Genomic DNA, 55,112 nt, shown 5'->3' with positions numbered 1-55,112 from the left:
TGGCCTGACCCAGGCCCAGGTGGCCGAAGCGGTTGGCAAATCCCGCACCACGATCACCAACCTGCTGCGCCTGATCGGCCTCACCGAAGACGTCCGGGTGATGCTGGAACACGGGGACCTGGAAATGGGTCACGGCCGGGCCATGCTGACCCTGCCGCCGGAACTGCAGCTGCAGGCCGCCCGCCAGGTGGTCGCCAAATCCCTCTCCGTACGTCAGACCGAAGCCCTGGTCCGCCGTCTCCAGCAGGAAGCGGAATCACCGGGCCGCGACAAAAAGTCGCAGGTGGACCCCAACATCCGCCGCCTGCAGGACGACCTCGCCGAGCGCCTGGGTGCGCGGGTGGCCATCAACCATGGCCAGAAAGGCAAGGGCAAACTCGTGATCGAGTACAGCAGCCTCGACGAGCTGGATGGCATCCTGGGCCACATCAAGTAAAGGCCGCTGCTGGCGGGCATTTCCTCTCCTTGTTTGATCCACACGCGATGGGGGCGACGCCGTCGCGCGCCGTGCCGTGTGCATTCGCTGGCTCCGGACAGCGTACTGCGGCGACTACATACATCGAAAATATTGCGCTAAAAAATGAATTTTTATGATGGATCACGATGGGTCTGAAAGGCGCCAGAACCAAGGAATTAGTGCCAAAGAAGGGCATTTTCCCTGCCCGATAACGGGGCAGGTCGTGTTGAACCCGGTTGAGTTAACACATATAATCCCGCTGCCTTGACACTAGAGGTTTATGAGTACCCGGCAGCGGCAGGTGGCGCGGAACATGAAAGACTGTTCTAACAAATATCCGGGTCGCCGGACTGACACGACTCGGCCAGCCGTCCACCGATTGACATGGATACAGCTGTCCTTCACTGTCGCCATAGCCGGAGTAGGGTACCTGTTCGCAGGTCAGGTTGCGGGGTACTCCGGACTGTTGGGCGGTTTGATCTACACGATTCCCAACGCCTTTTTTACAAGACAGGTTTTTGCCTATCGGCCGGCAGGGGCGATGGGCCACATTGTGCGCGCGTTTTACTGGGGTGAAGTCATCAAATTGGCGCTTACGGCGCTTTTGTTTGCCGCCGTTTTCAAGTGGGTCCAGCCCCTGAATGCCGGGGTGTTGTTTCTGGCCTTCATCCTGGTACTGACAACGAATACATTGGCCCCGGCGCTGTGGGGGCCTAAATCTTTGAAAAATAGGGCTTGAGAGACTGACATGGCAGGCGAAAGCGAAAACCTCACTGCGTCCAGTTATATCGATCACCACCTGACGAACCTGACCTTCGGCCAGTTGCCGGCGGGCACCCGCCCCGGTCAGGACCAGGCTATCTGGACCATGGCGCACAATGGTGCAGAAGCCCAGCAGATGGGCTTCATGGCGATTCACGTCGACATGATCGGCTGGTCGCTGGTGCTGGGCATCATCTTCTTCATCATGTTCCGCAAGGTCGCCAAGACCATGACGTCCGACACCCCGAGCGGGTTCCAGAACTTCGTGGAAATGGTGGTGGACTTCGTCCAGGACAACGTCAAGGGCATGTTCCCCTACAAGAACCCGCTGGTCGCGCCGATGGCCCTGACCATTCTGGTGTGGGTTTTCCTGATGAACTTCATGGACCTGATCGCCGTCGACCTGTTGCCCTGGATCGCCAAGATGGTCGGTGTCCATGTGCTGGGGGCCGATCCCCACACGGTCTTCTTCAAAGTGGTACCGTCGACCGACCCGAACGTCACCCTGGGTATGGCCTTCGACGTTTTCCTGCTGATCCTGTTCTTCAGTATTCGCGAGAAAGGCCTGGGCGGCTTCATCGGGGAACTGACCCTGCATCCGTTCAGCAACAAGAACCCGATCGTTCAGGCATTCTTCATCCCGATCAACTTCGTCCTGGAATTCGTCAACATGATTGCCAAGCCGGTCTCACTGGGCCTGCGACTGTTCGGCAACATGTATGCCGGCGAAATGATCTTCATCCTGATTGCCCTGATGTACAGTGCCGGACCGGTACTGGGTATCTTCGGTGGCGGCCTGCAGATCGTCTGGGCTCTGTTCCACATCCTGATTATCTCGTTGCAGGCGTTCATCTTCATGGTCCTGACCATTGTTTACATGTCGCAGTCTTTCGAGACCGGCGAGAGTCACTAAAAGTTTAAACCTAACCCAAGCTCAACCATTAACGGGAGATAAAAAAGTGAGTGAAGCACAAGCTCTGATCATACTGGCAAGCGGTATCCTGATGGGTCTGGCAGCTGTTGGCGCCGCTATCGGTGTAGGTATCCTGGGTTCCAAATTCCTGGAAGGCGGTGCACGCCAGCCGGAACTGATCCCGATGCTCCGTACCCAGTTCTTCGTTGTTATGGGTCTTGTTGACGCGGTTCCGATGATCGGCGTTGGTCTGGGGCTCTACATCCTGTTCGTTGTTGCAGGCTAAGCACCGGAGTTGACCACCTAATTCATTCCATTTAGTGGAGAAGCGGTGTGAGTTTTAACCTTACATTTATCGGTCAAATGATCGCGTTTGCCGTATTTGTATGGCTCACCATGCGGTACGTGTGGACTCCGATCACCAAGGCCATGGAAGAACGGCAGAAGAAGATTGCCGATGGCCTGAGCGCGGCTGACCGCGCCAACCGTGATCTGGAGCTGGCGCAGGAAAAAGCGGCCCAGGAACTGCGTGAAGCCAAGCAAAAGGCAGCCGAGATCATCGATCAAGCGAACAAGCGGTCGGCCCGTCTGGTCGACGAGGCCAAGGAAAACGCCCGCGTTGAAGGCGAGCGGATTCTGGCCCAGGCCAGTGCCGAGATCGAGCGGGAACAGAACCGTGCGAAAGAAGCACTGCGCGCGGAACTGGCTTCGCTGGTTATCACCGGTGCAGAGAAGATCCTGGAAACCTCTGTCGACGCCAAAGCTCACAGCGAGATGCTGGACAAGCTGTCTGCGCAACTGTAAACGGGGTTTGACATGGCAGAGTTGATAACGCTAGCCCGGCCTTACGCGAACGCCGCGTTTGCGATTGCCCAGGATACCGGCACGCTCGACGAGTGGTCGGAGATGCTGGCCTTCGCCAGTGCGGTGGCGAGTGACCCCCAGGTAAAACTACTGGTGGCGCACCCGACCCTTCCGGACGAGCAAAAAGCATCGGCATTCGCCGATTTCTGCGAGGGTAAATTGTCTGAGCAGGGGCGTAACTTCATTGCGCTGCTGGCTGAGAACAAGCGATTGCCCCTCTTGCCGGAAATCAATGCCTTGTTTGAAGGACTGCGGGCTAAGCTGGAGAGTTCAGTCAACGTTGAGATGGCGTCCCCGTTCGACGTGTCGAACGACGAGGAAGCCAAGCTGGTGGAAGCACTCTCCCGCAAGTTAGGCCGCAAGGTGAACCTGTCTACCACTACTGATAAGTCGCTGATTGGTGGAGTTGTGATTCGCGCGGGCGACGTCGTCATCGACGCCTCTGTACGAGGCAGGCTTGAGAAGCTGGCGGAAGCGATAGGTTCCTGATTGCAGATAACGGTTTGAGGATAAAGGCATGCAGCAACTGAATCCATCCGAGATCAGTGACATCATCAAGAAGAGGATCGAAAAGCTCGATATCTCTTCGGAAGCACGTAACGAAGGCACCATCCTGTCGGTTTCCGACGGTATCGTGCGTATCCACGGTCTTGCCGACGTCATGTACGGCGAGATGATTGAATTCGACAACGGCATCTTCGGCATGGCGCTCAACCTGGAGCGTGACTCGGTCGGTGCGGTTGTCCTGGGTGACTACGAAGGGCTGGCGGAAGGCCAGAAGGTGCGTTGCACCGGTCGCATCCTGGAAGTCCCGGTGGGCGAACAGCTGCTGGGCCGGGTTGTTGACGCCCTGGGTAACCCGATCGACGGCAACGGTGATCTGAACACCGAGCTGACCGCTCCGATCGAGAAGGTCGCGCCGGGCGTTATCGCCCGTCAGTCCGTTGACCAGCCGGTCCAGACCGGTCTGAAAGCCATCGACACCATGGTGCCGATCGGCCGTGGCCAGCGTGAGCTGATCATCGGTGACCGCCAGATCGGTAAGACGGCGGTGGCGATCGACGCGATCATCAACCAGAAAGACAGCGGCATCAAGTGTATCTATGTGGCTGTTGGCCAGAAGCAGTCCTCCATTGCTGCCGTCGTGCGCAAGCTGGAAGAGCACGGCGCCATGGACCACACCATCGTGGTCGCTGCCGGTGCGGCCGATCCGGCTGCCATGCAGTTCCTGGCACCGTATGCCGGTACCTCCATGGGCGAGTACTTCCGCGACCGCGGTGAAGACGCCCTGATTGTCTTCGACGACCTGTCCAAGCAGGCGGTGGCCTATCGCCAGATTTCCCTGCTGCTGCGTCGTCCGCCGGGCCGTGAAGCCTACCCGGGTGACGTTTTCTACCTGCACTCACGTTTGCTGGAGCGGGCTTCCCGCGTCAATGCCGACTACGTGGAGCAGAAGACCAACGGTGAAGTGAAAGGCCAGACCGGTTCCCTGACCGCGTTGCCGATCATCGAAACCCAGGCCGGTGACGTGTCTGCATTCGTACCGACCAACGTGATCTCGATTACCGACGGTCAGATCTTCCTGGAAACCAACCTGTTCAACTCCGGTATCCGTCCGGCGATGAACGCAGGTATCTCGGTTTCGCGGGTTGGTGGTTCGGCCCAGACCAAGATCATGAAGAAGCTGGGTGGCGGTATCCGTCTGGCCCTGGCTCAGTACCGCGAACTGGCGGCCTTCGCCCAGTTTGCGTCTGACCTGGACGACGCGACCCGCAAGCAGCTCGAGCATGGTCAGCGTGTCACCGAACTGATGAAGCAGAACCAGTACAGCCCGATGTCCGTGGCTGAGATGGGCACGGTTCTGTACGCAGCGAACGAAGGTTTCCTGGACGACGTTGATGTCGACAAGGTCGTGGCTTTTGAAGCGGCCCTGCTGGACTGGATGCGCACCGAACAGGGTGAGCTCCTGGCCAAGATCAACGAGAAAGGCGATTACAACGACGAGATCGCCGCAGGCCTGAAAGCTGCAATCGAGAAATTCAAGACCACTCAGACCTGGTAACGACAGACGGCCCGCCTACCCGGCGGGCTCTGTTGGTTTCGGGCTCGAGTGTCTAACTTGAAAAGGCAGTGAGTTATGGCCGTCGGAAAAGAAATACGTAACCAGATCTCTAGCATCAAGAGCACGCAGAAGATCACCAGCGCCATGGAAATGGTGGCGGCGAGCAAGATGCGCAAGGCTCAGGAGCGTATGCAGGCGACTCGCCCGTATGCGGAAAAGATGCGGCAGGTGATCAGGCATATCGCCAGGGCCAGTGCCGAGTATACACACCCGTTCATGATCGAGCGCGACGCCAAGCGCGTGGCCTACATCGTGGTGTCCTCGGACCGTGGTCTGTGCGGTGGCCTGAACATCAACGTGTTCAAGACACTGGTCCGCGAAATGCGGCAATGGAAGGGAAAAGGCGTTGAGACCGATCTTTGCGCCATCGGCCAGAAAGGGGCCTCCTTCTTCCGGAACTACGGCGGCAACGTCGTTTCCGCACTGACCCAGTTGGGCGACACGCCCAGCGCCGACAAGCTCATCGGCTCTGTCAAGGTCATGCTGGATGCGTTCCAGGAAGGCAAGATCGACCGTCTGTACCTGGTCAGCAACGAGTTTGTGAACACCATGACCCAGAGTCCGACGGTGGAACAGCTCCTGCCCTTGCCCAAGGACCCCGATGAAGAAGATGTCAACAAGAGCCAGTGGGATTACATCTACGAGCCGGACGCACGGCCGATTCTCGATGGTCTTCTGACACGTTATATCGAATCTCAGGTTTATCAGGGTGTGATGGAAAACCTGGCCTGCGAACAGGCTGCGCGGATGATTGCCATGAAGAGCGCGACCGACAACGCGGGCAACATCATTGACGATCTGCAGCTGGCCTATAACAAGGCCCGTCAGGCCGCGATCACCCAGGAGATTTCGGAAATCGTGAGCGGCGCAGCTTCCGTCTGATGACCCCACGATCCAACTGGTTTTATTGACTTTAAAGATAACGAGGAACTGAGCATGAGTAGCGGACACATCGTTCAGATCATTGGTGCGGTTATCGACGTGGAGTTTCCGCGCGATTCCGTCCCCAAAGTGTATGACGCGCTGCTGCTTGAAGGTGGTGAGACGACTCTGGAAGTCCAGCAGCAGCTGGGTGACGGCATTGTCCGGACCATTGCCATGGGCAGCACCGAAGGCCTCAAGCGGGGCCTGAAGGCCGAGAACACCAACGCGCCGATTTCCGTACCGGTCGGTACCCCGACGCTGGGCCGTATCATGGACGTCCTGGGTCGCCCCATCGACGAAGCGGGCGATATCGGCGAAGAAGAGCGCATGCCGATTCACCGGAAGGCACCGAGCTACGCCGACCAGTCGGCTTCTGCGGACCTGCTGGAAACCGGCATCAAGGTCATCGACCTGATCTGCCCGTTCGCCAAGGGTGGTAAGGTTGGTCTCTTCGGCGGTGCCGGTGTTGGTAAGACCGTCAACATGATGGAGCTGATCAACAACATCGCCAAGGAGCACTCCGGTCTGTCGGTCTTCGCCGGTGTCGGTGAGCGGACCCGTGAGGGTAACGACTTCTACTACGAAATGAAGGAGTCCAATGTTCTCGACAAGGTCGCGATGGTTTACGGCCAGATGAACGAGCCCCCCGGAAACCGTCTGCGTGTGGCGCTGACCGGCCTGACCATGGCCGAGAAGTTCCGTGACGAAGGCCGGGACGTCCTGCTGTTCGTCGACAACATCTACCGTTACACCCTGGCGGGTACCGAGGTGTCTGCACTGCTGGGCCGTATGCCGTCCGCGGTCGGTTACCAGCCGACCCTGGCTGAAGAGATGGGCCAGCTGCAGGAGCGGATCACCTCCACCAAGACCGGTTCCATCACGTCCATCCAGGCGGTCTACGTACCGGCGGATGACCTGACCGACCCGTCTCCGGCCACCACCTTCTCGCACCTGGATGCGACCGTGGTACTGAGCCGTGACATCGCCTCCAAGGGTATCTACCCGGCGATCGACCCGCTGGACTCCACGTCACGTCAGTTGGATCCGCTGGTGATCGGCCATGAGCACTATGAAGTGGCCCGTGGTGTACAGACCGTTCTGCAGCGCTTCAAGGAACTCAAGGACATCATCGCGATCCTGGGTATGGACGAACTGTCGGAAGAAGACAAGCTGACCGTCGCCCGCGCCCGTAAGATCGAGCGTTTCCTGTCCCAGCCGTTCCACGTTGCTGAAGTCTTCACCGGCGCACCCGGTAAGTACGTGCCGCTGAAGGAAACCATCAGCAGCTTCAAGGGAATCCTGGAAGGCGACTATGACGACATGCCGGAGCAGGCATTCTACATGGTCGGTCCCATTGAAGAAGCCGTTGAGAAAGCGAAGGAAATGAAGGCCAAAGAGAAGTAAGGCTTTTTTCCGAGGAACCGCTGATCAAAGAGGCTAAGAAATGGCTATGACCGTACATTGTGATGTCGTCAGTGCTGAACAGAAGATCTTCTCCGGACTGGTCGAGCTGCTGATTGCCGCCGGTTCGGAAGGGGATCTCGGTATCGCACCGGGACACGCACCGTTGCTGACGGCACTCAAGCCGGGTCCGGTTCGCCTGATCAAGCAGGGCGGTGAAGAGGAAATCCTCTATGTGTCCGGGGGCTACCTGGAAGTTCAGTCTTCGGTCATCACCTTACTGGCTGACACCGCGATCCGCGCGAAGGACGTGGATGAGGCCGCCGCCCAGCAGGCCCAGCGTGAAGCCGAGAAAGCTCTGGCGAACAAGACCAGTGAGTTCGAGTACAGTCGCGCTGCCACCGAGCTGGCTGAAGCCGCTGCCAAGCTGAGAACCATCCAGCAACTGCGGAAGAAGCGCTAGGCCGCCGGCGTTAACAGACTGGCAACCGAGAAAGCCGCCTCCCGACATAACGACCGATCCGGCCCGTTATCGAGGGATGCGGCTTTTTTATTCTGACCCGCAATGTCGTCGCCGGCGGACCGCTGCCACGACGCCCAAGGAAGCGATTGCACTATGACCCATCCCCTTCATGTCGTCATCCTCGCCGCCGGTCAGGGCTCCCGCATGAAATCGCGGCTGCCCAAGGTGTTGCATGCCGTGGCCGGCAAGCCGATGCTGCATCACGTCATCGACACGGCCCGCGCCCTGGGAGCGGCCGGTATCCACACCGTTATCGGGCACGGCGCCGACCAGGTCCGGGAAGCGACGCCGGCCGGGGATATCCGGTGGGTGTTGCAGGAAGAGCAACTGGGCACCGGTCACGCCGTCGCCCAGGCCCTGCCGAATATACCGGACGATGCCCGGGTGCTGGTGCTTTATGGGGATGTCCCGCTGATCGACGCCGATACACTGGGCCACCTGGCGGATCAGGTCAGCGATGCGGCCATCAGCCTGCTCACCGTCGAACTTGAGAACCCGGACGGTTACGGCCGTATCCTGCGGGATCATGGTGGTAACGTGCAGGCGATCGTTGAACAGAAGGACGCCAGCAGCGAGCAGTTGCGCATCCGTGAGGTCAATACCGGCATCATGGGGCTGTCGGCCCGCCACTTGAAGGACTGGCTGCCGCGCCTGTCCAACAGCAACGCCCAGGGCGAGTACTACCTGACGGACGTGATCGCCATGGCTGTGGATAACGACGTGGCGGTACGCGTGGCGCACCCGGCGACGGCGTATGAAGTGCAAGGGATCAACAATCGCATCCAACTGGCGGAGCTGGAGCGCTGGTACCAGGCGCAACAGGCCCAACGGCTGATGACGGCCGGCGTGACGCTGCTGGATCCGGCCCGGCTGGACGTCCGCGGGACGCTGGAGACTGGCCAGGATGTAGTGATCGATGTGAACGCCGTATTTGAAGGGCGCGTGGTGCTTGAGGAGGGCGTCCACATTGGACCCAACTGCTTTATCCGGGACGCGGTTATCCGCAGCGGCGCGCGCATCGACGCCAATACCGTCATCGACGGCGCCGATGTGGGTGCTGGTGCCCAGATCGGCCCGTTTGCCCGCCTGCGTCCGGGGACCGAGCTGGCCGAAGGCACCAAGGTAGGCAACTTCGTCGAGACCAAGAAGGCCCGGGTGGGCCAGGGTTCGAAGATCAACCACCTGAGCTATGTGGGCGACGCCATCCTGGGCCGCAATGTTAACGTGGGTGCAGGGACCATCACCTGCAATTATGATGGGGTGAACAAACACCAGACCCGGCTGGGTGACGGCGTTTTCGTGGGCTCCAACACAGCACTGGTGGCGCCGGTCTCGGTCGCGGATAATGCCACCATTGGAGCAGGTTCCACCATTACCCGGGACGTTGAAGCCGAGGAACTCGCCGTGGCCCGTGGCCGTCAGCGCAACATCCAGAACTGGCCCCGGCCCCAGAAGAAGTAACCCCAGGAACGACAGGACGAGATTATGTGCGGAATTGTAGGTGCGGTGTCACAACGGGATGTGCCGGCCATCTTGCTGGAAGGGCTGCGGCGGCTGGAATACCGCGGCTACGACTCGGCCGGTATGGCGATCCTCGGCGATGACGGATCCCTGCAGCGGGAGCGTGAGGTCGGCAAGGTCCAGGCCCTGGCCCAGGCCCTGGAAAAGTCCGATCCCCATGGCGTGGTGGGCATCGCCCACACCCGTTGGGCCACCCATGGCGTACCGTCCCAGGTCAATGCCCATCCGCACATGTCCGGTGAACGCCTGGCGATTGTCCACAACGGCATCATCGAGAACTACCAGTCCCTGCGCGAGCGCCTGAAGGATGAAGGGTTTGAATTCAGCTCCCAGACCGACACCGAAGTCGTCGCCCACCTGATCGAATCCTGTTTCCGTCAGTCCGGTGACCTGCTGTCCGCCGTCAAGGCCGCGGTGGCGGAACTGCACGGTGCCTTCGCCCTGGCGGTGATGCACGCGGATGACCCGGACCGTATCGTGGTCACCCGTCGGGGCAGTCCGCTGGTGGTGGGTGTGGGTATCGGCGAGAACTTTATCGCCTCCGACCAGTTGGCGCTGCTGCCGGTCACCGACCGTTTCATGTTCCTGGAAGAGGGCGATATCGCCGAGATCCGCCGGGATACCGTGCGCATCTGGGACGCCGACGAGCAGGTCGCGGAGCGCCCCGTGTCCCGCTTCGAGCACGCCATCGATTCGGCGGACAAGGGCGAGTATCGCCACTTCATGCTCAAGGAAATCCACGAGCAACCGCGGGTGATCCAGGCCACCATGGAAGGCCGGTTAACCGATTCCCGCGTGCTGGAGCAGTCGCTGGGCACCGAGGCCGGTAGCCTGCTGGCCGGCATCCGCCATGTCCAGATCATCGCCTGCGGCACCAGCTACCATGCCGGTATGGTCGCCCGCTACTGGATCGAGGAACTGGCGGGAATTCCCTGCTCGGTGGAAGTGGCCTCCGAGTACCGCTATCGCCACCATGTGGTCCAGCCCGATACCCTGTTCCTGACCATCTCCCAGTCCGGCGAGACCGCCGACACCCTCGCGGCCCTGCGCCAGGCCAAGGAAGCCGGCTTCCGGGCGGCGCTGGCGGTCTGCAACGTTCCCGGCAGCTCGCTGGTGCGGGAATCCGACCTGGTCATCATGACCCAGGCGGGGCCGGAAATCGGCGTGGCTTCCACCAAGGCCTTCACCACCCAGCTCACCGCGCTGCTGATCTTCACCCTGGCGCTGGCCCGGCATAACGGCCTGGACAGCGAGAAGGAAGCCGACATTGTCCGGGCACTGCGCGAGGTGCCGCGCCAGGTGGACCAGGTCCTGTCCCTGGACGGCCGCATCGAAAGCCTGAGCCGGGCCTTCATGGACAAGAGCCACAGCCTGTTCCTGGGCCGGGGCGCCATGTTCCCGGTGGCCCTGGAAGGGGCGCTCAAGCTCAAGGAAATCTCCTACATCCACGCCGAGGCCTATCCAGCGGGTGAGTTGAAACACGGCCCGCTGGCGCTGGTGGACAGTGAAATGCCGGTGGTGACCGTGGCGCCCAACAACGCGCTGATGGAGAAGCTCAAGTCCAACCTGGAAGAAGTCCGGGCCCGTGGCGGCGAGCTGTTCGTCTTTGCCGACGGGCAATCGGGACTGCATGAGGAAGACCATGTCCACGTCATGTCGATTCCCGAAGTGCATCCGATTACGGCACCGATCGTCTACACCGTGCCGTTGCAGCTGCTGTCCTACCATGTGGCCGTGCTCAAGGGCACCGATGTGGACCAGCCGCGCAACCTGGCCAAGAGTGTGACGGTGGAATAGGGCAAAGCTTCGGTCGTTGGTCCGATCTGCAGTTTTTTGGCGGTGCTTTTTTTGCTATTATGAACACGAAGTCATATGCAGATCGCATAGACGATGTGTGGGCGGGAGAGATCGATCCCAGCAGGGAATCGGCGCCGAAGGAGCAACAGCCCCGGAAACTCTCAGGCAGAAGGACCGCCCCCACGACAACTTTCCGAAGAGCTGCCGGTGACTGCGTCACCCGGCACACCGAAGGAGCAAGCGGCCGCCTGCACGATGGCGGCCCGTGAATCTCTCAGGTTCCGTGACGGAAGGGGTGCTTTCAGCCTGTGCCAGGTTGAAAGGCGACCTCTGACGCCGGAAAACTGGAGAGTCTCATGAAAAGAGTGGCTGTAATTGGCGGTGGTATCACGGGTGTGACCACGGCCTACTCCCTGGCCAAGCGCGGCCTGGACGTGACCCTTTACGAGAAGAATCGTTATGCGGCGATGGAAACCTCCTTCGCCAATGGCGGTCAGTTGTCGGCCTCGAATGCCGAGGTCTGGAACAACTGGCAGACCATCATCAAGGGCCTGAAGTGGATGATGCGCAGCGATGCGCCGCTGCTGGTTAATCCCAAGCCCTCCTGGCACAAGATGAGCTGGTTCGCCGAGTTCATCGCGGCCATCCCTCAGTACGCTCACAACACCACCGAAACGACCCGCATGGCGATCGCCGCCCGGGAATACCTGTTCGACTGGGCGCGCAGTGAAGGCATTGACTTCGACCTGAAGAAACGCGGCATCCTGCACATCTATCGCAACAAGGCCGGCTACGACCATGCGGCGGAAGTATCCAAGCTGCTGGCCGCCGGCGGGCTGGAGCGCCGTGCCGTGACGCCGGACGAGATGCGCGCCATCGAACCGACCCTGGCCGGTGACTATTACGGCGGGTTCTTCACCGAAAGCGACGCCACGGGCGACATCCACAAGTTCACTTTCGGCCTGGCGCAGGCGATCGAACGACTGGGCGTCACCACTCGCTACGGCCACTCGGTGGAGGATTTGGGGGCGGACGTCAACGCTGCCTGGGTCCGCTCCAGCGACGGAGAGCACGAGGACCAGCAGAGCTTCGATGGCGTGGTGGTCTGTGCCGGCGTCGGCAGCCGGGCCCTGGCCGCCAAGCTGGGGGATCGGGTCAACATCTACCCGGTGAAAGGCTATTCCATCACCGTCCACCTGGACGATGCCGATTCCCAGGCGTCGGCGCCCGAAGTCAGCCTGCTGGACGATGAAACCAAGATCGTCACCAGCCGCCTGGGCGATGATCGCTTCCGGGTTGCGGGAACGGCGGAATTCAACGGCTACAACCGGGACATCCGCGAAGACCGGGTGCGCCCGCTGACCCGCTGGGTGGAAGAGTGTTTCCCCGGTATCAGCACGCGTAGCGTGGTGCCCTGGGCTGGTCTGCGGCCCATGCTGCCGAACATGATGCCCAAAGTGGGCCAGGGCAACCTGCCGACGGTATTCTACAACACCGGTCACGGCCACCTGGGCTGGACGCTGTCAGCGATTACCGCGGAAATGCTGGCGGACAGCGTCGAGACGGCCGGCACCGTCCACGCGGTGGGTGCCGCCCACTGATCATGCCCTAACTCGCCGGCGGGCGTCCCGGACCGGACGCCCGCCGTTGCGCGACGGCCCGTGCCAGGGTATCCGTCGCTGCCTTTCCCTCCCTCCGGGACTGGGCCTTCAGCCGGCGCCACGCCTGGCAAAGCGACGAGGCCGTGCCGGCCATCTGGGTTACGCACTCGCTCATGATCGTTCTCCGGTCTCTGATCTGCTTTGACAAGCATGGTTCAGATGCCGAACAAAGACAAATGAAAATCATTAATATTTGACTGGCATCAAGCGCGGCATCATGGCCTGAAATTCCCGTCTTTTCGCCGAATTGGACGTTTCGGGGCAATGAATGGCAGGCAGTCTTTGCTACTATCGGGATAACCGGCGACGAGGCCGGTTGGTTCACTGCAGGGATGCGCGATCGGTTGCAGGCCAGTGCGGCCTACCTCCCCCCCTGTAATAAGAATCCACCGACATAACGATAATCCTATGCCTTCCACTCTTCTTGCCGGCCTGCGCGCCAATTTCCTGGGTAATGCCCCGACCTGGTACAAGCAGGTCATTCTCCTGTTTATGGTGATCAACCCACCGGTGTTCTGGTGGCTGGGACCGGGCCTGGCCGGCTGGCTTCTGGTGGCCGAGTTCATCTTTACCCTGGCCATGGCCCTGAAATGCTATCCGCTCCAGCCGGGCGGCCTGCTGGCCATCGAAGCCCTGGCGATCGGCATGACGACCGCCGATGACGTGTACCTGGAGATCCTGCACAACCTGCCGGTGATCATGCTGCTGATGTTCATGGTGGCGGGGATCTACTTCATGAAGGAACTGCTGCTGGTGACCTTTACCCATATTCTTATTGGCGTGCGGTCCAAGGTGCTGCTGGGTCTCCTGTTCTCCCTGGCGGCGGCGTTCCTGTCGGCGTTCCTCGATGCGCTGACGGTGACCGCGGTGATCATCAGCGTGGCGGTGGGGTTCTTTTCCGTCTACCACAAGGTGGCCTCCGGCAAGGGCTATCACCACCACGATCACAACACCGGGTCCGATGACGGCGTCGTCGAGCTGCACCGTGAGGATCTGGAAGTGTTCCGCGCCTTCCTGCGCAGCCTGCTGATGCACGGTGCCATCGGCACCGCGCTGGGCGGCGTGGCCACCATGGTCGGAGAGCCCCAGAACCTGCTGGTCGCCAAGGAGGTGGGCTGGAACTTCGTCGAGTTCTTCCAGCGCATGGCGCCGGTCAGCATGCCGGTGCTGGTGGCGGGGCTGCTGACCTGCGCGTTGCTGGAGAAAACCCGCTGGTTCGGGTACGGCGCCCGACTGCCCAAACCGGTCCGTCAGGTGCTGGAGGAGTTTGCGGCTAACGAGCAGGCGCGCCGTACCCCGGCGGATCGGGCCCGGCTCTGGGTACAGGCGGTCGCAGCGGTGATCCTGGTGCTCGGCCTGGCTTTCCATGTGGCCGAAGTGGGGCTGATCGGCCTGCTGGTGATCATCCTGATTACCGCGTTTACCGGGATTACCGAGGAGCACCAGATCGGCCGGGCGTTTGAGGAGGCGCTGCCGTTCACCGCCTTGCTGGTGGTTTTTTTCGCGGTGGTCGCGGTCATCCACGAGCAGCACCTGTTTACACCTGTGATAAACTACGTGCTCGCTTTGCCGGTATCCCAGCAGCCGGGCATGTTCTTCGTCGCCAACGGCCTGCTGTCCATGATCAGTGACAACGTGTTCGTGGCGACGGTATACATCAGCGAAATCAAGCAAGCCCTGGAAGCCGGCGATATCTCCCAGCCCCATTTTGAGCAGCTGGCGATCGCCATCAACAGCGGGACCAATCTTCCCAGTGTGGCAACGCCCAACGGCCAGGCGGCTTTCCTGTTTCTGTTGACGTCCGCGATCGCCCCACTGGTGCGACTGTCCTACGGGCGCATGGTGCTGATGGCGTTGCCGTATACCCTGGTGCTGGGCGGCGTGGGCCTGCTGTGCGTCGTGTACCTGGTCTGACGCGCCCGAGGCTCCCAAATATTGGTTGACTGACACGGCTCTCGAACGAGAGCCGTGTTTTTTTGTCGGCCTGCAATAACGCTGAATTCAAAGGTCTTTCTCAATGCTCTCTTCCATCAAGAAGCACTGGTTTTCCAACACCCGGGCGGATGTCCTCGCCGGTATCGTGGTGGCGCTGGCGCTGATTCCCGAGGCGATTGCCTTCTCCATCATCGCCGGTGTCGATCCGCGGGTGGGGCTTTATGCCTCGTTCTGTATCGCCGTGGTGATTGCCTTTGCCGGCGGTCGGCCCGGCATGATTTCAGCCGCCACCGGGGCCATGGCCCTGTTGATGGTGACGCTGGTGAAAGACTACGGCCTGCAATACCTGCTGGCGGCGACGCTGCTGACCGGTGTCCTTCAGATCCTGTTCGGCTTCCTGCGGCTGGGATCGCTGATGCGGTTCGTCTCGCGCTCGGTGGTGACCGGTTTCGTCAACGCGCTGGCGATCCTGATCTTCATGGCGCAGTTGCCGGAGCTGACCAATGTGACCTGGCACGTCTATGCGATGACCGCGGCGGGCCTCGGCATCATTTACCTGTTCCCGCTGGTGCCCAGGGTGGGCAAGGTGATTCCCTCGCCGCTGGTGTGCATCATCTCGCTGACCATCGTGTCCGTCCTGCTGGGCCTGGACGTGCGCACGGTGGGTGACATGGGCGATCTGCCCGATACCCTGCCGGTGTTCCTGTGGCCGGACGTGCCGCTGAACCTGGACACCCTGTGGATCATCCTGCCGTACTCCCTGCCCCTGGCCGTGGTCGGCCTGCTGGAATCGCTGATGACCGCGACCATCGTGGACGACCTCACCGACACCTCCAGCGACCGCAATCGTGAATGCAAGGGCCAGGGCGTGGCCAACATCTTCTCCGGCCTGCTGGGCGGCATGGCCGGCTGTGCCATGATCGGCCAGACGGTGATCAACGTGAAATCCGGCGGCCGCACCCGGCTGTCGACCCTGGTGGCGGGCACGTTCCTGCTGTTCATGGTACTGGTGCTGCAGGACTGGCTGGTGCAAATCCCCATGGCGGCGCTGGTGGCGGTGATGATCATGGTATCCATCGGGACCTTCAGTTGGGATTCGGTGCGCAACCTGCGCCGCCATCCGCTGTCCACCAACCTGGTGATGCTGGTGACCGTCTGCGTGGTGGTGGCCACCCACAACCTGGCGCTGGGGGTGTTGGCCGGCGTGCTGCTGGCCTCGCTGTTCTTTGCCAACAAGATCGGCCGCTTCATGGTGGTCACCTCGACGCTGGACGACAGCGGCCAGATCCGCACCTACAAGGTCGTTGGCCAGGTGTTCTTCAGCTCCACCGAGAAATTCCTGGCGGCCTTCGACTTCAAGGAAGCTGTGGATAACGTGGTCATCGACCTGAGCCGTGCCCATTTCTGGGACATCACCGCCGTCGGGGCGCTGGACAAGGCGGTGATCAAGTTCCGCCGTGAAGGCGCGGATGTGGAAGTGATCGGCCTGAACGAGGCCAGCGCCACCATCGTTGACCGCTTTGCGATCCATGACAAGCCCGAGGCGGCGGATCAATTGATGGGGCACTGATGACGACCACCGTGCAATCAGGGCAAACTGCTCAAACGGACAGCCCAATAATAAATCGAGGGGAGGCGGTTCCATGTCCCAAGTTGTAGCCTGCATTGATGGCTCCCGCTCCACCACGGCAGTGTGTGATTACGCTGCCTGGGCCAGCCAGCGCCTGGATGCGCCGCTGACCCTGTTCCACGTGCTGGATCATGCCCGTTACCCCACCGAGCCCGATCTCGCCGGCAGCATCGGCCTGGGAAGCCGGGAACACCTGCTGGAAGAACTGGCCGAGCTGGACCAGAAACGCAGCCGGCTGGCGCTGGAGCAGGGTCGGCACATGCTGGACGCGGCGGAGACGCGGGTACGCGAGGATGGCGTGTCGGAGATTCGCCAGCGCCAGCGTCACGGCGATCTGGCCGAGAGTCTGCTGGACATCGAGCAGGACACCCGCCTGCTGGTGATGGGCCTGCATGGGGAGAGCAGTACCGACCGGGATGTCCACATCGGCAGCCAACTGGAAACCGTCATCCGCACGCTGCACCGACCGCTGCTCCTGGTGCCGGATGAGTTCAGTGCGCCGCGTAACGCCATGCTGGCCTTCGACGCCAGCGAGACCGCGTGGAAAGGCGTCGAGCTGCTGTCCAACAGCCCGATCTTCAGGGACTTTCCGCTGCACCTGGTGATGGTCGGGCCGGACACCGGCGACCGTCGGGCCCAGCTCGACGAGGCGAAAGACAAGCTGCTGAAAGCGGGCTGCAGGGTGGACGTGGCGATCCGTGCCGGTGATGTGGAACCGACCCTGCACGCCTACCAGGCGGAACAGGACATAGACTTGCTGGTGATGGGGGCCTATGGTCACTCCCGGATCCGCCAGTTCCTGGTGGGCAGTACCACCACCAGCATGCTGACCACCACCCGGACGCCGGTCCTTATTCTTCGTTAGCGCCCGTCTCATCGGGCGCGGGGGACCGAACCCATTGGTTGAGTCCCCGCGCGCCCAGAGCCACACAGCGGTAGCTCAGCGCCGCAATTCCATGGTGGACCCGGCGCACCGGCTCGCTGAACGGCCGGGTCACCGGAATGCGGGCCAACACGTCGAAGGTTTCGTCGGCAATGGACAGGTGCACGCCTTCCAGCCGCCGGGCGGTCACCTCCGCGCCGGCACTGGCCAGGTCGGCCACACCCCGCCACCAGAGTCCGGTGCTCCGGGGGGGCTGCGTATCGCTCATTGTAACCAATCCTCCAGTTGTTCCAGTACCGCCGGATGATGGGCCAGCCGGATGTGATCAACGCCGGCGAAGGTGGCCTGATCCGTCAACTGCCAGCTCCGCTGACGTTTTCCGCGGGCGCTGTCCTCATGCACCAGGGCATCGCCGAACAGCCAGTTGGCCGGGTTGGCCCTGGCTTTTCCCAGCAGCCCACAGATCGCGTAATGGCGGGCCGTGGCCAGCAGTGGCGGCTGCTCCCCAGGCCGATCGGTGATCTGCCCCTGGTTCAGGTTGCGGATGCCGACGCTGCGAAGGTCGATCACATCGCCAATGGCTTTCAGGTAATCCCGGGGCAGGGCCTGCAACACGCCGGCACCGCCCTGGGCGAGGCGCGCCAGCCAGGCGCCGTCGTGGGGCGAGCCCAGGTAGACGCAGCTGTCGACCGCACGTATCCAGTCATGACCGGCGGCTTCCCCGTAGTGGCAGGCGCTGCGGATCAGCAGTCCGCCCATGCTGTGCCCGATCAGCACCAGGTTTTCCACGGGCACGGGCCAGGCCGCCACCAGCGCGTCCAGCTGCCGGGCCAGCGCCCGGCCATTGTCCGGAATGGCGCAGCCGGTGTTGTAGCGCAGGCTGAGCGGTTCGCCACCCAGGCCCTCACAGAGCGCGGTGGCGTAGTTGGTGCCGCGCTGCCCCGGAAAGTCCCAGATGGATTCCAGCTCGGTCAGGCCGTGGATCAGGAGGATCAGGCTGCGCCGGGGCGGCTGGCTGTCCAGCGTCGGTGCCGCCGGGGCCAGGGGCTGGCCATGCCGATAGAACTGCATGTCGACAGCCAGCGGGTTGCCGCGCCGGGCCAGCCAGTCGCCCAGCAGACCGCTGAGGATGGCCGAAGCCTGGTGCTGCCAGTGGGCAAGCGGGGACATGGGCATGGCGATGACTCGCATGGATTGTTTCGTGACCAGTCTAGGCCCGCCACGGACCCGGAACCATTGGCCCTGTGGGCGGAAATCGCCGGCAGCCCAATCAACGGGAAGTGCTGCCTTCCCGGGTGACAGGTACCGGGACCGGCCGCGTAAAGCCAGGTCAGCGTTCGAGCGTGATGTCGCCGTACCAGGCGGTGGCGGATTCCCCGGTATTGTCGGCGTCGGTCATGATGCCAATGCCGACGATCGGCGGCGGCGCCTCGCCGAAGGCCCGTTTATAGTCGGCGACGATGTCCTGGGTTTCCGTCACCCACTGCCCGGCCTGTTCCGGCCCACTCCGCACCGCGATCATCTGGGTCCGGTCGGTGAAGGGGTTGGCGATGACGGTGTTGACCGGCAGCTTGTTGGCCCAGATGTAGTTCAGGGCGTTGCCGGGTAACTTCTCACCATAGATGAGTTCGGCGGCCTTGCGCTTGACCCGTTCGAAGAAACCGGCCTTGTCCGGCTCGAAGGCAAAGGCCACGTAGATCCGGGCCGGATAGTCATCGCCGTCCTTCTTCCGTGCGTTGCCGGTCTGGTAGATGTTGCTCACCTTCCAGCGCCAGTGCAGGGTCAGTTTTTCGCCCGGCTCAATGTGGATTCGGGCGATGAGCCCGGAGGCCCCGCCCTGGGACTGGGCCCTGATCACCTGGGTCCCGTCGTCGGTGACCAGCTGGTATTGCGAGTGCTTTTTGATGCTGGGAAATTCCAGCGGCGCCCAGCCGTCGTCCAGGGACGACATGGTGGAAAACGGTTGCAGTGTGTCCGCAGGGGCTGGTCCGGCTGCCAGGGCCAGCGCAGCCACCAGTAGGGTCCCTCTCACGATCGTCATGGCGCTTCTCCGGCGCGTTTTCCTGCCATTGTGTGGGTTTACCCCGCCAACGTCCATGTCATCGTCGCTCGGGTTTGGCGAGTGATCCAACCACACCCCGCCCGCGGAAACCGCTGCGTCGCCAGAGCACGGCGATCCACAGCGCCGCCAGGTTGAGCAGCAGGGCAATCCACCACTCAAAGGCGTCCTCGAAGCGTTCGTGCAGGTCCGGCGCCAACGCGTCCATGATCAGTGACCCGATACCCACGACGAGGGTCAGTTGGCACAGGTTCAACAGACGCCGCCCGCTCCCGGCCCCGCCGGGCACCGTACGTAAGTGGGCGCTGACCAGCAGTTCGGCAATGTAGGTCAGCGACAGGTACAGTACCACACCGGTGCGGCGGATCAGGCGGTAGCTGTCACCGGTATGGCCCAACACGACCGTGTAGGCGGCCAGGGCGACGCCGGCGATCAGCCCCAGCCACAGCAGCCAGCGAAGGCCGTGGCCCCTGGCACCGAGCCGTTCCAGCCAGAGACCGTTGAGCCCCCAGAACAGAACGCCAATCACCGCCGCGGGCAGCATTCCGGCCTTGAACAGGAAGTAGGCGGTGCCGGTATGCCCGGTACGGCTGATGCTGGTGGCGCCTTCCCAATAGGGCAGCGCCTGGGGAATCTGGCCTTCCAGCAGGGCCACCGCCCAGCACAGGTGCAGGGTGACCAGCGGCAGCAGGGCGGCCGCGAAGCCCAAACAGACGAGCGGGATGCCGCGTTCGTGAGCGGATGCCGCCATCGCCGCCTGCCCCGATGTCAGCTGCGCTCGCGCAGCCGGGCCAGTTTGAAGGCCAGGGACTTCCTCACCGAGGGCCACTCGCTTTCCAGGATCGAGAACACCACCGTATCCCGGTAGGCGCCGTCCGGCTCGATGCGGTGGTTGCGCAGTACGCCGTCCTGCTTGGCGCCGAGCCGGGCGATGGCGCGGCGGGAAGCCTCATTGTGCCAGTGGGTGCGGAATTCCACGGCGATGGCGTTCAGCTGTTCGAAGGCGTGGGTCAGCAGCAGTTGCTTGCATTCGGTGTTCACCGACGTGCGCTGGGCCCGTCGGGCGTACCAGGTGTAGCCGATCTCAACGCGCCGGCTCTCCGGCTCCGCGTTGCAGAATCGGGTGGAGCCGATCACATCGCCGCTGGCATTGTCGATCACCACGAAAGGCAGGGCACGGCCCGCGGCCTTGTCCTGGAGTGCCTGTTCAATGTAGGTGTCCACCGTGTCCGCCGAGGGTGCGCCGGTAAACCAGAGCTCCCACAGGCGGCCGTCGCTGGAGGCCTGCACCAGGGCGTCCCGGTGTCCGGGGGTCAACGGCACCAGGCTGGCGGTCTGGTGGGCGAGGGTCACGTCTTCAAGCCATGCTGTCGTCATCGCTGCTCCCTGTTGGGTTGGGCATCCTGGCATCCTTTGCCGGTAAGGTGGACAATGAGTGTCTCCCGATCCGGGGAATGGGCACAAGTGCCTGCCTTCACCTGGCCGGCCCAAGGAGTTTCCGGTGCACCTGTACCTGCTGTTTCTGCTGATGGCGACGGCCACCGCCCTGAGTCCTGGGCCCGGTGTCGTCATGACCCTGTCCAACGCCCTGCGCCTGGGGCGGCGCGGCACCTTGGGCGGCATCCTGGGAATTGCCGCCGGGGCCCTGGTGGTGTCGGCGCTGTCGGCGACCAGCCTGGGGGTGTTGCTGGCCACATCCGCCACGGCGTTCACGCTGGTCAAGTACGTGGGTGCCGCCTATCTGGTGTACCTGGGAATCCGGCTGTGGCGCAAGCCGGGCCTGAACCTACAGGTGGCGACCGGAGCGGCGGACGACCGTTTCGGGCGGCGTTTTATCGAGGCGCTGGTGCTGCAGCTGAGCAACCCCAAGGTGGTGCTGTTCTTCCTGTCGATCTTTCCCCAGTTTATTGACCCGGCCGGTGATTTCCAGACCCAGTTCGTCCTGCTGACGCTGACCTACGCCGTGATCGTGGCGCTGGTGCACCTGGGCTATGCGATGGGGGCCAAACGGATCCGCGGATGGCTGACCTCGGAGCGGGGCGGACGCGTGATGAACCGGACCGCCGGTTCGACCTTCCTGTTTTTTGGCGCCGTATTGGCCAGCTCCCAGCGCTGATTCCGGGACGACGGGCCGTTTCGATGGTGCCGGAAAACGCCTGTCACGGTAATCCACAGGTCCGTAACGTCGTTTTTACCGGGGAACTCTGTTAGGCTTCCCCCATTCCTACCTCGAAGGACTCCGTCGCCCATCGGCGCGGCCCCACTTATACGACCTTTCAGAGGGCGGCACGCCAAACCGGCGGTGCCTGCAGTCGTTTTAGTCCATCCGATGCGTCACGCGCCCATGGCCGGTCAGCGCATCGCACGAGATCATACCTATGAGTTTTGAATCACTCGGCCTGTCCGAGGCATTGTTGCGTGCGACCCGTGAACAGGGTTACGAAGAACCGTCCCCGATCCAGGCCCAGGCCATTCCGGCCGTCCTGTCCGGCGGGGATGTCATGGCTGCGGCGCAAACCGGTACCGGCAAGACCGCCGGCTTCACACTGCCGTTGCTGCAACGGCTGGCCGAACTGCCGCGTCGCGGCAAGGGCGTACGCGCCCTGGTGCTGGCGCCGACCCGCGAACTCGCGGCCCAGGTGGGCGAGAGCGTGGGCCGTTACGGCCGCTACCAGTCGGTGAAATCCGCCGTGATTTTCGGCGGCGTCAAGATCAATCCGCAGATTCGTCAGCTGCGCGACGGTGTCGATGTGCTGGTGGCCACGCCGGGTCGTCTGATGGACCTGTACCAGCAGGGTGCGGTTCGCTTCGATGCCCTGGATATCCTGGTGCTGGACGAAGCGGACCGGATGCTCGACATGGGCTTTATCCGCGATATCCGCAAGATCCTTGCCCTGTTGCCGAAGCAGCGCCAGAACCTGCTGTTCTCCGCGACCTTCTCGGCTGACATTCGCAAGCTGGCCGAAGGCCTGCTGAACCAACCGGTCCAGATCGAAGTGGCACCGCGTAACACCACGGCAGAAAAGGTTCGCCAGACCATCTACCCGGTGGACCAGAGTCGCAAGACCGCCCTGCTCAGCCGCCTGGTGCATGACAACGACTGGCAGCAGGTCCTGGTGTTTACCCGGACCAAGCACGGCGCCAACCGCCTGTCCCAGAAGCTGGAGCGTGACGGCATCACCGCCGCGGCGATCCACGGTAACAAGTCCCAGAATGCCCGCACCCGGGCACTGAGCCACTTCAAGCAGGGCGAGATCCGCGTGCTGGTGGCGACCGATATCGCCGCACGTGGCCTGGATATCAAGCAGTTGCCCCAGGTGGTCAACTTCGAGCTGCCCAATGTGCCGGAGGATTACGTCCACCGGATCGGCCGTACCGGCCGGGCGGGTGAGAGCGGTCATGCCGTCTCGCTGGTGAGTGCCGATGAGGGCAAACTGCTGAGCGGTATCGAGAAGCTGATCAAGCAGGATCTGCCGAGGGAAGTGGTCGACGGCTTTGAACCCAGCGTGGCGCTGGTCACCAAAGCCGGGAACGACCAGGGGCGTGGTGGCCAGGGTGGCAGGCGCGATGCCAGCAGTCCTTCCCGCAACAACCGTCCGCGCCGTCGGGGTGGCCGCGGCCGTTCCGGAGGCGCTGCACGCGGCAATGGCGCAAGCGCTTCCGCAAGCCATTCCTGATCTTATCCGGGGCCGACGATCTGTCGGCCCCTTCCGTTTACTGCCGACCCGTTTACTGCCGGCTCAGAACCGGTAGCCCCGCCCAACCCTGTAGACCAACGGATCGATATCCACATCAACCGGTCTTGGATGGGGTTTCGGTGTCCGGCATGAACACGTCGCGTATCGACAGCGGCTTGCCGTCAGCACTCTGGACGGCCATCTCCCGAATCGGCTGGCCGGTGGCCCGGTCACGCAGATCCAGAGCGTCGCAGTTCGGCGCCGGGTTCCACTTGTCGCCCCACTGACGCAGGGCAACCACCACCGGGAACAGGTCCCGGCCTTTCCCGGTCAGCCGGTATTCGTGCCGCGAGCCATGCTCGCCCACTTCCACCTTGCGCAACACGTCATTGTCCACCAGTCGGGCCAGGCGGTCACAGAGGATATTGCGGGCGATGCCCAGCTCCTGCTGGAAGTCCACGAAGCGGCGGGTGCCGTACATTGCCTGCAGCACGATCAGCAGTGACCACCAGTCCCCGACTTCATTGAGGGCCCGGGCCACGGAACAGTTGGAATCATCAAAACGTTTTCTGGCCATAATCCGAGTCTACCGAAAAGGGTTGCATTTTAAAACCAGATTAAATAGGGTTGCATAACGAAACCAAATTTGCCGACCGTCATCCGGCTCCCCATTCCTCAGGAGGCTACTGCCATGACCATGAATCTGGGTCCGCTGTTCGATCCCTTCGAACTCCACAACCTGAAACTGCGCAATCGCGTCGCCATGGCACCGATGACCCGCAACTTCTCGCCCGGCAACGTGCCCGGCGACAACGTGGTGGATTACTACCGCCGCCGAGCCGAGGGCGGTGTGGGCCTGCTGATCACCGAAGGCACCACCGTGAACCACCCGGCCGCCAACGGGTATGAAAACGTACCGGCGTTCCACGGCACCGAATCCCTGGCGGGCTGGAAGAAGGTCGTTGATGCCGTCCACGAAGCCGGCGGGTCGATCTTTCCGCAGCTGTGGCACGTGGGCGCGGTGCGCAAGCAAGGCATGGAGCCGGATCCGTCTGTGCCGGGCTACAGCCCGTCGGGCCTGTACGCGCCGGGCAAACCCAACGGCAAGGCCATGACCAAAGAGGATATCGCCGACGTGGTCAACGCCTTTGCCGATGCCGCCCAGGACGCCAAGGCGCTGGGCTTTGACGGTGTCGAGATCCACGGCGCCCACGGCTACCTGATCGACCAGTTCTTCTGGGAAGGCACCAACCAGCGGGACGACGAGTACGGCGGCAGCCTGGCCAACCGCTTGCGCTTTGCCGTCGAGATCATCGAGGCGGTGCGCCACCGGGTCGGCCCGGACTATCCCATCATGCTGCGTTTCTCCCAGTGGAAGATGCAGGACTACGACGCCAAGCTGGCCCGAACACCGGAAGAGCTGGAAGCCTTCCTCAAGCCGCTGGCGGACGCCGGTGTGGATATCTTCCACGCGTCCACCCGCCGCTTCTGGGAGCCGGAATTCGAGGGCTCCAACCTCAACCTGGCCGGCTGGACCCGGAAGCTTTCCGGCAAGCCCACCATGTCCGTGGGCAGCGTCGGCCTGACCGAAGACTTCATCAGCGGCACTTTCGCGTCCAAGAAGGAAGCGGTGGAGCAGTCCGGCATCGACGAGCTGGTCGAGCGCATGAATAACCACGAGTTCGAGCTGATCGCCGTGGGTCGCGCCCTGTTGCAGGATCCGGAGTGGCTGGTGAAGGTGAAGGAAGGCCGCATCGGCGATGTCGAGCCGTTCGCCAGGAAGTCCCTGGCCAAGCTGTACTGATTGCGGTCAAAGCGATTGTGGGCCGGCTTACCGGTCCGTAATCGCACGCGTCACATTGTTGCGTATGATGGAGACATCATCCATTGACGGAGTGACGTGATGCCAGGAATGAAACCGCTCTTCGGCGCCGTGGTCATTGCCACGGCGCTCACTGCCGGCTGTGCCACGGTCGGCCACGATTTCCCCACCGAGAACGTCGACCAGATCCGCATCGACCAGACCACCCGCGCCGACATCCGGCAGATGTTTGGTGAGCCCTGGCGCACCGGGATCGAGGACGGCAAGTCCACCTGGACCTACGGCAAGTATCGCTGGTCCGCCTTCAGCGACGCCCAGACCACCGACCTGGTGGTGCGCTTCAACGCCGACGATACGGTCGATTCCTACGTTTACAACACGACCAAGAAGTAAACACCCACTATCTCTTCTGGGTCAGTTTTTACTGGCCCAGCGGGCGATGGTCTCGGGTGGCAGGGATTCCACCAGCGCGCCGCGGAACTGACGGTTGATGAAGTGTTCGGTCTCAAGCTGGATGCGGTCGCGCTGATCGGGCTTTTCGATGTAGTCCATGGCCCGGAACAGGATGTAGCGGATCGTCATGTGGGAGATCTCGTGGACCGTGGCGTCGTCGACGCCGGGCACCAGGCGGCGCTCGATGATGTCCTCGGCCATCTCCCGGGCGCTGGCGTCCAACTGGTTCTCCAGGGCCCGGCGCAGCACCGGTGACGGGCCGTGCAGTTCGCGCACCGCCACCGTGGTCGCCGCGGCGTTGTTCAGAAAGTAGTGATAGACGAAGGCGACCGTCTCCCGGGACGCCTGGTCGGAACTCTCCGCCATCCGGCGCAGTTCCCGTACGCCGGTTTTCATCTCTTCGGCGATGTACCCCAGCACCTGCAGGCCGAACTCATCGAGGTTGCGGAAATGCCGGTAGAAGGTGTTGGGATTCAGCCCCGCCTCCCGCGCCAGTTCGCGCAGACCCAGTGACGTCAGGCTGCGGCTTTCGGTAATCAGCCGCAGGGCTGCCTGCACCAGCTTCAGTTTTCCTCCGGTCATCACGCTCATCAGGACGCCTTCTTGTCGCTATGGGCCAAACGCCTGGTTTTCGATCCGCAAAAGTATACAGTCGTCTACATGGGGGTGTATACATCTGTCTACTGGCTCGGGTAGACAGGTGTCTACTCACGAGCGATCGCTGACAACAGGACGCGCACGAGCGACAACGAGGTGTGGTGGTTATGACTGACAAGACCCCGATTGCAATCATCGGCACCGGCTTTGCCGGGCTGGGCATGGGCATCAAGCTGAAGGAAGCCGGCTACGAGGATTTCGTGATCCTGGAGCAGGGCAGCGACGTCGGGGGCACCTGGCGCGACAACCACTATCCGGGTTGCGCCTGCGACGTCCAGTCAGCGCTGTATTCCTTTTCCTTCGAGCAGAACCCGAACTGGTCGCGGATGTACGCCCAGCAGGGCGAAATCCTCGATTACCTGCGCCATTGCGCTGAGAAGTACGGGCTGATGAAGCACATCCGCTTCAACACACACCTGGCGACCGCCCACTACGACGAGCAGCGCAATGTCTGGAAGCTGGAAACCGCCGACAGCCCGGCGCTGTGGGCGTACATGCAGAAGCATGACCTCAAGCCCGGCGATGCCCTGGACGTGAACGATCCCGACCTGCCGGCTTTCGAGGCCATGGAGGTCAACATCCTTGTCTCCGGCATGGGCGGGCTGAGCACGCCGGCCTATCCGAACATACAGGGCCTGGACCGGTTCAGGGGCAAGATGTTCCATTCCCAGGACTGGGACCACGGGTACGACCTGAAAGGCAAGCGCGTGGCTGTGATCGGCACCGGTGCCAGCGCCATCCAGTTTGTGCCGGAGGTGGCGAAGGAAGCGGCCCGCGTGGATCTGTACCAGCGTACGCCGCCGTGGGTTATGCCCAAGCCGGATCGCCCCATGAAGGGCTGGGAGCAGGCCCTGTTCCGCCGGGTGCCGGCGGCCCAGTCGGCGCTGCGCAACGCCATCTACTGGCAGCTCGAATCCCGCGTGTTGGCACTGGCGCTCAACCCGCGCCTGATGAAGGTGGCCGAGCTGGAAGCCCGTCGCCATATCCGCAAGCAGATCCCCGACAGGACCCTGCGCAGGAAGGTGACGCCGGACTACACCATTGGCTGCAAGCGCATCCTGCTGTCCAACAACTACTACCCAGCACTGGCACAGGACCACGTGGATGTGCGCACCGATGGTATCCAGGAAGTCACGGCCGGCGGGGTTGTGGATAAAAACGGCGTCGAGCGGGAAGTGGATGCCATCATCTTCGGCACCGGTTTCAGGGCCCAGGATCCGATTCCCCACGGCATGATCTTCGGCCGCGGCAACCGCGACCTGCTGGACGCCTGGCGCGATGGTGCCGAAGCCTACAAGGGAACCACCGTGCACGGCTTCCCCAACTTCTTCATACTGGTGGGCCCCAACACCGGGCTGGGGCACAGTTCGATGGTCTACATGATCGAATCCCAGATCCAGTACGTGATGGATGCCCTGGCCCAGATGCGCCAGCAGGGCTGGGAAGCGGTCGATGTGAAGGAAGGCGTGCAGGCGGACTACAACGCCATGTTGCAGGCGAAGTCCGACGGTTCCGTCTGGGACAGCGGCTGCAACAGCTGGTACGTGAACGAGAACGGCAAGAACACCACCCTGTGGCCGAGCTTTACCTGGGCCTTCCGGCAGCAGACGAACCGGTTCGACGCGCAGCAGTATGTGTGTGAGACATCGGCGTCATTGCGGGAAGTGGCCGGGGAGGCCGTGCCGGCCTGAGGCGGGCTTCGGCCTGACAGGGAAAATGTAGCGGACGCTTCAGCTTCCGAGCGGGCCGCAGGCTCGCCGAATAACCCCGGGGCCCTGCCGGGCCCTCCGAAGCTGAAGCGTCGGCTACATTGTCTGGGGGGTGAGGCTGAACTCAGGACACCAACGTCCCGCCATCTACCGCCAGACACTGCCCGGTAATATGCCGGCCGGCCTCGGAAGCCATCAGCACCGCGGCGCCTTTCAGGTCTTCCTCACCGCCAAACCGGTTCAGCGGAATGCGGTCCAGCATGGTGTCGCCCTGGGCGTCCAGCAGGCCCTGGGACATCTTGGATGGGAAGAAGCCCGGGCACAGGGCGTTCACGTTGATGTTGTGGTGGCCCCATTCCGCGGCCAGCGCCCGGGTGAAGTTCACCACGGCGCCTTTGCTGGTGTTGTAGGCGATGGTCTTCATGGCTTCCGGGTTGCCGGACAGGCCAGCGATGGAGGCGATGTTGATGACCTTGCCGGTGTGGCGCGGGATGAAGCACTTCTTGGCCACCGTCTGGGTCAGGAAGAAGACCGCGTTGACGTTGAGGTTCATCACCTTCATCCAGCCCTCGGCTGGGTAATCCTCGGCGGGTGCGCCCCAGGTGGCGCCGGCGTTATTCACAAGGATGTCGATGTCGCCCAGTCCGGCGACGATTTTATCCACAACCGCCGGAATGCCTTCCAGGTCGGACATGTCCGCCGCCAGGGTCATCACCTCGACGCCCTGTTGTTTGAGGTGCGCTTCCGCGTCATCCAGTTCATGCTGCTTGCGGGCGGTGAGGGCGACCTTGGCCCCCATCTCGCCCAGTGCTTCGGCCATCTGCAGACCCAGACCCCGGGAACCGCCGGTGATCAGGGCCACCTTGCCGCTCAGGTCGAAGAGTTGTTTAACGCTCACTCACTTCCCCTTATGGTTGGAGCAGGTGCTGCCGTGACGACAGCACCCGTCGGGTTTCAGGCGCTTTTCAGCAGCCCGTCGCTGACTTGTCCGAGATGGTAGTCGGCATCGCCGAACTGCAGGTTGATCAGCGTCAGCCGCTTGAACAGGTGGGCGGCGAACATCTCGTCCGTCACGCCCATGCCACCGTGCAACTGCACCGCCTGCTGGCCCACGAATCGGGCCGACTGACCCACCAGCGCCTTGGCCATCGAGATGGCTTCACGCCGCTGCTTGCGGTCGTCGGAGTCCGCCATGCTGGCGGCCAGGATGGCCATGGATTTGGCCTGCTCGGCGGCAATGAACATGTCCGCCAGACGGTGCTGGACCACCTGGAACTTACTGAGGGGCATGCCGAACTGCTGGCGCGTCTTGACGTAGTCCAGGGTGGTTTCGTTGAGGGCCTCCATCGCACCGACCGCCTCGGCGCACAGGGCGGCGATGGCCCGATCCACGCCTTTCTCGACGATGGGCATGGCCTGGCCACGGGCGCCGATGCGGTCGTCGTCGCTGACCATCACGCTGTCGAGAATCACGTCGGCCACCCGATGACCGTCATGGGTGGTGTATTCCTCGATCTCGACGCCGGAGGTGTCGTGGTTGACCAGGAACAGGGACACGGGCTCCGTCGGGCGACCGTGCCGGCGTCCGGAGACGATCAGGTAGTGGGCGCCGGCGGCATTCAGCACGGCTGTCTTGCGACCGTTCAGGATGTAATCGGCGCCGTGTTTCTGGATTTCCGTGCGGACGTAGTCCAGGTTGTGGCGCCCGCCAGGCTCCTGATGCGCGAACGCCAGGAATTCCTCCCCGGAGGCGATTTTCGGCAGGATCCGCTCCTTCTGTTCCTCGGAGCCGGCATCCTCGATAATCCCAGCGCCCAGGACCACGGTGGACAGGTAGGGCTCGACCACCAGGGCGCGGCCAAAGCTTTCCATCACCAGCAGGGTATCCATCGCGTTGCCACCCAGGCCGCCGTATTCTTCCGGTAGGGTGTATCCCAGCAGGCCCATCTCCGCGAAGGCGTTCCAGGTGGGCTTATCGAGCCCGTTGCCCGCGGCAATAATGTCCCGGCGCTTGTCGAAGCCATACTCGTTGGCCAGGAAGCGGCGCAGGGAGTCCTGCAGCATTTGCTGTTCTTCGGTCAGATTGAAGTTCATGATGCGCGCCTCCTTACAGTCCCAGAACCCGTTGGGCGATGATGTTGCGCTGGATCTCGTTGGACCCGCCAAAGATCGACAGCTTGCGCATGTTGAAGTAGTCGCCGGCTGCCGGCGTGGCGTCGGGCGAGCCGACGCGCGAACCGGGATAGTCCGGCTCCAGGGCGTCGGGAATATAGGCCAGGGCGTCCGGCCCCACGGCTTCCATCACCAATTCGAACAGCGCCTGACCGATCTCGGTGCCGCGAATCTTGAGGATCGAGGCCTGCGGACCGGGACCGTTCTCGTCGGTCAGCACGCGTAATACCGTCAGTTCCAGCGCGCACAATTCGATTTCCAGCTGGGCCAGGCGGTCGCGGAAACGGGTATTCTCGATGAGCACCCGGTCGCCATCCGGTTGTTCCTCGGCGATGTCACGGAGCCGTTTCATCATGGCTTTCCATTGGCCGACATTGGCCAGGCCGGTGCGTTCATGGCCCAGCAGGAACTTGGCGTAGGTCCAGCCCTTGTTCTCCTCGCCCACAAGGTTTTCCACCGGCACCTTCACATTGTCGAAGTAGACCTCATTAATCTCGTGCTCGCCGTCGAGCATGGTGATGGGCCGCACCTCGATACCCGGGGTGTTCATGTCGATCAGCAGGAAGGAGATGCCCTCCTGGGGCTTGCCCTCGTTGCTGGTGCGCACCAGGCAGAAGATCCAGTTGGCGTGCTGGCCCAGGGTGGTCCAGGTCTTCTGGCCGTTGACGACGTAATGATCCCCTTCACGAACCGCCCTGGTCTTCAGCGAGGCGAGGTCGGAACCGGCCCCGGGTTCGGAATAACCCTGGCACCACCAGTCCTCACCACTGAGGATGCGCGGCAGGTACCTTTCCTTCTGCTCCTCGTTACCGAACGTCATGATCACCGGAGCCACCATGCGCAGGCCGAAGTCCAACTGGCGCGGCGCACCGGCGAGGGCGCATTCCTCCTCGAAAATCAGTTGCTCGACGGGCGACCAGCCCGGGCCGCCGTACTCCCTGGGCCACGTCGAAGCGCCCCAGCCCTTGTCGAACAGAATCTTCTGCCAGCGCTGGGTCATTGCCTTGTCCGGGCGCAGGCGTTTCTTGACACGTTCACGAATGTCCTTGGGGAGATTGTCTTTCAGGAACCGGCGCACTTCCTCGCGGAAGGCCTCCTGTTCGGGGGTATAGTTCAGGTCCATGGCTAACCTCGTTGTCAGGTCGACGTCTGGAAATGCTGTCTTGTTGTGGGTGTTCGTTTTAAATGTAGCTGATGGTTTGGTGTTCGGTGGTTCTACAGATGCTGGCAAGTCATTTTCACCTCATGGGCGCTCACTCCAGACTTGCCGGGAAGCCAGGGGATGCCCTTGCCGAAGGAGGGACAGGGATGTCCCGGTCGTATTAGCCGGCCAGGGAAGGCCGTCTAATACAGCGTAGGCAAGGGTGTCCACTGGCTTCCTGCTCGAGCTTGCAAACTTGGGGCTGAAACCAGTGAATGTCATCGCTTCCGTCGCCTAAGAGGGCCGTCCATGGCCGCTTATGCGACGAGGACATCCTGTCCTCTGCTCCAGCGATGGCATCCACTGGTTTCGATCAAGCCTTTGCGCCAACCTCCAAAGCATCAGCCTCAGGTGTACGTCAGGCGACCTCGAACAGCCCGGCCGCACCCATGCCGGTGCCGACGCACATGGTCACCACCACATACTTTACGCCGCGCCGTTTGCCTTCGATCAGGGCATGGCCGACCAGGCGGGAACCGGTGGTGCCGTAAGGGTGGCCCACGGCGATCGCGCCGCCGTTCACGTTCAGGCGATCCATCGGGATGCCCAGCTTCTCCTGGCAATACAGCACCTGGACGGCGAAGGCTTCGTTCAGTTCCCACAGACCAATGTCGTCGACGGTCAGACCATGACGCTTGAGCAGTTTGGGCACGGCGAACACCGGACCGATGCCCATCTCGTCCGGCTCACAGCCGGCGACAGCAAAGCCGCGGAAGATGCCTAGCGGTTCGATGTTGCGCTGCTGTGCCAGTGTGCCGTCCATCAGGACACAGGCGGACGCGCCGTCGGAGAACTGGCTGGCGTTACCGGCCGTGACCACGCCGCCGGGCATGGCCGAGCGGATCTTGCTGACGCCTTCCAGGTTGGTATCCGGGCGGATGCCTTCGTCCTGGCTGACGGTGACCTCTTTCGTGCTCAGTTGGCCGGTGGCCTTGTCCGCCACGCCCATGGTGGTGGTAATCGGCACGATCTCGTCGTCGAACCTGCCGTCTTCGCGGGCCTTGGCGGCCAGTTGCTGGGAGCGCACGCCATACTCGTCCATGGCTTCTTTCCTGATGCCATAGCGCTCGGCGACGGTCTCGGCGGTCTGCAGCATGGACCAGTAGAGCTCCGGCTTGTTTTTCGCCAGCCAGGGCTCCATCAGGTAGTTCTGGTTGACGTTGGCCTGGACGGTGGAGATGGACTCCACACCGCCGGCCACCATCACCGGCACTTTATCCACAGCGATGTGCTGGGCCGCCATGGCGATAGCCTGCAGGCCGGACGAGCAGAACCGGTTGATGGTGGCGCCGCCGACGGTGACCGGCAGTCCGGCGCGGATCGCACCCATGCGGGCCACGTCGTTACCGGTGGAGCCTTCGGGCAGGGCACAGCCCATCAGCACGTCTTCGATTTCGTTGGGATCGACCTTCGAGCGCTCGACCGCATGCTGGATGGCATGGCCGGCCAGGGTGGCGCCGTGGGTCATGTTCAGCCCGCCGCGCCAAGACTTGGCCAGCGGGGTACGGGCGGTGGATACGATGACGACATCATTGGACATAACCATTCTCCTGTTGGCGGGCCTGCCCGGAGGCAACCCCGCTGAAATTCGTTGACCGGATACCCGAGTTATTTGGCGCGCTCATCGAAACGCTTGCCTTCGGCGGCGCAGCGCGCCAGCAGCGGCGCCGGTTCCCAGAAGCCCGGCTGGGTGTGGGTGTCGGCGAAGGGTTCCATGGCGCGGACCACATTGGGCAGGCCCACTTCCTCGGCGTAGTGCATGGGGCCGCCGCGGAACACCGGGAAGCCGTAGCCGGTCAGGTACACCATGTCGATGTCGGAGGCGCGCTGGGCGATGCCTTCGTCCAGCAGGCGGGCGCCCTCGTTGACCAGGGCGTAGACGCAGCGCTCGACGATTTCCCGGTTGCTGATCTTGCGCGGGGTGATGCCCAGCTCGGCGCGGACCTCGTCCACCACCTTGTCCACTTCGGGGTCGTGCAGGGCGTTGCGGTTGCCCGGCTCATAGCGGTAGAAGCCGGCGCCGGTCTTCTGGCCGTAGCGGCCCATTTCGCACAGGCGATCGGCCACGACCATCTTCGTCATGTCCGGGTGCTCGGCATACAGGCGCTTGCGGATGGCCCAGCCGATGTCGCCGCCGGCCAGGTCCGCCATGCGCAACGGGCCCATGGCGAAGCCGAACTTCTCGATGGCCTTGTCGATCTGCTGCACCGTGGCGCCTTCTTCCAGCATCAGGATCGCTTCACGCTGGTACTGGTTGATCATGCGGTTGCCGATGAAACCGTCGCAGACGCCGGAGACCACGGCGGTCTTCTTGATGGTCTTGGCCAGCTTCATGGCGGTGGCCAGCACGTCCTTGGCGGTCTTGTCGCCGCGCACTACTTCCAGCAGCTTCATGATGTTGGCCGGGCTGAAGAAGTGCAGGCCGATCACGTCTTCCGGCCGCTTGGTGAAGCTCGCGATCTTGTTCAGGTCCAGGGTGGAGGTGTTGGAGGCGAGGATCGCGCCGGGCTTGCAGGTGGCGTCCAGCGTCTCGAACACGGACTGCTTGACGCCCATGTCCTCGAACACCGCCTCGATGACCAGATCCGCGTCCTTGAGGTCGTCATAGGACAGGCTGGGGGAGAGCAGGTCCATGCAGGCTTTCGCCTTGTCTTCGCTCATCTTGCCTTTCTTCACCCGGCCTTCGTAGACCTTCTGGATCGCTGCGACGCCCCGGTCCAGGCCTTCCTGCTTCATCTCCACCAGAGTCACAGGGATGCCGGCGTTGAGGAAGTTGATGGTAATGCCGGTGCCCATGGTGCCGCCGCCGATCACGCCGACCTTTTGGATGTCGCGGGTCGGGGTGTCGCTCGGCACGTCGGCGATCTTGCTGGTCAAGCGCTCGGCAAAGAAAGCATGGCGCAGGGCCTTGGATTCCGGCGTCTGCAAAAGATTGGCGAAGGCTTCGCGCTCGACGGCCATGCCCTGGTCAAACGGCTTGGTGACGGCGGCTTCCACCGCGTCCACGCACTTCAATGGAGCCGGGTAGTTCCTGGCCACGGCGCCCACGGTGTTGCGGGCAAACATGAAGAAGCCTTCCGGGTTTTCGTGGTGGGCCTTCAGGTCGCGCACGCGCTTGAGCGGCAGGTTCTCGCTGACCACCTTTTTCGCGTACGCCAGGGCTCCTTCCAGCAGGTCGCCGTCGACAATGTCATCGAACAGCGGGCTGCCCTGGAATTGCTTGGCCGGCACGGCCACGCCGGAGACGATCATGTTCAGGGCGTGCTCGACGCCGATCACCCGCGGCAGACGCTGGGTGCCGCCGGCGCCGGGCAGGATGCCCAGCTTCACTTCCGGCAGGGAAATCTGCGCGTCCGGCCTGGCGACGCGGTAATGACAGCCCAGGGCCAGTTCCAGGCCGCCACCCATGCAGGCGCCGCTGATGGCGGCGATGACCGGCTTCTTCGTCGTCTCGAGGTAGTTGATGACGGTCGTCAGGATCGGCTCGGCCAGCATCTTCGATGTACCGAACTCGCTGATGTCGGCGCCGCCGGAGAAGGCGCGGTCGGAGCCGATGAGGACCACGGCCTTGATGGCGTCGTCGCCTTCGGCCTGCTTGATGCCGTCGACAATTCCCTGGCGCAGGGCGAGCCCCAGGCCGTTCACCGGCGGGTTATCCAGGCGGATGACGGCGATCTCGCCGTTCACGTCGAAATGCGCGCTACTCATCGCGTTGCTCCTTGTTGGCAGGCGGGGCGAACGGTGGCGCCGACCCGCGCAAAAATGGAAGACAGGTGCCGGAGTCGTCGGAGATGACTCCATACACTGGTGTATTGTTTTTCCGTACACTAATGTATGTTGTGGGTGCGGTCAACGGTTGGCCGGTTCATGTAGAATCCCACGTCATGATGTCTCGACAGGAACAATGAGCGGTATGAGTGAAGCGAAAACCCGGGCCAAACGCAGTCGGTCTGCCACCGGCGACAAGAGCCAGCTCACCCGTGACGACTGGCTGGATGCGGCCGCCGGTGAAGTCGCGGCTGGCGGGTTCAGTCACCTGCGGGTGCTGACCCTGGCCAAGAAGCTGGGCGTCACCCGGGGCAGCTTCTACTGGCACTTCAGGGACCACGAAGACCTGGTAGTCAGCTTCCTCAACCGCTGGCGCGACCGCCGCCTGCACGAACTGCAGTACTGGAAGCCCCAGGGCGGGGATGTGGAAACCGAACTGCGCCAGATCCTGGAATTGCTGCTGACCGACGCCGCCCGCAACGTGCGCCGTTTGCAGGTGGAGCTGGCGGTCCGCGACTTCGCCCGTCGCAACACCTACGCCGCCGAACTGGTGGCGGAGGTGGACGAGGCGCGGATCAGCCAGAATGCCTCCCTGTTCAGTCGCATCAGCAGCGACCCTGAACGGACCCGGGACCTGTCCCTGCTGCTCTATGTGGCTACCATCGGCTCCCAGGTGGTCCTGACCGGGCGCAGCGGCGAGGAGGATGACATTGGCCGTATCGAGGACCTGATGGCGCGGATCGTGATGGGGCAGCGGGATTCATGAACGGGTCTTAAAGGATTGGTAACGGCGCCGTAAACCGGGAACGTGATAGCGTGTCAGCAACAAGAATGGCCAGGGAGTAACCGCCATGAAACGCTTGTTGATGACCACCGTTCTGCTGGCCGGTTCCGTCGGTACCGCCCAGGCCCACGGCGATCACCACCATCGCGACCACGACTATCGCGACGATCATCACGACCGGTACGATCACCATTACCGGGATGACTACGACGTGGTCGAGTACCGGGAGTACCGCGTGCACCGGGACCTGCCCCCGGGCCTGCGCAAGAAAGTCCACAGGGGCCGACCGTTGCCTCCGGGCTGGCACAGGAAGCTGCACCGCGGCGGCTATCTGCCCGTTGCCTACGATCGCTACTGGGAAGTGCACCACATTGACCGTTACTACGATCGCGTTCACATTGAGGACAAGGTCTATCGGGTCATTCGCGACACCCGGGAAATTATCGACATTCTCAACAATTCCTGAGGGCGATGGCGAGTATGAGGGGCGAATGCCCGGCAAAGGGCTTACCGTTTGGTAACGGTGGCCTGAGGCGGGAACGTGATAGCTTGCCTCCAGACAAAATGGCCAAGGAGTAACCGCCATGAAACGTTTGTTGATGACTGCTGTGCTTATGACCGCGGTGATGGGCGTGGCCCACGCCAGTAACTCTCATCACGACAACCTGCCGCCGGGCCTGCAGAAAAAGGCCGACCGGGGCGAGTCGCTGCCGCCGGGCTGGCAGAAGAAGCTGCACCGCGGTGATCATCTGCCTGACGACTACTATCGTTACGGTGAAGTCCACCACATTGACGGCCGGTATGACCGCGTCCGCATCGAAGACAAGGTCTATCGCGTGATTCGCGACACCCGGGAGATCGTGGACATCCTCAACAACTCCTGACGACAACCGCTATCGCGATGGCGCTAAGCGATCGCGGAGAGCGGCAAATCCCGGGCAGGTGCGCTAACCTTGCGGTCCATTCACCGGATTCCGTGACAAGGACGCGCCCATGCCCATTGCCGTGCACTACTGCCTCACTGTCCTGATCTGGGGCCTCACCTGGACGGCCATTCGCCTGCAGGTGGAATCGGCACCGGTGGATATCTCGGTGTTCTACCGGTTTGTACTGGCGGCGGCCGTCACCCTGGGTGTCCTCAAGCTGGTGCGCAAGCTGCCCCGGCTGACGCTCGCACAGCATCGCTGGCTGGTCCTCCAGGGCCTGACGCTCTACAGCGTCAACTTCCTGCTCATCTATCGCGCCGCTGAATCCATGACCTCCGGCCTGCTGGCGGTGGTGTTCTCCCTGGCGGCGCTGTTCAACGCCTTCAACGGCTGGCTGTTGCTGCGCCTGGCCCCCAATCGCCGGATATACCCGGCCGTGGCGCTGGGCGTTACCGGCGTCGCGCTGCTGTTCTGGAACGACCTGGAGTTGGGTAACGCCCGGGCGTCGGCGATCCTGTTCGCACTGGCCGGAACCTACTGGTTCTCGTGCGGCAACCTGATCAGCCTCAAGGTGCGGGCGGCGGAGGTGTCCCTGCTGGCAGGCAATGCCTGGGCCATGTTCTATGGTGCGGTGATCCTGGGCGTCTGGTGCCTGGTCAAGGGGGTGGACTGGCAGCTGCCTGCGGCGCCCAGCTTCTGGGGGGCGACCCTGTTCCTGGCGATTCCCGGGTCGATCATCGCCTTCTACAGTTATCTGACGGTGATCCGGGTGCTCGGGGCCGACCGGGCGGGTTATGCGACGGTGCTGTTTCCGGTGGTGGCGCTGAGCGTGTCGACCTGGCTGGAGGGGTTCCAGTGGACCACGTCCGCGGTGATCGGTGCGGTGCTGGCCCTGCTGGGTAACTACGTGCTGTTCCGTAAGCCGGTGGCACCGAAAGCCGGCGCCACCGCGTCCTGATCTGCGTCTATTCCTTGAAGAAGGCGTTCAGGTGCCGGGCGACATCCGCCGGCTGCTCCTCCTGCAGGAAGTGGGCGGCATCCACCTGCTCCACGCGGATGCTCTCGAAGCAATCCCCAATGTGATTCAGGTACTCCGGGATGATCACCCTGTCCCGATTGCCGTAGATATACAGCCCCGGCATCGGCCACACGTGGCCGGCGGTGGTGGCCCAGCGTTTGGCGTCGTCGTGGAAGGTGCGGTAGTAGTTGGCGCTGGCGCCCGGCGTGCCGGGAATGCGGAACATGCGCACGTATTCGCGCAGGGCGTCGTCCGGGAAGCCGTCGCGGCTCCAGGTGCGCAGGAAATGCCGGAGCCAGGTTTCCTCGTTGCCGGGGATCATGGCCTCCGGCAGGTCCGGCGTCTGCAGGAAGTGCTGGTACCAGTAGACGCTACCGCTGCCCGAGCGCACCGTCTCGATCACTTCCCGGTTGCCTTTCAGGTTGTTGATGATCGCAATATTCATGATCACCAGCCTGTTGACCCGGTCCGGGATCGCCAGCGCGATCTCCTGGGCCACGATGCCGCCCCAGTCGTGGCCCACCAGATAGACGTCGTCGATTTCCAGCGTATCGAGCAGGGCCATCACGTCCCGCGCCAGGGCCACCTTGCGATAGGGTTCCTGGCCCGGGGTGCGTTCGCTGTCGCCCAGCCCGCGCAGGTCCGGCGCGATCAGGTGCAGCCCCGGATCCAGGTGTTCGGCCACACCGTTCCAGCAGTAACTGCTTTCCGGCCAGCCGTGGATCATGACCACCACCGGCCCATCGGCCGGCCCGCTTTCGCGGTAGGCAAACTGTCCGCGTGGTGTCTCCAGTATTTTCGGGCTGCTCAGTGGCATGGGCTCTCCGCTTGTTGCGATCTCAGGGCGTCAGCTTCCCACAGTACACCAGTGTATGGAAACCCCATGGGTGGCGGTTGCAACTACGCATAGTCGCCATCGAGGGACTAGGCTATGGTCTGCACCCCCTTGAGTTGCCTCGTATTTACGGACCGGAATCGCCATGCTGCACACTTTTCTCGCCACTTACCTGAGTAGCGCCATCCGCTTCCTGTTCCTGCTGGCGCCGTTCTTCGTCGTCACCATGTTCCTGGCCCTGACCCGGGGCGACGACGCCGGCCAGAAGAAACGGGTGATCAACCGTGCCGTGTTTTCGGCGTTGATCCTGGGGCTGGTACTGTTCTTTGCCGGTCCGCTGCTGTTCGAGGCCATCGGCATTACGCTCAATTCCTTCCGGATCGGTGCCGGATCGCTGCTGTTCCTGACCGCCATCAGCCTGGTCACCAGTGGCACCCGCAACCACGCCACCAGCCTGCCGGAGGAAAACCGGGACGACGTGGCGGTGGTGCCGCTGGCGATTCCCATCATCATCGGGCCGGCCACCATCGGTGCCATCCTGGTGTACGGTGCCGAACTGAAGACGCTACCGGAGATGACCGGTGGCGTGCTGGGCCTGGTCACCGGCCTGCTGGCGCTGGCGACGCTGCTGCACCTGTCGGGCTACCTGGAAAAGGCGCTGGGGACCACCGGGCTGAATATCATGTCGAAGATCAGCGGTCTGATCCTGTCGGCCATGGCGGCGGAGATCGTAATGTCCGGCATTGCCGGCTTCATCCAGGCGTCGGGGCTGGCGGGCTGATCGGTGGGACCTTTACAGGATATGCCTTAAAAACGGGGTGACGGGGCCGGGTTCACCTGCGTTATCATCAGAGATTCGCCAGGGGATGTCATGTGGCATCCCCGGACCTGAACGGGGGCGGAGGGCCTATGGATCTCGACAATCCTGCTGCGATCCACCGCATGGTACAGCTGTTCTACGCGAGCCTGCTGGATGATCCGGTCATGGAACCGGTGTTCATGGAGGTCGCCGGCGTGCACCTGGCCGAGCACCTGCCGCTGATCGAGGGTTACTGGTGCAAGATGCTGCTGGGCAAGGACACCTACCACCGCAACATGGTCTACCGTCATGAGCGGGTGCACGACAAGTTCCCGCTGAGCCGCGAGCATTTCGAGCTGTGGTTCGACCACTTCAACCACACCCTCGATGCCCACTTCGAGGGGCCCTACACGGAGAAGGCCCGCAAACTGGCGCGCCGGATCCTGCGTAACCTGGCGCGCTGGCTGAATGCCCGGGACCAGGAACTGGCGGGCATGGCGGAGAGCGATTCCTACTGATCCACCGGACAGTGCGCGTTGACCGGTGCCCAGTGGGGCGGCTCTGCGACACCCGGCATATCGCCGGTGGTCGGACGGATGGCCTTGAAGATTTGGCCCTTGTAGGTGACCCACTGGCCGACGGTATAGGTACCGGAAAAGGTCCAGTCCGGCGCCGGCTTGCAGTCCGCTTCCGACAGGGCGCCCGATTTGCCGGATGCCTTTCCGGATTTCCCGACGTTACCGGCGGCACCCGTCTTCTTGCCTTTGACGGTCGCCCGGGTGGGGGGCTTGCAGTCCGGTGCCTTCTCCAGCGGCTTCCAGGCGAAACCACCCCCGTCCGGCCGCTTACCCTCCTGCCATTCCTGGGCCGCCCACCACCGACCGTCGTAGAAGACGATCTCGCCGGCATCGTAATAGCGGCCCGGCAGCCAGGCATTGTCTTCCGGAGTGCAGCTGCGCTCCAGCGCGCTGGCATCCAGGGTGGTCAGGAAAAGCACCAGAAACAGCAGAGTAGCAGTCAGTCGCATCGAGTCGTCCATCCGGGCCGGTCGGGAGACGGTCCTGTTGTCAGGTTGTTATCGTGCCAGACTGCCCGGGAACGGCGACCGGATCAAGCGTTATGAATGACGCGCCCGTCTCCGTAGTTCCCCCGGTGGCTGCCTCGCCCTCCATCGGTTACGCTTGCCGGTTCGCCATCGTCCGGCGAGGGAGCTGAAGAGGAGTAACGATCATGCAGCAATGGCTGATTCTCGGTGCCGCGATCTGTTTCGAGGTGATTGCCACGTCCGCGCTGAAGGCTTCGGAAGGTTTCTCGAAGTTCTGGCCCTCGCTGTTGGTGGTGGTCGGCTACGCGCTGGCGTTCTACTTCCTGGCCCTGACCCTGCGCACGATTCCCGTGGGCATTGCCTATGCCGTCTGGGCGGGTGTCGGTGTGGCGCTGATCACGCTGATCGGCTGGCTGGTGTTCAACCAGACACTGGACCTGGCGGCGGTGATCGGCATCCTGTTCATCGTCACCGGCGTGCTGATCCTCAACATTTTCTCCAAAGTGACGCCACACTAGTCCTCTTCCGGTCCCTGTTCCGGGCCGCGCGCTTCGGTGCCTATGTGGTAGGTGGCAAACCCGGCCATGACCACCTGGTCCACCGCCATGCCGATCACGCGGCCGTCCTGTTCGGCGCGGATGGGATGCTGGGCATTGGTGATCGGGTCGGTGACGATACCCAGCACTTCGCCGGCCACCACGTCGTCCCCCAGATCCACGTCACTGACCAGGATGCCGCCGTGCTTGGCGCGCAGCCAGGTTGAGTTGTAGTACACCGGTTCCGGCTTGCCCCAGACGAACAGCCGCGAAATCATGCCCTGCTTCTCCAGCAGGCTGTTGATGCTGTTCACCCCCGCCTTGATCTGCTTTTCCTGGATGCGCAGCGATTCGCCGGCCTCCATGGTGACGGCGACGATGCCATGGCTGGTGGCGGCCGTGCGCAACATCCCCGGCGTGCCCTGGCTGTGGATCACGGCCATCTTGTCGAAGCCTTCGGTGAACCTGGCCACCGAGCTGATGTGCATGTCGGCCCGCAGTTGGGCCAGGTTGGTGCGCTTGAGCGAGCCGGTGTGGATATCCACCAGCATGTCGCAGTGGCGGATGACGTCGTTGAACAGGGAGTGGGCCACACGGGAGGCCAGGCTGCCATTGGGGTCGCCGGGGAAGTTGCGGTTCAGGTCGCGCCGGTCCGGCAGGTAGCGGGAACCGCGCTGGAACCCCTGCAGGTTGACGATGGGCACGCCGATCAGCCGCCCGCTCAGCTCGTCGGCCTGGATGTCGTACATGACGCGCCGGATGATTTCGATGCCGTTGAGTTCATCGCCGTGGACGGCGCCGGTCAGGCACAGGTTGGGCCCGGGGCGGGCGCCGTTGATGACCAGCACCGGCGTGGGCTGGTTGAGGCCGGCCATGGTGGTGTCCGGCGTCCAGCCCAGCCGGGTGGTGGTGCCGGGCCGCACCTCGGTGCCGAGGATCACCAGTGGTTCGGCCGGAGGCGCTTCCTGCGGCGACTCGGCGGCGGTGGCCTCCTCGCTGGCGGTGGGTGCATCGGGTGTCGGGTTGGCGTCGTTCGCTTTGGGTTCGGCAGCCTCTGGCGTCACTGGCTTTTCAGCCGCTTCAGTGGTGGCTTCACCGCCCGGTTCCGGGGACTTCGGGGCGGGTTCGGGCGTGGGCGCGACTTGTTTCAGGTCGACGTTGGGAGCGACCCGGGTTGGCACGGCATCGGTATCTGCCGGGGCCGTGGCTGTCGTGCCTGCCGGACGTTCCGCATCGGCGGTTTTGCTCGCGCGCTCATCAGAACCCGGCATGGCCTGGCTGGCCTCGATATCCTCCACGCTCTCGTCTTCCGACAGCTCGACCGGGTGTGGCTGCTCCGGCACCGGTTCCTGCGCCCAGAGGGCGGCGCTGAAGAATAGGGCGCCCAGCGCCGGCAGGAATCGTCCGGTGCGGGTCGACGGCGGGGAAGACGGCATCATGGAAAGGCTACCTTTAACAACTGGAGTCAAATCGCGAGCGGCCTATTCTGCCTGTCGCCATGTGTGAACAACATTAAGATCCTGTTGTCTTCCGGCGCCGGATCAGCCAGCCGTAAACCAGCAGGTTCAGCAGCAGCACGCCGGCCCCCAGTGCGATCTGGACGCCGCGGGTCAGGCCCGGAGGATAGATTAAAGGTAGCAGGTAGTGAGCGATGAAGCTGCCACTGTAACCGGACTCGCCAGCCCAATGCCGCAACTCGATTTCCAGCGGGGTGAGCGGGCAGAGCCAGCCATTGAGCATCACCAGCGCTGCCCAGACCAGTGCCGGAAGGTGCAGCCAGAGAAGCCAGCGGCGCCACCGTATCGACAGTCCCCCGAGGACGGCAAACAGGATGAACAGCAGGTGCAGGACAAGGACGGCGTCTGCCGCCAGGCGCCAGATCATGGGGGTATCCGGGCAGGCGGTTGGCCGACCGCGGAGGGCCGGCCAACCGATCCGTATCAGCGACTCTTGATATCGCCGTTCTTGTCGGAAATCACGATCTCGACCCGCCGGTTCTGCTGACGGCCGGCGGCGGTATCGTTGGTGGCCACGGGATACTGCTCGCCATAGCCCTTGACCTCGACCCGGGATGACGCGATCCCCGCCAGCATCAGCGCATTACGCACCGACTCGGCGCGCCGCTCTGACAGCGTCTGGTTGTAGGACGCGGCGCCCGTGCTGTCGGTGTAGCCTTCCACACGGACCCGGCGTTCCGGGTACTCGTTCATGAAATCGGCCAGCTTCTGGACGGTGCGTTCACCGGCAGGTTTCAGGTCCGCCTTGTCCACGTCGAACAGCACGTCGCCCAGGGTCAGGACCATGCCGCGCTCGGTTTGCTTGGCCTGCAGTGCCTCCATTTCCGCTTTCAGCCGCTCCGCTTCGGTCTGGGCCTGCTGGGCCTTCATGGTCTGGGCCTGCAGCATCAACTGGTCGCGGCGGCTTTCCGCCGATCTGATTTCCTCCTGCAGCCGGGCCCGTTCGCCCTGTTGGCTGGCGATCTCGGCGTGACGGTTGGCCAGGTAGGCAGCCTGTTCGACCTTGCTGGTATCGGCTCCGTCGTCAAGCAGGCTCTCGGCCTTCTTCAGGGACAGCTCGGCCTCACGCAGCTGGGTTGAACCGGCACGGGCGACATAGGGATCGTCGGCAATGGCCTGGTAGGATGCGCGGGCCTCGTCGACCTTGGCGTTCTGCTGGGGGGTACTCGCGCAGGCGGTGAGCAAGGCTGACAGCGCCAACGCGGAACCCGACATCAATGTCCGTTTAGTCATGATGGTAACCTCCTGGAGTCCGCTTTATTGCTGCGTGTCGTTGATACGCTGGCGCAGCTGTTCGATGTTGGCGTTGATTTCCTCGACGGCCTTGCGCGCCTTGGCGGTTTCTGACCGGGCGGCGGCCAGTTGGGCATCGACCGTCGCCTGCTCCAGCTTGTCTTCGGCCTCATGGAACTTCTTGGCCTTGATCAGCTGCTCGGCATCCGCCACCTTGTTCTGGGCCCGGTTGAGCAGGACCGGTTCGAAGTCGCGGGCATCGGCGGATTCGGCCTGCTGGATTGCGTTCTCAGCGGCAGTCTTGTCTTCGGTGGGCATCTTCCCGGAACTGGCGCAGGCCGCCAACAGCGTTGACAGGCCCATGGCCAGTGCCAGACGGACGTAAACAGTCTGCCTATTCATGCACCCTCTCCTTGTGTTTGAGGTTTTTGTTCCAGCTTGCATGGCTGCTCGTCACTCTGCCGTCGCCCCTTTCTGCGGAGGAGCGGACGGTAAAGCTCTCATTCGTCGACTACGATTAAAAATAGCATCTGGGTTTTGTTTCTGTATGAAAAATGTGCAACTTGACTGGGTGGATCGTCGGGCTGTACGCATGCGCGCGAAACGTCCCGGCTTCCGTCGGGCGGCCGTCCGGTCACCCTTACAATACGGTCATACTCCTTGGTTTCCAGAGAGTTATTGTCATTGGAAAGCGTCGATCAACAACGGGAGGCATGATGTTTGAACTGAATCACCAGGGCGTCACATTGAGGTGTGTGCAGGGGGACATCACCCGCCAGTCCGATCTCGATGCGGTCGTGAACGCCGCCAATGCCGAACTGCGCCCCGGCGGCGGCGTGGCGGGCGCCATCCACCGCGCCGCCGGGCCGGAGCTGGACGCGGCCTGCCGGTCACTGGCGCCCATTCGGCCGGGGGAAGCGGTCATCACGGCCGGCTACGGGTTACCCAATCCCTGGGTCATTCACTGCCTGGGGCCGGTCTATGGGGTCGACAGGCCCTCCGACGGGCTACTGGCGGACTGCTATCGCAATGCCGTGGAGTTGGCGGACCGGGAGCAACTGCAGTCCATCGGTTTTCCCGCGCTGTCCACAGGTGCCTTTGGCTACCCCATGGAAGCGGCGGCGGAAGTGGCGTTCCGGACGCTGCTGGGCCTGTGCGCGTCCCTGGGGCACGTCCGGCACATTCGCTTTGTCCTGTTCAGCGAGGCAGATGCTGAACTGCACGCCCGGGTGCTGCGCCGTCTGGGGGAGGAGTCCGATTGACGGCGAGGCGATGTCAGGTCAGGGTCCAGTGTTCGCCATGGCGCCGCGCCCGCCCGTCTTTCTCCAGCTTCAGCAGGTGCGCCAGCAGCGAGCGGGCGGCCAGGCCGTGCAGGGCCGCTGAGGCGTCGGCGTAGGCTTCCGGCACCAGGTCGTCCAGCGGCACGGGGCCGGTCTTGCGCAGGGCACGCACTACCTTGCGCTCGCGATTGAGGCGATGGGTCACCAGCAGGTCGATGACGATCTGTGGGTAAGCCATCAGGAAGCCGTGCCCCGGGGCGATCCAGTCGATGTCCTCTTCCAGCAGGTGGTGCAGGGAATCCAGGTAGGCGGCCATGTCGCCGTCCGGTGGATTAATCACCACGGTGGAGCCCTGCATGATGTGATCGCCGGAAAACAGCATCCGTTCGCCTTCGTGCAGGAAGCACAGGTGATTCGAGGCGTGGCCGGGCGTGTGCAGGATCTTCAGCCGTGAATCCGTCAGCGTCATCGCTTCGCCGTGGGCGGGCTCGTGGTCGGGGATGAACGACATATCCTGGAAGCCGTCGTCCGGTGGTGTCAGGCCAATCAGGGGAGCGCCGGTGGCCTCTTTCAACGCGCGGGCGCCGGGGCTGTGATCCCCGTGGGTGTGGGTGACCAGTATCGCCCGCACCCGGCTTTCCGTGCGTGCCAGCAGACGTTCGATGTGTCCGGCGTGATAGGGGCCCGGATCGATGATCAGGGCACCGTCGGCGTCGTCGATCAGGTAGCTGTTGGTGCCGGGACCGGTCATGAGGCCCGGGTTGGGCACGGTCAGGCGCCAGATGCGTTCCCCCAGCCGCGTCCACAGGCCCGGTTCCACGGTGGCTTCGGCCGTGCCGTAGCCTTCGGGATCGCGCTTGCGGACTTCGGGGTAGGCGGCGTCGCCCGGATCGAGGGTGATCAGGTCGCCGTTCTTGCGTGCGGGCCAGGGCTCGGTCGGGAAGGGTTGCGGCTGGTTGCGCCGGGCGTCCGCCAGGGCGTCGTCCAGCCGCTCGAAGCGGGCCAGCCGGCGCAGGACGGTCAGCGTCGGGGCGCCGAACTGCCGTTGGCCGGCGCGATGTTCTTCCAGGGCCTGCTGGGGGTTGAGCCAGCAATGGTCGATCGTTTCCCGGCCATCGTGGGCCGCCACCTGGTCGTCCGGCGCCTGCGCCACGAAAAAGCGCGTGTCGAACCGACGCGGAGCGCCGGACGGTGTGACCCAGTGGTCGATGTAGTGCAGCCGATCCAGCGGCAGGGTCAGGTTGTGGGTCCGGCACACGTCGGCCATGAGCCGGTCGCCATGCATGATGGCATGCCGGTCCTCATCCAGGGCCGGATGGTCGGCGCCGATGGGGCTGCCGTCGGCATCCAGGGCCAGTAGCAGGCCGGCTTCCTCGAAACACTCGCGGATGGCGGCCACCAGGTAGCCCAGTCCGGCGTTCTCGATATCGAGCATCCGGCTGGCGGAGTCGGCGGAGTGGCCGGCCAGCCAGGGCATCAGCTCCGGGTGGGTGTCGATGGTGTCCACCGCGCCGCCGGGAAACACGTAATAGCCGGGCAGGAACGCGGCCTGGTGACTGCGCTGCAGCATCAGCACTTCGAAGCCGTTGGCGGACTCCCGCAGGAGTGCCAGCGTTGAGGCAGGGCGCGGTTGCATCATGGTGATGGTCGTTGCCTGGAGAATGAAAGTCTCAACGATAGCGCGCCTTTAATCCGAATGCGACCACGTTGGTAAACGCGTAAACTGGCGCTCCTTTTTGTCGCTAACGTGTCACGAACGAGCAGGATTATGGCCCGAGTCAAACTCTCCTTTCCCGACGATGTGTTCGTCTTCTCCACCGAAATGCCGGTCCGTATCACCGACATCAACGGTGCGAACCACCTGGGCAACGATGCCCTGATTTCCATGTTGTCCGAGGCCCGGGCGCAACTGTTGGTGCAGTACGGCGTGCAGGAGGTGGACCGTGATGGCGCCGGGATCATCGTGACGGATCTGGCGACGATGTATCAGTCGGAGTCGTTTTTCCCGGAAGTGCTGCGCTTTGAGATCGGGCTGACGGATTTCAATAAATACGGTGGGGATTTTGTATTCCGGGTGACCAAGGCGGAATCCGGGCAGCCGGTGGCGTTGGCCAAGTACGGGTTTGTTTTCTTCAACTACCGGGAGAAGAAAGTCGTGCCGATGCCGGAGGCGTTTCGCGCTAAGTTTCCTTAGGCCTTATCAAAGTGATTTGGCTTGGGGGGCGGGAAGCGAATGGTCATCCTTGCCTACGCTGCATTAGACGGCCGTCCCTGGTCGGCTAATGCGACCGGCAAGGATGACCATTCGCTTCCTTCATATCTCGAGTTGACGTGACCGGTTTCAGGCTGGTTCGGTGACGGTCGTGCGCAGTTTCACCATGCCCTGCCGATAGAACAGATAAGCCTGCGTCCCGGCCGCCAGGTTGCCCACCAGCGCCCCGCTGAGCAGCCCTTCGATGCCGCCGATCTGCGATCCGATCCAGAGGCAGGGCAGGTAACACAGGAACAGCCGCAGTACCGAGACCAACAGCGCCCGCATCGACAGTCCCAGCGCGTTGCAGACCGACACCATCAGCATGCAAACGCCGAGTCCGCAGTAACTCAGCGGCACCTGCACCAGGTAGCTGTGCAGGACCGTGGTGACCGACGCATCCGCGGTGAACAGCTCCGACACGAAGCCGGACAGCACCAGCCACACCAGGCCGATGGTGAGTTGCCAGACCACCACGAAGCGCACAGCAATGCGCACCAGCTTGTGGATCCGGTCGATATCGCCGGAACCGAGGAAACGGCCGATCATCGGGGGCATGGACATGGTCAGGGCCAGCACCACCACAATGGAAAAGAATTCGAGCCGGGTGCCCAGACCCCAGGCGGCGACGGCCGCGGTGCCGAAACCGGCCACCAGCGCCGTGGCGAGGCTGGCAGCGAGGGGCGGCATCAACTGGCTCATCATCGCCGGGGCCATGATCCCACCCAACTGACGCACGGCGGGTCCGAGGGCCAGGGCCGACAGATCGAAGCGCAGCCAGCCGCGGTGCAGCAGCTTCGGATACACCCCCAGGATGCCCAGGGTGAAGGCGGTCATGGTGGCCAGCGCGGCGCCGGGCAGACCCCAATCGAAGACGAAGATGTACAGAGGATCCAGCGCGATGTTGACCAGGCTGGTGGCCACCATCACGTAGCCGGGCAGGCGGGTATCGCCGTGGGAGCGGCACACGCTGTAGCCGAAATAGGCCATCGCGCCCAGCCAGGCGGCCCCCAGCCAGGGGATCCAGTAGGTGGAGATCAGCGGCATCAGGCCGGGTTCGGCACCCAGCAGTTGGAGTATCGGGTGGCGGCACAACCAGAGCAGGCCCGCCAGCAACAGCACCATTCCGCCACCGATAAACACCACCAGACCGCCCAGTCGTTCGGCGCGGGTGTCATCGCCGGCGCCCAGGGTGCGGGAGATAATGGCCGTGGTGGCGATGCCCAGGCCGACCTGCAGGCCGATGATCAACTGCTGCATCGGTACGGTGAAACCCAGCGCTGCCAAGGGATCCCGACCCAGTTGCCCGATAAAGATGCTGTCCACCAACTGGAAGCTCATCAGTGACAGCACGCCGAACAGCATGGGCCAGGTCATGGCCAGCAACTGGCGGCTGAGTGGGCGGTTGGGATCGATCTGGGAACTCACGTTAGCGGGCAACCTGCGTGTGCGGGCAGAAAATGAAGAGGCAGTTTACCAGTCGGAATGCGGGAGGGCAGTGCGGGATGACCGGGGCCTGGTGGCCCCGGTGCATGTGGACTTGATTAAAGGGCTGCGAGGGCGGCGTCGTAATCCGGTTCTTCCTTGATTTCGCCAACCAACTGGCTGTGCAGGACCGTATTGTTCTCGTCCAGCACGATCACCGCGCGCGAGCACAGGCCTCTCAGCGGACCGCTGTTGATGGCCACGCCGTAGTCCTCACGGAAGCTGTCGTTACGGAAGGTGGACAGGGTTTCCACGTTCTCCAGGCCCTCGGCACCGCAGAAACGGCTGGCGGCGAACGGCAGGTCGGCGGAGATCACCAGGACCACGGTGTTGTCGAGGCTGCCGGCCTTCTCGTTGAACTTGCTGGTGGACGCCGCGCACACGCCGGTGTCGATGCTGGGAATGATGTTCAGGATCTTGCGTTTGCCGGCCCAGGCGCTCAGCCCCTTGTCTTCCAGGCCGCCGGTGGTCAGCGAGAAATCCGGGACTTTGTCGCCCTTGGCAGGAAACTGGCCGCCGATCTCCAGCGGGTTGCCATCGAGTGTGACCTTGCTCATGAAAGTGCTCCTTGTCGTTTGGCCTTGGTGAAGTGATGGACCGTTTTACCACGTCTTGTGGCAAACGGATCTGTCGACTTTCGGATTAGGGAACCTCTGATTAACGCCTGATGCCGCCTTCAAGGCGCGCCTTGAAGGCGAATCGCACTGAAAGCCAGGGCCGACTCAGGCATTAATCAGAGGCTCCCCGGGTTTCAGCGAAAACCATGAAAGAAGTCTAGACCGGATTTCGCCGGGGAAGTTCTCGGATCAGGCACCCGGGTTGATGCCGTGGCCGCAATGCGCCGCCGGTCTCCTATCCTCAGCCATGACTGGGCACGACGTCAAAACTCGGAGCCGGGTAACGGGCGGTGCGCAGCAGGTAAGCGACACCGGCGGCCAGGGCACAGCCGGCGATAATGCCGGCCATGGTCTGGCTGGTGCCATTGTGCAGGTGGCCCACCAGGGTGCCGGCGCCGGCGGCGGCCGCCATCTGGATAAAGCCATACAGCGCCGAAGCGGAGCCGGCCATCCGCGGGAAGGGGGCGAGGGCGCCGGCCAGGGTCTGGGGCATCACCATGCCCACACCGATCATGAACAGCATCTGCGGCAGGATCACGGCGGCCCGGGTGAACACTTCCGCCCAGGCCAGGCCGGCCATCAGCGTGCCCCCGGTGATCGCGATCACCAGGCCCAGGCGCAGCATCTGGTCCGACGACAGACGCTGCCCCAGCCGCGCCGCGAGGAAGCTGCCGGCCATGTAGCCGAACACCATCACCGAGAAGTAGGCGCCGAAGGCCGTCGGCGACACACCGAGGAAATCGATCAGGACGAACGAGGCCCCGGACAGGAACGCGAACAGGCCCGAGAACAGCAGCGCATTGATCAGCGCGTAGCCCTGGAAGGAGCGGTTACAGGCGACGGTCCAGTAATTGCGCGCCAGGTTCGCCGGCTTCAGGGTTTGCCGGTAATGGCGCGGCAGCGGTTCGGGCAGGCGCAGGGCGATGACCAGGCTGAGGGCGACGGCATACCCGGCCAGGACCAGAAAGATCGACGGCCAGCCAAGCGTTGTCAGCAGGAGGCCGCCCAGGGTGGGCGCCAGTGCCGGCGCCACCGCCATGATGGCGGCCAGCAGCGCCATGATGCGGGCGGCTTCCCGGGGGCTGTGGATATCTCTCACGGCCGCCCGGCCCAGCACCGGCCCGGCGGAACCGCCCAACGCCTGCAGGAAACGGCACAGGGTCAGCGCTTCGATACCCTGGGCCAGGGCGCAGCCGACGCTGGCCAGGGCAAACAGCACCAGGCCGCCCACCATGATCGGCTTGCGGCCAAAACGGTCCGCCAGCGGGCCACAGATCAACTGCGCCAGGGCAAAACCGGCCATGTACAGGCTCAGGGTCAACTGGACCTGGCCGGTGTCCGCCCGGAACGTCGCGCCCAGTTCGGGCAGTGCCGGCAGGTACATATCCGTCGCCAGCGGGCCGAGTGCGACGGCCGCTGCGAGCAGGACGGTGGTGGACAGGCTGGTCAGCGACAGCATCGGCCGGGACACTCCAGTGAATCGGGGGATTTTCCAGTGCCCAGCATACGTAAACCCGGGCGTCGGATAACGACCGGATCGCTCATTGGATGTATGAACAAAAGTGATGGGTTATTCGGGCGGTTGTTCCGGCAGCTGGCTGGCCACATTGAGCAACTGGTTGCGGACCCATCGCTGCGCGGGGTCCTTGTGGTGACGCTGGTGCCAGAGCAGGTAGAGGCTGAAGGTGCGATGGCGGAAGGGCAGCGGGGCGACGGCGAAGTCCCGCAGCATGCCATGCTTGAGGCGCGCAGGCGCGGATGCCAGCAGCGGGGTGCCCCGCAGGAAGGCCGGCAATCCCGAGAAGTTGGAGACGGTCACCGCCGCATCCCGCACCATGCCCTGGCTGGCCAGGACCTCGTCCATCCCCAGCCGCTCGCCGGTGTTGAAGACGATGGAGATGTGCCGGCTGGCGAGGTACTCTGCCATGTCGGCCGGCGCCTCGCGCTGGGTGGGGTCGTAGAACACCACCATACGGTCATCCAGCAGGCGCCGCTGGAGGATGTCGCTGGCGGGCGGCGGGTGCGGGGTGATCATCAGGTCGCACAGGTCCCGGCGCAGGCGATCCGGGGTGGGAATGCCCGAGGGGGTCACCTGCAGTTCGATGCCCGGTGCCTCCGATTGCAGCACCCGCGCCAGGGCCGGCAGCAGCAGGTCCCGCTGGTAGTCGTTGGCGGCGATGGTCACGGTCAGGCGGGCCTCGGCCGGGGTAAACGGTGGTCCCAGCGCCAGCCCGCGCAGTTCCTGCACCAGCTGGCGCACATGGGGGCCGGTATCCAGCGCGTAGCGGGTGGGTGTGATGCCCCGCCCCGCCTTGACGAAGAGCGGGTCGCCGAGGGCCTGGCGCAGGCGGTCCAGGGTATGGCTGACCGCGGACTGACTGACTCCGAGTCTCACGGCCGCCGCCGACACGCTGCCTTCGTCAAGCACCGCCAGGAAGACGCTGAGCGAGCGGATATCGAGGTTGAACTGATCGATTGGATTCATGAATGGCAGTGTACGGCGCCTCCCGCTCGACGGCCACTGTCCCGGCGAAAAACGGCATCTCCTTTCCGTCACCGTGTCGAAGCAGGGATGGTCGGTCAGCCGGGCAACCACACAGCAAGGGACAGGATGGCGTACACTGGGCTGAAACTTCCTGTCAATCAGCCGGGATGGCCGTGCGAAACCATGGAAACGTGGCAACCCGGTTTGATGGAGCACGCCCATGACAATGCATCTGGCCTTTGACGTCTACGGTACCCTGGTGGATCCCCAGGGCATGACCGACCACCTGAAAGCGGATTGTGGCGAGCAGGCCGCGGCGGTCAGCCGCCTGTGGCGGGAAAAACAGCTGGAGTTTTCATTCCGCCGCGGGCTGATGCGCCTCTACGCGGATTTCGGCGTCTGTACCCGCGAGGCGTTGCGACATGCGATGGCCCTGCAGGGATTGACGCTGTCCGCGCCGCGCGAAGATGAGTTGATGCAGGCCTACCTGTCGCTGCCGGCATTCCCGGATGCCGGGCCGGTGTTGGCCGAGCTGGGCGAGGTGTATCCCTGCTTTGCCTTTTCCAATGGCAGTTACCCGGCGCTGGAGAAAGTGCTGGGACATAACGGCCTGCGGTCCTGTCTGACCGGGCTGGTCTCGGTAGACGACATCAAGAGCTTCAAACCGGACCCGGCGGTCTATGCCTATGCCCGTCGGGCCACCGGCGCCTACGACCAGCCATTGTGCCTCGTGTCCTCCAACGCCTGGGACGTGATCGGCGCGCGTTCGGCCGGGCTGTCCGCCATCTGGGTGCAGCGGGATACGGCGGTGCCGTTCGAGGATTGGGGGCTGGCGCCGTCCGCCGTTATCCACAGCCTGCATGGGCTGCGCGATGCTCTCGACGACCTCGCTTGAGATCGTCCGGGGGAGGTGTGGGAAACCCGTGGCGTGTTGGCCGGGCTTCCCGGCATAGGTTGGAGACCTCCTGGCCGTCTCGCTGCCTCGGGACCGCTGCGGATTCATCGATATTCGGGTAATTTATTGCCCGCCTGGGCAACTTTTCGCTCGATTTGAGCAAGATTTTGCTCGATCCGGGATGTGTGGTTTTGGCGTTTTCTGGCTAGTCCGCTGTTTTTGCTGCTGTTTTAATTTCTGGCACGGAATGTGTTGTTAGGGGGAGGTCCTTTTGAAGGGACTCACCCTTATTCACTTGTTTTTCCGTCAAGGAGCAGACTATGCCAACCCCATGTTATATCAGCATCGAAGGCCAGACCCAGGGCAACATCACCGCCGGCGCCTTCACCGCCGATTCCGTCGGCAACATCTACGTCGAAGGCCACGAGGACGAAGTGCTGGTCCAGCAGTTCGACCACACCGTCACCGTCCCGACCGACCCGCAGTCCGGCCAGCCCTCCGGCCAGCGCGTGCACAAGCCGTTCAAGTTCACCGCGGCCCTGAACAAGGCCACCCCGCTGATGTACAACGCCCTGGCCTCCGGCGAGATGCTGCCCAAGGTCGAGCTGAAGTGGTACCGCACCTCCGTGGAAGGTAAACAGGAGCATTTCTTCTCCACCATCCTGGAAGACGCCACCATCATCAACATCGACTGCAGCATGCCCCACTGCCAGGACGCGGCCAAGACCGAGTTCACCCAGCTGGTCGAAGTCTCCCTGGCCTACCGCAAGGTCACCTGGGAGCACGGCATTGCCGGCACCTCCGGCTCTGACGACTGGCGTTCCCCGATCGAAGCTTGATCTGTCGGTTAACCCGATAAATTGAGTGTTACGGAACGGCCAGCCCCGGCTGGCCGTTTGGGCGCATTGAGAGATAACGGCTATCACCTTGCGAGATCGCTTACAGCCTTACGGACCGGAGCGGTTAGAATCCGGCGATTTAGCGGGCGGCGTCTGCCCGTTGCAGGATGCAGTCACGACTTAAGGAAGAGCTCCCTATGCCTCAACCCACCGGCCTGCAGTTCACGGCCCGCCTCGGCAGCCTGCCGGACGACACCTTCGCGGTGGTCGAGTTCGAACTCGAAGAGCACCTGTCCCGGCCCTTTACCCTGACCCTCAAGCTGGCCAGCACCTTCGCCGACCTCGCCGCCAGCGATGTGCTGGACCAGGGCATGGAACTGGTGATCTGGCAGGACGGCCAGGCCCTGCGCAACGTCCAGGGCGTGGTGACGTCTTTCAGCCGGGGCGACAGCGGCCACCGCCGCACCCGCTATGAAGTCGAGGTGCGACCCGCCCTGTGGCGCCTGGGGCTGATGCACAACAGCCGCCTCTTCCAGCAGCAGACCCCGGATGTGATTCTCGGCACCCTGCTGGACGAGCGGGGGCTGGTGGACAAGACCTTTGATCTGAAGCGGACTCCGCAAGAACGGGAATACTGCGTCCAGCACCGGGAAACGGATCTGGCTTTTCTCAGCCGGATTGCCGCCGAGGAAGGCTGGCACTACCGCTTCGACCCGACCACCGCCGGTCAGCCGATCGTGATCGCCGATCATCACCGGGACGCCCCGCAACTCCCGGAAGTGGGTTACAACGCCACGTCAGGCGGTTCCCACAAGACCCCCTGCGTCTTTAAATTCAGCTACACCGAGACCGTCTCCGTCGCCGGTGTGGCCCTGAAGGACTACACCTTCAGGAACCCCGCCTACGCCCTGATGCACCAGGCCCATGCGGCGGACCTGGACAGCCAGCGCCGCGACTACGAACACTACGACTACCCGGGCCGGTTCAAGGGCGATGCCTCCGGCCAGCCCTACACCGAAGCGCGACTGGACAGCCTGCGCAAGGACGCCAGCCTCGGAAGTGGCGAGAGCAACCGCCCGGACTTCAGCGCCGGGGCCAAGGTCACCCTGTCCGGCCATACGAATGACAGCCTCAACCGGGACTGGCTGATCACCCAGGTCACCCACACCGGCCAGCAGCCCCAGGCGCTGGAAGAGGAAGGGGGTTCCGAGCCGACCACCTACAGCAACACCTTTAAGAGCGTGCCCGGGGATACCGCCTGGCGGCCGGAACCACCCGAGCGTCCGATCATGGACGGGCCCCAAATCGCCCTCGTCACCGGCCCGCCGGGGGAGGAGATCCACTGCGACGAACACGGCCGGGTCAAGGTAAGGTTCCCGTGGGACCGCTACTCGAACAATGACGAACACAGCAGCGCCTGGCTCAGGGTCAGCCAGGGCTGGGCCGGGGGCCGCTACGGCTTCATGGCGTTACCCCGCATCGGCCACGAGGTCATCGTCTCCTTCCTGGACGGCGACCCGGACCAGCCAATCATCACCGGCCGCACCTACCACGCGTCCAACACACCGCCCTACGCGCTGCCGGAACACAAGACCCGAACCACCTTAAAGACCCAGACCCACAAAGGGGACGGCTCCAACGAACTGCGCTTCGAAG

Annotated in this window: 57 protein-coding genes and 1 riboswitch (1 of these 58 running past the window's edge); of the genes, 33 read left to right on the top strand and 24 right to left on the bottom strand. The window is 63.2% G+C overall.

All coding sequences use genetic code 11. The features are described 5' to 3' along the window. The 13 genes from EZI54_RS09080 to EZI54_RS09020 all read left to right on the top strand — a co-directional run. Window positions 1-436, top strand: the 3' end of a protein-coding gene (locus EZI54_RS09080; RefSeq protein ID WP_131481330.1) for a ParB/RepB/Spo0J family partition protein. 443 nt of this gene lie to the left of the window's left edge; the window shows 436 of its 879 coding nt (coding positions 444-879); its start codon lies beyond the left edge, outside the window; its stop codon occupies window positions 434-436. 301 nt (window positions 437-737) lie between these two features. Further along, window positions 738-1,196 (top strand): ATP synthase subunit I, encoded by a 459-nt coding sequence (locus EZI54_RS09075; protein WP_131481182.1) that lies wholly within the window; start codon window positions 738-740, stop codon window positions 1,194-1,196. A gap of 9 nt (window positions 1,197-1,205) precedes the next feature. Beyond that, a complete protein-coding gene (gene atpB, locus EZI54_RS09070; protein WP_131481180.1) occupies window positions 1,206-2,132 on the top strand; it encodes a F0F1 ATP synthase subunit A in 927 nt (308 codons plus the stop codon). 46 nt (window positions 2,133-2,178) lie between these two features. Beyond that, a complete protein-coding gene (atpE, locus tag EZI54_RS09065; RefSeq protein ID WP_008940031.1) occupies window positions 2,179-2,418 on the top strand; it encodes a F0F1 ATP synthase subunit C in 240 nt (79 codons plus the stop codon). A gap of 47 nt (window positions 2,419-2,465) precedes the next feature. Then, window positions 2,466-2,936: a F0F1 ATP synthase subunit B gene (locus EZI54_RS09060; RefSeq protein ID WP_123633862.1), complete on the top strand. Its 471-nt coding sequence runs from the start codon at window positions 2,466-2,468 to the stop codon at window positions 2,934-2,936. A gap of 12 nt (window positions 2,937-2,948) precedes the next feature. Next, window positions 2,949-3,485: a F0F1 ATP synthase subunit delta gene (locus tag EZI54_RS09055; RefSeq protein WP_131481178.1), complete on the top strand. Its 537-nt coding sequence runs from the start codon at window positions 2,949-2,951 to the stop codon at window positions 3,483-3,485. Between the two features lie 28 nt (window positions 3,486-3,513). Beyond that, the gene (gene atpA, locus EZI54_RS09050; RefSeq protein WP_131481176.1) at window positions 3,514-5,058 is read left to right on the top strand and encodes a F0F1 ATP synthase subunit alpha; all 1,545 of its coding nucleotides are present in this window, start codon (window positions 3,514-3,516) and stop codon (window positions 5,056-5,058) included. 75 nt (window positions 5,059-5,133) lie between these two features. Next, window positions 5,134-6,000 carry a F0F1 ATP synthase subunit gamma gene (gene atpG, locus EZI54_RS09045; protein WP_131481174.1) on the top strand — a complete coding sequence of 289 codons (867 nt, stop codon included), beginning with the start codon at window positions 5,134-5,136 and terminating at the stop codon, window positions 5,998-6,000. 54 nt (window positions 6,001-6,054) lie between these two features. Continuing rightward, window positions 6,055-7,446 carry a F0F1 ATP synthase subunit beta gene (gene atpD / locus EZI54_RS09040; RefSeq protein WP_131481171.1) on the top strand — a complete coding sequence of 464 codons (1,392 nt, stop codon included), beginning with the start codon at window positions 6,055-6,057 and terminating at the stop codon, window positions 7,444-7,446. A gap of 40 nt (window positions 7,447-7,486) precedes the next feature. Continuing rightward, on the top strand, window positions 7,487-7,906 hold the full coding sequence (locus EZI54_RS09035; protein WP_131481169.1) for a F0F1 ATP synthase subunit epsilon: 420 nt from the start codon (window positions 7,487-7,489) through the stop codon (window positions 7,904-7,906). Between the two features lie 153 nt (window positions 7,907-8,059). After that, window positions 8,060-9,427: a bifunctional UDP-N-acetylglucosamine diphosphorylase/glucosamine-1-phosphate N-acetyltransferase GlmU gene (glmU, locus tag EZI54_RS09030; protein ID WP_131481167.1), complete on the top strand. Its 1,368-nt coding sequence runs from the start codon at window positions 8,060-8,062 to the stop codon at window positions 9,425-9,427. Between the two features lie 24 nt (window positions 9,428-9,451). After that, window positions 9,452-11,284, top strand: a complete 1,833-nt coding sequence (gene glmS / locus EZI54_RS09025; protein WP_131481164.1) for a glutamine--fructose-6-phosphate transaminase (isomerizing) — start codon at window positions 9,452-9,454, stop codon at window positions 11,282-11,284. 92 nt (window positions 11,285-11,376) lie between these two features. Then, a riboswitch (glycine riboswitch) is annotated at window positions 11,377-11,471 on the top strand. Between the two features lie 169 nt (window positions 11,472-11,640). Continuing rightward, the gene (locus EZI54_RS09020; protein ID WP_131481162.1) at window positions 11,641-12,885 is read left to right on the top strand and encodes a D-amino acid dehydrogenase; all 1,245 of its coding nucleotides are present in this window, start codon (window positions 11,641-11,643) and stop codon (window positions 12,883-12,885) included. Between the two features lie 7 nt (window positions 12,886-12,892). Here the strand turns inward: EZI54_RS09020 and EZI54_RS24415 are convergent, their stop codons facing one another. Next, the gene (locus EZI54_RS24415) at window positions 12,893-13,060 is read right to left on the bottom strand and encodes a hypothetical protein (protein WP_165495724.1); all 168 of its coding nucleotides are present in this window, start codon (window positions 13,058-13,060) and stop codon (window positions 12,893-12,895) included. 293 nt (window positions 13,061-13,353) lie between these two features. Between EZI54_RS24415 and nhaB the strand changes: the two genes are divergently transcribed. From nhaB to EZI54_RS09005, 3 genes are all read left to right on the top strand, one after another. Further along, entirely contained in the window at window positions 13,354-14,859 is a 1,506-nt protein-coding gene (gene nhaB / locus EZI54_RS09015; RefSeq protein WP_131481160.1) for a sodium/proton antiporter NhaB, read from the top strand. 103 nt (window positions 14,860-14,962) lie between these two features. Beyond that, window positions 14,963-16,450 carry a SulP family inorganic anion transporter gene (locus EZI54_RS09010; protein ID WP_131481158.1) on the top strand — a complete coding sequence of 496 codons (1,488 nt, stop codon included), beginning with the start codon at window positions 14,963-14,965 and terminating at the stop codon, window positions 16,448-16,450. A 73-nt stretch (window positions 16,451-16,523) separates the two neighbouring features. Then, on the top strand, window positions 16,524-17,375 hold the full coding sequence (locus EZI54_RS09005; protein ID WP_131481156.1) for a universal stress protein: 852 nt from the start codon (window positions 16,524-16,526) through the stop codon (window positions 17,373-17,375). On the opposite strand, the gene EZI54_RS09000 is transcribed toward EZI54_RS09005, so the two are convergent. The 5 genes from EZI54_RS09000 to EZI54_RS08980 all read right to left on the bottom strand — a co-directional run bounded on the left by EZI54_RS09000 (window position 17,362) and on the right by EZI54_RS08980 (window position 20,829). Then, entirely contained in the window at window positions 17,362-17,661 is a 300-nt protein-coding gene (locus EZI54_RS09000; RefSeq protein ID WP_131481154.1) for a hypothetical protein, read from the bottom strand. The two genes, EZI54_RS09005 and EZI54_RS09000, sit on opposite strands and share 14 nt — an antisense overlap. Continuing rightward, window positions 17,658-18,584, bottom strand: coding sequence for an esterase/lipase family protein (locus EZI54_RS08995; protein ID WP_242674401.1), 927 nt, complete (start codon window positions 18,582-18,584; stop codon window positions 17,658-17,660). Before EZI54_RS08995 ends, EZI54_RS09000 begins: the two co-directional genes overlap by 4 nt. 139 nt (window positions 18,585-18,723) lie before the next feature. Next, window positions 18,724-19,434, bottom strand: coding sequence for a DUF3047 domain-containing protein (locus EZI54_RS08990; protein WP_131481152.1), 711 nt, complete (start codon window positions 19,432-19,434; stop codon window positions 18,724-18,726). Between the two features lie 58 nt (window positions 19,435-19,492). Continuing rightward, the gene (locus tag EZI54_RS08985) at window positions 19,493-20,203 is read right to left on the bottom strand and encodes a hypothetical protein (protein ID WP_131481150.1); all 711 of its coding nucleotides are present in this window, start codon (window positions 20,201-20,203) and stop codon (window positions 19,493-19,495) included. A 17-nt stretch (window positions 20,204-20,220) separates the two neighbouring features. Then, window positions 20,221-20,829, bottom strand: coding sequence for a GNAT family N-acetyltransferase (locus tag EZI54_RS08980; protein ID WP_131481148.1), 609 nt, complete (start codon window positions 20,827-20,829; stop codon window positions 20,221-20,223). Window positions 20,830-20,953: 124 nt separating this feature from the next. On the opposite strand from EZI54_RS08980, the gene EZI54_RS08975 reads away from it, so the two are divergent. Continuing rightward, entirely contained in the window at window positions 20,954-21,568 is a 615-nt protein-coding gene (locus tag EZI54_RS08975; RefSeq protein WP_131481147.1) for a LysE family translocator, read from the top strand. A 262-nt stretch (window positions 21,569-21,830) separates the two neighbouring features. Continuing rightward, a complete protein-coding gene (locus EZI54_RS08970; RefSeq protein ID WP_131481145.1) occupies window positions 21,831-23,129 on the top strand; it encodes a DEAD/DEAH box helicase in 1,299 nt (432 codons plus the stop codon). Window positions 23,130-23,244: 115 nt separating this feature from the next. Here the strand turns inward: EZI54_RS08970 and EZI54_RS08965 are convergent, their stop codons facing one another. After that, window positions 23,245-23,706: a winged helix-turn-helix transcriptional regulator gene (locus EZI54_RS08965; protein ID WP_131481143.1), complete on the bottom strand. Its 462-nt coding sequence runs from the start codon at window positions 23,704-23,706 to the stop codon at window positions 23,245-23,247. A gap of 114 nt (window positions 23,707-23,820) precedes the next feature. Between EZI54_RS08965 and EZI54_RS08960 the strand changes: the two genes are divergently transcribed. Together EZI54_RS08960 and bamE are read left to right on the top strand one after the other, a co-directional pair. Then, window positions 23,821-24,933 (top strand): NADH:flavin oxidoreductase, encoded by a 1,113-nt coding sequence (locus tag EZI54_RS08960; RefSeq protein WP_131481141.1) that lies wholly within the window; start codon window positions 23,821-23,823, stop codon window positions 24,931-24,933. Between the two features lie 99 nt (window positions 24,934-25,032). Continuing rightward, a complete protein-coding gene (gene bamE / locus EZI54_RS08955) occupies window positions 25,033-25,344 on the top strand; it encodes an outer membrane protein assembly factor BamE domain-containing protein (RefSeq protein WP_131481139.1) in 312 nt (103 codons plus the stop codon). Between the two features lie 21 nt (window positions 25,345-25,365). On the opposite strand, the gene EZI54_RS08950 is transcribed toward bamE, so the two are convergent. Further along, window positions 25,366-25,995 (bottom strand): TetR family transcriptional regulator, encoded by a 630-nt coding sequence (locus tag EZI54_RS08950; protein WP_131481138.1) that lies wholly within the window; start codon window positions 25,993-25,995, stop codon window positions 25,366-25,368. A gap of 173 nt (window positions 25,996-26,168) precedes the next feature. Between EZI54_RS08950 and EZI54_RS08945 the strand changes: the two genes are divergently transcribed. Continuing rightward, the gene (locus tag EZI54_RS08945; protein WP_131481136.1) at window positions 26,169-27,752 is read left to right on the top strand and encodes a flavin-containing monooxygenase; all 1,584 of its coding nucleotides are present in this window, start codon (window positions 26,169-26,171) and stop codon (window positions 27,750-27,752) included. A 142-nt stretch (window positions 27,753-27,894) separates the two neighbouring features. Here EZI54_RS08945 and EZI54_RS08940 read toward each other — a convergent pair whose 3' ends face one another. The 5 genes from EZI54_RS08940 to EZI54_RS08920 form a co-directional block, all read right to left on the bottom strand. After that, entirely contained in the window at window positions 27,895-28,668 is a 774-nt protein-coding gene (locus EZI54_RS08940) for an SDR family oxidoreductase (protein WP_131481134.1), read from the bottom strand. A 56-nt stretch (window positions 28,669-28,724) separates the two neighbouring features. Next, window positions 28,725-29,864, bottom strand: a complete 1,140-nt coding sequence (locus tag EZI54_RS08935; protein WP_131481131.1) for an acyl-CoA dehydrogenase family protein — start codon at window positions 29,862-29,864, stop codon at window positions 28,725-28,727. Window positions 29,865-29,877: 13 nt separating this feature from the next. After that, window positions 29,878-31,065, bottom strand: coding sequence for an acyl-CoA dehydrogenase family protein (locus EZI54_RS08930; protein ID WP_131481129.1), 1,188 nt, complete (start codon window positions 31,063-31,065; stop codon window positions 29,878-29,880). Window positions 31,066-31,501: 436 nt separating this feature from the next. Next, on the bottom strand, window positions 31,502-32,683 hold the full coding sequence (locus tag EZI54_RS08925) for an acetyl-CoA C-acyltransferase (RefSeq protein WP_131481127.1): 1,182 nt from the start codon (window positions 32,681-32,683) through the stop codon (window positions 31,502-31,504). Window positions 32,684-32,751: 68 nt separating this feature from the next. After that, entirely contained in the window at window positions 32,752-34,851 is a 2,100-nt protein-coding gene (locus EZI54_RS08920) for a 3-hydroxyacyl-CoA dehydrogenase NAD-binding domain-containing protein (RefSeq protein WP_131481125.1), read from the bottom strand. 205 nt (window positions 34,852-35,056) lie between these two features. Here EZI54_RS08920 and EZI54_RS08915 point away from each other — a divergent pair, with 205 nt between their 5' ends. The 4 genes from EZI54_RS08915 to EZI54_RS08900 all read left to right on the top strand — a co-directional run bounded on the left by EZI54_RS08915 (window position 35,057) and on the right by EZI54_RS08900 (window position 37,579). Continuing rightward, a complete protein-coding gene (locus tag EZI54_RS08915; RefSeq protein ID WP_131481123.1) occupies window positions 35,057-35,677 on the top strand; it encodes a TetR/AcrR family transcriptional regulator in 621 nt (206 codons plus the stop codon). A gap of 85 nt (window positions 35,678-35,762) precedes the next feature. Continuing rightward, window positions 35,763-36,161, top strand: a complete 399-nt coding sequence (locus EZI54_RS25060; protein ID WP_242674400.1) for a hypothetical protein — start codon at window positions 35,763-35,765, stop codon at window positions 36,159-36,161. Window positions 36,162-36,279: 118 nt separating this feature from the next. After that, window positions 36,280-36,579: a hypothetical protein gene (locus EZI54_RS08905; RefSeq protein ID WP_242674399.1), complete on the top strand. Its 300-nt coding sequence runs from the start codon at window positions 36,280-36,282 to the stop codon at window positions 36,577-36,579. Window positions 36,580-36,688: 109 nt separating this feature from the next. Continuing rightward, entirely contained in the window at window positions 36,689-37,579 is an 891-nt protein-coding gene (locus tag EZI54_RS08900; RefSeq protein ID WP_131481121.1) for a DMT family transporter, read from the top strand. A 7-nt stretch (window positions 37,580-37,586) separates the two neighbouring features. Here EZI54_RS08900 and EZI54_RS08895 read toward each other — a convergent pair whose 3' ends face one another. Beyond that, complete coding sequence (locus EZI54_RS08895; protein WP_131481119.1) at window positions 37,587-38,456, bottom strand: alpha/beta fold hydrolase; 870 nt, start codon at window positions 38,454-38,456, stop codon at window positions 37,587-37,589. 163 nt (window positions 38,457-38,619) lie between these two features. On the opposite strand from EZI54_RS08895, the gene EZI54_RS08890 reads away from it, so the two are divergent. Both EZI54_RS08890 and EZI54_RS08885 read left to right on the top strand, forming a co-directional pair. Beyond that, window positions 38,620-39,255, top strand: coding sequence for a MarC family protein (locus tag EZI54_RS08890; RefSeq protein WP_131481117.1), 636 nt, complete (start codon window positions 38,620-38,622; stop codon window positions 39,253-39,255). A 128-nt stretch (window positions 39,256-39,383) separates the two neighbouring features. Then, window positions 39,384-39,791, top strand: a complete 408-nt coding sequence (locus EZI54_RS08885; RefSeq protein WP_131481115.1) for a group III truncated hemoglobin — start codon at window positions 39,384-39,386, stop codon at window positions 39,789-39,791. Here EZI54_RS08885 and EZI54_RS08880 read toward each other — a convergent pair. Next, window positions 39,785-40,300 carry a carbohydrate-binding protein gene (locus EZI54_RS08880; RefSeq protein ID WP_131481113.1) on the bottom strand — a complete coding sequence of 172 codons (516 nt, stop codon included), beginning with the start codon at window positions 40,298-40,300 and terminating at the stop codon, window positions 39,785-39,787. The two genes, EZI54_RS08885 and EZI54_RS08880, sit on opposite strands and share 7 nt — an antisense overlap. A 203-nt stretch (window positions 40,301-40,503) precedes the next feature. On the opposite strand from EZI54_RS08880, the gene EZI54_RS08875 reads away from it, so the two are divergent. Continuing rightward, complete coding sequence (locus EZI54_RS08875) at window positions 40,504-40,836, top strand: DMT family transporter (RefSeq protein ID WP_131481111.1); 333 nt, start codon at window positions 40,504-40,506, stop codon at window positions 40,834-40,836. Here EZI54_RS08875 and EZI54_RS08870 read toward each other — a convergent pair. The 4 genes from EZI54_RS08870 to EZI54_RS08855 all read right to left on the bottom strand — a co-directional run bounded on the left by EZI54_RS08870 (window position 40,833) and on the right by EZI54_RS08855 (window position 44,006). Then, window positions 40,833-42,293, bottom strand: a complete 1,461-nt coding sequence (locus tag EZI54_RS08870; RefSeq protein WP_242674398.1) for a succinylglutamate desuccinylase/aspartoacylase family protein — start codon at window positions 42,291-42,293, stop codon at window positions 40,833-40,835. The two genes, EZI54_RS08875 and EZI54_RS08870, sit on opposite strands and share 4 nt — an antisense overlap. Window positions 42,294-42,366: 73 nt before the next feature. After that, a complete protein-coding gene (locus EZI54_RS08865) occupies window positions 42,367-42,738 on the bottom strand; it encodes a DUF2784 domain-containing protein (protein WP_131481109.1) in 372 nt (123 codons plus the stop codon). A 56-nt stretch (window positions 42,739-42,794) separates the two neighbouring features. After that, window positions 42,795-43,604 (bottom strand): OmpA family protein, encoded by an 810-nt coding sequence (locus EZI54_RS08860; protein WP_131481107.1) that lies wholly within the window; start codon window positions 43,602-43,604, stop codon window positions 42,795-42,797. 24 nt (window positions 43,605-43,628) lie between these two features. Further along, the gene (locus EZI54_RS08855; RefSeq protein ID WP_131481105.1) at window positions 43,629-44,006 is read right to left on the bottom strand and encodes a DUF4398 domain-containing protein; all 378 of its coding nucleotides are present in this window, start codon (window positions 44,004-44,006) and stop codon (window positions 43,629-43,631) included. A gap of 314 nt (window positions 44,007-44,320) precedes the next feature. Between EZI54_RS08855 and EZI54_RS08850 the strand changes: the two genes are divergently transcribed. Further along, window positions 44,321-44,866, top strand: a complete 546-nt coding sequence (locus tag EZI54_RS08850) for a macro domain-containing protein (protein WP_131481103.1) — start codon at window positions 44,321-44,323, stop codon at window positions 44,864-44,866. Window positions 44,867-44,879: 13 nt separating this feature from the next. On the opposite strand, the gene EZI54_RS08845 is transcribed toward EZI54_RS08850, so the two are convergent. Beyond that, window positions 44,880-46,523 carry an MBL fold metallo-hydrolase gene (locus EZI54_RS08845; RefSeq protein WP_341352849.1) on the bottom strand — a complete coding sequence of 548 codons (1,644 nt, stop codon included), beginning with the start codon at window positions 46,521-46,523 and terminating at the stop codon, window positions 44,880-44,882. A gap of 129 nt (window positions 46,524-46,652) precedes the next feature. Between EZI54_RS08845 and EZI54_RS08840 the strand changes: the two genes are divergently transcribed. Continuing rightward, complete coding sequence (locus EZI54_RS08840) at window positions 46,653-47,078, top strand: thioesterase family protein (RefSeq protein ID WP_131481101.1); 426 nt, start codon at window positions 46,653-46,655, stop codon at window positions 47,076-47,078. Window positions 47,079-47,225: 147 nt separating this feature from the next. Here the strand turns inward: EZI54_RS08840 and EZI54_RS08835 are convergent, their stop codons facing one another. From EZI54_RS08835 to EZI54_RS08820, 4 genes are all read right to left on the bottom strand, one after another. Then, a complete protein-coding gene (locus EZI54_RS08835; protein WP_165495727.1) occupies window positions 47,226-48,512 on the bottom strand; it encodes an MATE family efflux transporter in 1,287 nt (428 codons plus the stop codon). A 167-nt stretch (window positions 48,513-48,679) separates the two neighbouring features. Further along, window positions 48,680-49,177: a thiol peroxidase gene (gene tpx, locus EZI54_RS08830; protein ID WP_131481099.1), complete on the bottom strand. Its 498-nt coding sequence runs from the start codon at window positions 49,175-49,177 to the stop codon at window positions 48,680-48,682. 301 nt (window positions 49,178-49,478) lie between these two features. Continuing rightward, complete coding sequence (locus tag EZI54_RS08825) at window positions 49,479-50,696, bottom strand: multidrug effflux MFS transporter (RefSeq protein WP_131481097.1); 1,218 nt, start codon at window positions 50,694-50,696, stop codon at window positions 49,479-49,481. 111 nt (window positions 50,697-50,807) lie between these two features. Beyond that, entirely contained in the window at window positions 50,808-51,722 is a 915-nt protein-coding gene (locus EZI54_RS08820; protein ID WP_131481094.1) for a LysR family transcriptional regulator, read from the bottom strand. 220 nt (window positions 51,723-51,942) lie between these two features. Between EZI54_RS08820 and EZI54_RS08815 the strand changes: the two genes are divergently transcribed. The 3 genes from EZI54_RS08815 to tssI all read left to right on the top strand — a co-directional run. Beyond that, window positions 51,943-52,617: a haloacid dehalogenase type II gene (locus EZI54_RS08815; RefSeq protein ID WP_131481092.1), complete on the top strand. Its 675-nt coding sequence runs from the start codon at window positions 51,943-51,945 to the stop codon at window positions 52,615-52,617. Window positions 52,618-52,937: 320 nt separating this feature from the next. Beyond that, window positions 52,938-53,456 (top strand): Hcp family type VI secretion system effector, encoded by a 519-nt coding sequence (locus EZI54_RS08810; protein WP_131481090.1) that lies wholly within the window; start codon window positions 52,938-52,940, stop codon window positions 53,454-53,456. A gap of 197 nt (window positions 53,457-53,653) precedes the next feature. Continuing rightward, the coding region (gene tssI / locus EZI54_RS08805; RefSeq protein WP_131481088.1) for a type VI secretion system tip protein TssI/VgrG at window positions 53,654-55,112 on the top strand (1,459 nt) is incomplete at its 3' end.

The sequence above is a fragment of the Marinobacter halodurans genome (assembly GCF_004327985.1).
GTDB classification, from domain to species: Bacteria; Pseudomonadota; Gammaproteobacteria; order Pseudomonadales; family Oleiphilaceae; genus Marinobacter_A; species Marinobacter_A halodurans.
Note: the sequence above shows the minus strand (reverse complement) of the source record. Positions and strands in the feature narration are given on the sequence as shown.

What these genes read in the sequence shown, in the direction of transcription:
- EZI54_RS09075 (WP_131481182.1), top strand. Translation starts at nt 738, where the DNA reads ATGAGTACCCGGCAGCGGCAGGTGGCGCGGAACATGAAAGACTGTTCT.
- atpB (WP_131481180.1), top strand. Translation starts at nt 1,206, where the DNA reads ATGGCAGGCGAAAGCGAAAACCTCACTGCGTCCAGTTATATCGATCAC.
- EZI54_RS09055 (WP_131481178.1), top strand. Translation starts at nt 2,949, where the DNA reads ATGGCAGAGTTGATAACGCTAGCCCGGCCTTACGCGAACGCCGCGTTT.
- atpA (WP_131481176.1), top strand. Translation starts at nt 3,514, where the DNA reads ATGCAGCAACTGAATCCATCCGAGATCAGTGACATCATCAAGAAGAGG.
- atpG (WP_131481174.1), top strand. Translation starts at nt 5,134, where the DNA reads ATGGCCGTCGGAAAAGAAATACGTAACCAGATCTCTAGCATCAAGAGC.
- atpD (WP_131481171.1), top strand. Translation starts at nt 6,055, where the DNA reads ATGAGTAGCGGACACATCGTTCAGATCATTGGTGCGGTTATCGACGTG.
- EZI54_RS09035 (WP_131481169.1), top strand. Translation starts at nt 7,487, where the DNA reads ATGGCTATGACCGTACATTGTGATGTCGTCAGTGCTGAACAGAAGATC.
- glmU (WP_131481167.1), top strand. Translation starts at nt 8,060, where the DNA reads ATGACCCATCCCCTTCATGTCGTCATCCTCGCCGCCGGTCAGGGCTCC.
- glmS (WP_131481164.1), top strand. Translation starts at nt 9,452, where the DNA reads ATGTGCGGAATTGTAGGTGCGGTGTCACAACGGGATGTGCCGGCCATC.
- EZI54_RS09020 (WP_131481162.1), top strand. Translation starts at nt 11,641, where the DNA reads ATGAAAAGAGTGGCTGTAATTGGCGGTGGTATCACGGGTGTGACCACG.
- EZI54_RS24415 (WP_165495724.1), bottom strand. Translation starts at nt 13,060, where the DNA reads ATGAGCGAGTGCGTAACCCAGATGGCCGGCACGGCCTCGTCGCTTTGC.
- nhaB (WP_131481160.1), top strand. Translation starts at nt 13,354, where the DNA reads ATGCCTTCCACTCTTCTTGCCGGCCTGCGCGCCAATTTCCTGGGTAAT.
- EZI54_RS09010 (WP_131481158.1), top strand. Translation starts at nt 14,963, where the DNA reads ATGCTCTCTTCCATCAAGAAGCACTGGTTTTCCAACACCCGGGCGGAT.
- EZI54_RS09005 (WP_131481156.1), top strand. Translation starts at nt 16,524, where the DNA reads ATGTCCCAAGTTGTAGCCTGCATTGATGGCTCCCGCTCCACCACGGCA.
- EZI54_RS09000 (WP_131481154.1), bottom strand. Translation starts at nt 17,661, where the DNA reads ATGAGCGATACGCAGCCCCCCCGGAGCACCGGACTCTGGTGGCGGGGT.
- EZI54_RS08995 (WP_242674401.1), bottom strand. Translation starts at nt 18,584, where the DNA reads ATGCGAGTCATCGCCATGCCCATGTCCCCGCTTGCCCACTGGCAGCAC.
- EZI54_RS08990 (WP_131481152.1), bottom strand. Translation starts at nt 19,434, where the DNA reads ATGACGATCGTGAGAGGGACCCTACTGGTGGCTGCGCTGGCCCTGGCA.
- EZI54_RS08985 (WP_131481150.1), bottom strand. Translation starts at nt 20,203, where the DNA reads ATGGCGGCATCCGCTCACGAACGCGGCATCCCGCTCGTCTGTTTGGGC.
- EZI54_RS08980 (WP_131481148.1), bottom strand. Translation starts at nt 20,829, where the DNA reads ATGACGACAGCATGGCTTGAAGACGTGACCCTCGCCCACCAGACCGCC.
- EZI54_RS08970 (WP_131481145.1), top strand. Translation starts at nt 21,831, where the DNA reads ATGAGTTTTGAATCACTCGGCCTGTCCGAGGCATTGTTGCGTGCGACC.
- EZI54_RS08965 (WP_131481143.1), bottom strand. Translation starts at nt 23,706, where the DNA reads ATGGCCAGAAAACGTTTTGATGATTCCAACTGTTCCGTGGCCCGGGCC.
- EZI54_RS08960 (WP_131481141.1), top strand. Translation starts at nt 23,821, where the DNA reads ATGACCATGAATCTGGGTCCGCTGTTCGATCCCTTCGAACTCCACAAC.
- bamE (WP_131481139.1), top strand. Translation starts at nt 25,033, where the DNA reads ATGCCAGGAATGAAACCGCTCTTCGGCGCCGTGGTCATTGCCACGGCG.
- EZI54_RS08950 (WP_131481138.1), bottom strand. Translation starts at nt 25,995, where the DNA reads ATGAGCGTGATGACCGGAGGAAAACTGAAGCTGGTGCAGGCAGCCCTG.
- EZI54_RS08945 (WP_131481136.1), top strand. Translation starts at nt 26,169, where the DNA reads ATGACTGACAAGACCCCGATTGCAATCATCGGCACCGGCTTTGCCGGG.
- EZI54_RS08935 (WP_131481131.1), bottom strand. Translation starts at nt 29,864, where the DNA reads ATGAACTTCAATCTGACCGAAGAACAGCAAATGCTGCAGGACTCCCTG.
- EZI54_RS08930 (WP_131481129.1), bottom strand. Translation starts at nt 31,065, where the DNA reads ATGGACCTGAACTATACCCCCGAACAGGAGGCCTTCCGCGAGGAAGTG.
- EZI54_RS08925 (WP_131481127.1), bottom strand. Translation starts at nt 32,683, where the DNA reads ATGTCCAATGATGTCGTCATCGTATCCACCGCCCGTACCCCGCTGGCC.
- EZI54_RS08920 (WP_131481125.1), bottom strand. Translation starts at nt 34,851, where the DNA reads ATGAGTAGCGCGCATTTCGACGTGAACGGCGAGATCGCCGTCATCCGC.
- EZI54_RS08915 (WP_131481123.1), top strand. Translation starts at nt 35,057, where the DNA reads ATGAGTGAAGCGAAAACCCGGGCCAAACGCAGTCGGTCTGCCACCGGC.
- EZI54_RS25060 (WP_242674400.1), top strand. Translation starts at nt 35,763, where the DNA reads ATGAAACGCTTGTTGATGACCACCGTTCTGCTGGCCGGTTCCGTCGGT.
- EZI54_RS08905 (WP_242674399.1), top strand. Translation starts at nt 36,280, where the DNA reads ATGAAACGTTTGTTGATGACTGCTGTGCTTATGACCGCGGTGATGGGC.
- EZI54_RS08900 (WP_131481121.1), top strand. Translation starts at nt 36,689, where the DNA reads ATGCCCATTGCCGTGCACTACTGCCTCACTGTCCTGATCTGGGGCCTC.
- EZI54_RS08895 (WP_131481119.1), bottom strand. Translation starts at nt 38,456, where the DNA reads ATGCCACTGAGCAGCCCGAAAATACTGGAGACACCACGCGGACAGTTT.
- EZI54_RS08890 (WP_131481117.1), top strand. Translation starts at nt 38,620, where the DNA reads ATGCTGCACACTTTTCTCGCCACTTACCTGAGTAGCGCCATCCGCTTC.
- EZI54_RS08885 (WP_131481115.1), top strand. Translation starts at nt 39,384, where the DNA reads ATGGATCTCGACAATCCTGCTGCGATCCACCGCATGGTACAGCTGTTC.
- EZI54_RS08880 (WP_131481113.1), bottom strand. Translation starts at nt 40,300, where the DNA reads ATGCGACTGACTGCTACTCTGCTGTTTCTGGTGCTTTTCCTGACCACC.
- EZI54_RS08875 (WP_131481111.1), top strand. Translation starts at nt 40,504, where the DNA reads ATGCAGCAATGGCTGATTCTCGGTGCCGCGATCTGTTTCGAGGTGATT.
- EZI54_RS08870 (WP_242674398.1), bottom strand. Translation starts at nt 42,293, where the DNA reads ATGATGCCGTCTTCCCCGCCGTCGACCCGCACCGGACGATTCCTGCCG.
- EZI54_RS08865 (WP_131481109.1), bottom strand. Translation starts at nt 42,738, where the DNA reads ATGATCTGGCGCCTGGCGGCAGACGCCGTCCTTGTCCTGCACCTGCTG.
- EZI54_RS08860 (WP_131481107.1), bottom strand. Translation starts at nt 43,604, where the DNA reads ATGACTAAACGGACATTGATGTCGGGTTCCGCGTTGGCGCTGTCAGCC.
- EZI54_RS08855 (WP_131481105.1), bottom strand. Translation starts at nt 44,006, where the DNA reads ATGAATAGGCAGACTGTTTACGTCCGTCTGGCACTGGCCATGGGCCTG.
- EZI54_RS08850 (WP_131481103.1), top strand. Translation starts at nt 44,321, where the DNA reads ATGTTTGAACTGAATCACCAGGGCGTCACATTGAGGTGTGTGCAGGGG.
- EZI54_RS08845 (WP_341352849.1), bottom strand. Translation starts at nt 46,523, where the DNA reads ATGATGCAACCGCGCCCTGCCTCAACGCTGGCACTCCTGCGGGAGTCC.
- EZI54_RS08840 (WP_131481101.1), top strand. Translation starts at nt 46,653, where the DNA reads ATGGCCCGAGTCAAACTCTCCTTTCCCGACGATGTGTTCGTCTTCTCC.
- EZI54_RS08835 (WP_165495727.1), bottom strand. Translation starts at nt 48,512, where the DNA reads ATGACCTGGCCCATGCTGTTCGGCGTGCTGTCACTGATGAGCTTCCAG.
- tpx (WP_131481099.1), bottom strand. Translation starts at nt 49,177, where the DNA reads ATGAGCAAGGTCACACTCGATGGCAACCCGCTGGAGATCGGCGGCCAG.
- EZI54_RS08825 (WP_131481097.1), bottom strand. Translation starts at nt 50,696, where the DNA reads ATGCTGTCGCTGACCAGCCTGTCCACCACCGTCCTGCTCGCAGCGGCC.
- EZI54_RS08820 (WP_131481094.1), bottom strand. Translation starts at nt 51,722, where the DNA reads ATGAATCCAATCGATCAGTTCAACCTCGATATCCGCTCGCTCAGCGTC.
- EZI54_RS08815 (WP_131481092.1), top strand. Translation starts at nt 51,943, where the DNA reads ATGACAATGCATCTGGCCTTTGACGTCTACGGTACCCTGGTGGATCCC.
- EZI54_RS08810 (WP_131481090.1), top strand. Translation starts at nt 52,938, where the DNA reads ATGCCAACCCCATGTTATATCAGCATCGAAGGCCAGACCCAGGGCAAC.